This is a genomic window from Bacillus cereus, from assembly GCF_002564555.1.
Lineage (GTDB): Bacteria > Bacillota > Bacilli > Bacillales > Bacillaceae_G > Bacillus_A > Bacillus_A cereus_K.
Genome location: NZ_NUVD01000004.1, coordinates 1 through 57671 on the forward strand (window position 1 = coordinate 1; position 57671 = coordinate 57671).

Sequence of the window (57671 nt, forward strand, 5' to 3'; positions counted from 1 at the left end):
AGAAAAGCAAGATAAACAAGGCGAAAAAGACGAAAAAGCCAAGTCAACACCACTGGAACCTATAATAGAAACAAATTCACACAACTTAGATATATGGGATGAAATTTCTCTAAAAGAAATACAAGCTGGTGAACATACAAGTTTAGTTGAAGAAAAAAGCAATTATCAAAATATTAATTTGCTACAAGTAAGCGATATCCGTTTATATTTAGACAACCAACTACAATTTAGTTCCGTTGATGAACAAATTTATCATGAAGCGCTTGTTCATCCGATAATGTCCAAAGTCATTGATCCAAAACGTGTTCTCATATTAGGTGGCGGCGATGGCCTTGCCTTACGAGAAGTTTTGAAATATGAAACTGTACTGCATGTAGACCTTGTTGATTTAGACGAGGCGATAATTAATATGGCTCGTAACGTACCAGAAATGGTCTCTTTAAACAAAAAAGCATTTTTTGATAATCGCGTGAATGTGCATATATGCGATGCAAAAGAATTTCTGAATTCTCCTTCCTCTTTATACGATGTAATTATTATTGATTTTCCTGATCCATCAACAGAAGTTTTAAGTACTTTATATACAAGCGAACTTTTTGCTCGTATAGCTACGTTCTTAACAGAAGATGGTGCTTTCGTCTGCCAATCTAATTCACCAGCTGATGCACCTCTTGTATATTGGAGTATCGGTAATACAATTAAAAATGCTGGATTAACTGTAAAAAACTATCACATAATTGTTCCTTCTTTCGGAACTGACTGGGGATTTCATATTGCTGCTAGCTCCTCACATGTACTCAATCAAATTGAACAACTGTACGTAGTACCAACTCCTCGTACATTACCTTCTCTTCTTGCTCCCTTATTTCAATTTAAAGAAGAATATTTAGAGCACCGTAACGATGCTCTTTTAAATTCAGATTCGAACCTTATCCTACATCAATATTACAAAGAGGAAATGGAGTTTTGATGATTTTATAATAAGGAGTGCTACCCTATGGAATATTCTACTTTCGGTAAGCATATAATAGTAGATTTATGGGGAGTGGATTTTTCCCTATTAGATGATGTTCACTTTTTAGAATATCATTTAGTTAACGCTGCAGATTGCTCTGGTGCCCATGTTTTAAATGTAAGTACAAAAGAGTTCCATCCGCATGGCGTTACTGTTTTAGTTTTACTATCAGAAAGCCACCTTTCTATTCACACTTATCCAGAAAAAAACTTTGCAGCCATCGACTGTTATACTTGCGGTACGACCGTTGAACCGCAAATAGCGATTGATTATATCGTAAGTATATTAAAACCAAGTGAGATTCATATAAAAAAACTAATTCGTGGTATAGGAGAGATTGTTACTCTTACTCATCCGTAAAAAGGAGGATTGTAAATACCATCAGTGGAACAAAGACTCCACTGATGGTACGGACACATACATAATTTATTCACCGTAATTGATGATTTAATTTTTCTATTTTTCGTTTCCAATATAGTGTCATCACAAACCATATAATGAAGTAAATAACAGTAAAACTTCCTATACAAACAAAAATTGGACCAAAACGATTTGGAACCCATCCAATCCAAATAGCTGTAGGCAAAAATGTTCCTAGCAAAACGATAAAGTGAATCATCGTCTGTTTTAATATGCTCCATTCTTCTTTTTCAAAAATAAATGAAGCGAAAGAGAAGATAAGTCCTATTACATTTGCTGTAACTAAATACGTAATCAACGTTTTTGTTTCCACTGTCTCCATTCCATTTACATAACCAATCCATAAAAATAACAGACTATATATCATCGCCATCCCTAAACCAAAAGCGATTTTATTTATAACTCTATCAATCATCCTTTTAACCCCCTCCTATATTTAAGGCCTCTTTAATAAGCGGTACATATTTCCTCGAAATATATTCTTTCGTCCCATTAGAAAAGTGAGCACACATGCTACCACTAAAAGACATTTCGAAGCTTTTTACATGCTCTAAATTCGCAAGTATCGACTAAGAAAATCTGGCAAAACGCTTTCTGGCTAACTGTTCTTCTAATTCATATAAGCGAGCCTTCACTTCAAGACTCCCTTTCTTCGTTTGTGCCATAACTTTTCTTCCTTCTGCATAAAACCAATAAATATCATGTAAATTCAACAAATAATATTGCTGATCTAACACACCAACAATTTGATTCGCATTTCCTCCTTCTATTATTTTTAAAAGTTGCTGAATTTCGTCTGTTACTTCTTTTGTTTTTATAATTATTTCTACATCTTCTTGTGATGGGTCTAATTCGATGCGAACTTTCATCTATTTCTCCCCCCCTTTACACTTTTATTTTTACATAAAATTGAAAATAATAAATGTAATCTTGCGTAAGTGGTCTTCCTCTCGTCATAACAGTATCTTTTCAAAACATAAAAAAACCTTGCATAAGCAAGGTTCATTCAGCCGCTGACATCTTCCTATATAATTCTACAAATTCACTCGCTAATTCCTTCACCGTAATTGCGTTCATTAAATGATCTTGCGCATGTACCATCAGCAGACTAACTTCTGTCTTTTCTCCGCCAGCCTCTTTCTGTATGAGCTCTGTTTGTAAGCGGTGCGCTTCTTGTAATTCATTTAAAGCTTCTTGTAGTTTAGCTTCCGCTTCCTTAAATTCACCGCGCTTAGCACAATCAATCGCTTCCATTGAGCAACTTCTGGCATTACCTCCATGCAAGATTAAATGAAAAACTTTCGTCTCTATCGTATCCATTTTAGTCCTTTACTCCCCCTTTTCTTCCGCCACTTTTTGTTTATCCCATATTTTTAAGAACGGTAAGTAAATAAAAAATGCTAGTGCAAAGTTAACAAGTTGCAAAACAACTCCTGAGAATTTCCCACCTGATCCTAAATATCCACTAAAAAGAATAGGTGTAGTCCAAGGTACAGCAGCTCCGCTCGGACGTGCAACCCATCCCCATTCCATTGCAAAATAAGAAACAACTGTTAACACGACTGGCACCAGTATAAATGGAATAAGTAAAAGTGGGTTCATTACAACCGGCATTCCGAAAGTCACCATTTCATTAATATTAAAAATACCAGGTGCAATCGACAATCTTCCTAAACTTTTCAATTGCTGACTTCGCGCAAATAATAACATTCCTACAACTAAAGCAAGTGTTGCACCAGAACCGCCCATATAAATCCATAGATCAAAGAACTGTGCAGTAACCGTATTGGGTACATCTTGCCCAGCCTGAAAAGCCATTCTGTTTTGGTCCATTAGCGACAACCAAATCGGACTCATTACACCACCAACAATTGCAGCACCATGAATTCCACACGCCCAAAGTACATGGACAATAATAACGGCGATTACCGCGCCCCAAAGGCTAGCTCCAAGTACACTAAGAGGCTCCTGTAAAAGCTTCCCTACAACATTATGAATACTACCGAAAGTCGTATGTTCAAAAATCAATCGAATAATCCAAACAACTGTCACAACAATAAAGCCTGGAATAAGCGCAGCAAATGAACGCGTTACTGCTGGTGGCACCGTTTCTGGCATTTTTATAATCAGCTTTTTTTGTACAATAAATCTATAAAGTTCAGTAGATATAAGTGCAATAATCATCGCTACAAACAACCCTTGACTCCCCATTAACGCAGCTGGGATTGCTTCATCTATCAGTATACTTTCTTTCGTACTTGGTACGATATATGCAACTTGAAATGGTGTTGCAAGTAAAAATGTCACAAGTGATAATGCACCAGATGCTAACGAATCTACTTTATAGTATTCACCTAATCTGTAAGCGATTCCAAAAACAGCTATTAAAGACATTATATTAAAAGTTGCCCCTACTGGGTACCCTAATGCTACATTCCAATTCTTCCCGAAAATTCCTGCCATGAACTCATTATACCCTGGTATTGGTAAAGCACTAATAATAAGAAAAAAAGAACCGATAATTAAGAAAGGCATCGTTAAAACAATCCCGTCACGAATCGCTTGCAGATGCCTCTGTTCTGCAACCTTTCCCGCTACTGGCATCACATATTTCTCCAAAAACCGTATCATCTATCCCACTCTCCTCATGGTTTCATTGACAAGGCTGCTTGCAAGATAGCTTCCCCATTACAAAGCCCGTAATGGACGGATTGAATGACATCAACAGGTATTCCTTTCTCTTTACATAATTCTTTCATTTTCGGTAATAAATAACGTACTTGTGGCCCAAGTAAAAGTACATCCGCTTCATCAATATGATTTCGCACTTCAGAACCTGATACAGCCCAAATCTTTACCTCAATTCCCCTTGCCTGTGCTGCTTTCTCCATTTTTGTAACTATTAAACTGGAAGACATTCCCGCTGCGCAGCAAAGTAAAATATTCATCCCGCTTCCCTCCCCCTTTTTCTAACCGTAAACCATAGTGAACCCCTTGCCACCACTAGGTTACAAATATATATGTCTAGATTTATAACTGTATGCCGAGCTCAAAAACAAAAATTTCCCGGTTTTCGCGCTATTCCATCTATCGGTATTCTTCTAGTAAAGAGGACTATAACTCGCTATAATAGTTCAGTATGATTTTTTTTATAATCGATAGGAGGGTATATTTATGAAGGCATATCGCTTTCCACTTATTTTATTATCTTCTATCCTAATTGGTGGTTTCATTGGTTATTTCATGGGTGCCGATGCAGTTGTTTTAAAGCCGCTTGGTGACATTTTCTTAAACTTAATGTTTACGATTGTTGTACCTTTAGTGTTCTTTAGCATCGCGTCATCTATTGCTAATATGGATGGATTAAAACGTTTCGGTAAAATTATGTCTAGTATGGCTGGGACTTTCTTATTTACAAGTATTATAGCTGCTATTTTTATGATTATCATCGTGAAAGTATTCCCGCCAGCACAAGGTGTTGTATTAGAACTAACACAACCTGACAAGGCTGAAAAAGTTGTTAGCGTTGCGGATCAAATCGTTGGTATTCTAACAGTATCTGACTTCTCGAAGTTACTATCTCGTGAAAATATGTTAGCTCTTATTTTCTTCTCAATCTTAATGGGGATTGCAACTTCAGCAGTTGGTGAAAAAGGAAAGCCTTTCGCTACATTCTTACAAGCTGGTGCAGAAATTTCAATGAAAGTTGTATCTTTCATTATGTACTACGCTCCAATCGGACTAGCTGCTTACTTCGCAGCATTAGTTGGTGAATTCGGACCACAACTTCTTGGAACTTACTTCCGAGCAGCAATGGTATACTATCCAGCTTCACTAATTTATTTCTTTGTATTCTTCACGTTCTATGCGTACCTTGCAGGTCGCAAACAAGGTGTACAAATCTTCTGGAAGAACATGGTCTCTCCTACAGTTACATCACTTGCAACTTGTAGTAGTGCCGCAAGTATTCCAGCGAACTTAGAAGCAACGAAGAAAATGGGTATTTCTTCTGACGTTCGTGAAACAGTTGTCCTTCTTGGATCTACACTTCATAAAGACGGCTCTGTTTTAGGTGGTGTATTAAAGATTGCTTTCTTATTCGGTATTTTCAACATGGAATTTGAAGGACCGAAAACATTAGCAATTGCACTTGTCGTTTCTCTATTAGTAGGAACGGTAATGGGTGCTATTCCAGGCGGCGGTATGATTGGTGAAATGCTAATCGTTTCTCTATACGGCTTCCCGCCAGAAGCGTTGCCAATTATCGCCGCAATTAGTACAATCATCGATCCTCCTGCAACAGTGTTAAACGTAACAGGAGATAACGCTTGTGCCGTAATGACAGCGCGTCTTGTAGAAGGTAAGAACTGGATCAAGAACAAGTTTGCTTAATAGATAGGTAGATAGAGGATGCTCGTTTTGAGCATCCTCTTTTTGTCGTTATGTGATGGTAAATTGATATATTGCAAAAATCGTTGCTAGCATTCATTCCCTCCCGCCACAAATTTGTTAAAATCTTCACAAATATTCCACACCTCTCCCCCTTACTCCGTACTATAATCATGTATGAAAAAGGAGATGGAAACAATGACACAAAGCGCACCAGAATTCAAAGTTTTGCAAAGCATTGCATTTCTTGCTGTCGTTTTGCAAAGTTCCTTATTATATACAATGAATCAAGGGAACGTCTTACTTGAACAATCCCTCATTATGGGTATGTTGTTTAACCTTGCAAAATTTTCAGCACCTGCATTCATATTTATCGTTGGATTTCATTTAATTCGTCACTATACAAAGCAATTAGTATACAAAGAATATATTTCTGAAAAAGCCACACACTTACTCATTCCTTATTTCTTTTGGTCTATTCTTTACTTATTAACAACAAACGATATCGTTACACTACAAGGCGGAATAAAAAGTTTATTACTTGGAACAGCTGCACCTCATCTGTGGTACGTTATTATGATGTTTCAAATTCATTTATTATTCCCTTTACTATGCACACTATTTTATTGGTTTCAAAAACGAACAGAAAATAAAAAAGACATATATAAATATATGACCATTTTCGCCTGCCTATATTTCTTGTTAATGTGGTTCTCTTCTCACTATATTTTTAATGGAGAAAAATTAACGAATTCGACCATTTTACATTATACAGATCGATCCTTTTTATTCTACTCATTCTATTTCGTTATGGGAGGCATTGCCGCTGTAGCACTAAAAACTTGGCGTCTATTCGTTATGAAACATATTCCGCTTATCACAATATTATTTTTCATCTTATTTTTGTTCATCAATTATGAGTTATTTAGCTTTTACGGAGCAAACTCTATTCATTTAACTGTTTCTACCTATTTAAAACCATCTATGTTTTTATACATCGTCTGTGAAATTATGATACTGTACGTGTTATCTATCACAATCGTACAGCGTCGTGGTTTCTTATATAAAGCATTACGATTTATCGGAAACTACACGTATGGTGCTTATTTAGCACATTTTTTCTTCTTGCAACTATGTACAAAACTTCTTTCCTTATTCACACTGCAAGAAAACACGATTCTATATAGCTTATTACTATTTGTGTTAACAGCCACCATCTCTATTTCAACAATGGTCATTTGTAGCACAATGCCATTTCATACGTGGATTACAGGTCCTTCTCCTACGCCAAATATGAAATGGGCTATAATTTCAGTTCGAAAAAATCATGAAAAGCTATTCAAACCATATCTTTGATATAATGGTATTCCATATAAGAAAAGAAAGCAGGGGACATCTATGATTAATCAAGTCGGACAAATTATGTTATATGTAAATGACCAAGATGAATCAGTACAATTTTGGACAGAAACAGTAGGATTCCAAATCATTACTGAAGAAAATAACGGACAAGGATTTCGCTGGATTGAAATCGCGCCGGCAAAAGAAGCTGGAACAAGCATCGTCCTTCACGATAAAGCGTTAATTGCAAAGATGCAACCTGAATTAAACCTTAATACACCTTCCCTTATGTTCTTCTCAAATGACTTAGACCGTTTATATAAAGATCTTTCTGAGAAAAACGTTACAGTTGGACAAGTTGTAGATTTACCTACTGGTAGAGCATTCAACTTCGCTGATAATGAAAATAATTACTTTGCAGTAATGGAACGCAAATAAAAAAACGTTTATCCTTTTACACATATAATTTGGAAGGATAAACGTTTTTATCCCGCATTAACGGGAAGCCCGATTGGTGAAGACTAATAATCAGTGGGGATAGACACCCCACTGATTAAAGTTTCACTTTACTTTTCATTGATAGATTTACGCTTTTTTCGTCTATATAAAGCGACTAAAAATGCGCCGACAATAATCGCACCTGCTCCGATCATCCGTTTATCCACTCCAACAACTTCCTTAATCTCTTCTTTTTCCTTTTTGTCATACGGAACACGATGCCCACGAACTAGCAACCTGTGAGTGTTCACACCATATGGCGTGCACGTAATTAACGTAATATAATCTTGATTTTCAACTACTGCTAAATCATCCGTTTCGGCTGGCAACACTACTTTAATTTGGTCTACTTTATATGCCAGTACTTTATCTAAAGAATGAATATAAAAAACATCTGATTCCTCTAATTTATCCAAATCTGTAAATAGTACAGCAGAAGGTAACCCTCTATGCCCAGTCAAAATGGAATGAGTTCCTTTCCCGCCAACTGGTAAAGATGAATTTTCTATATGGCCTATCCCTCTACTTAAAACACTTTCCGAAGTTCCATGATATATAGGCAATTTCACATTAATCTTCGGTATTTCTATATATCCCATTACTTCTCCTACATTTAGCATGTCTACATAAGAACTTGAATTCCCACTTCCATCTGAACTAAATGGATCTGTAACTGCCCGTTTCTCATTTTGTAATTTCTCATTGTACTCTTTCGCTTCTTTTTCTTTACGTTCAATCTCTTCCCTTTGCAGCTCTTTTACCTTTTTGTCATATGTGCTTACTTCAGAATAATGTGCCCTCGTTGCTAGCCAATTACTTACTGTTGGGTATAAAAATATACTAAGCCCTACTAAAAAAATACATCCAAAAATAATATTACGTTTCATAATATACCCCTTTATTATGCATAAAGTGAAATTTTAATTAGTGCCATTTCATGTAAAACACAATATTTGATTTGTACGTTTATTATATTTATTCCATAAAAACTTTTCCATAATTTTCTAACAATTAGCATACTAAGATTTTGGAATATTCTAATTTTTATTGCGCAAATATATAGCAAAATACATAAAAATCACACCCTACATGACTCTTTACATATATAAGTTGGAATAGAAAATAAAACAATGCTAGTTAATATGATTTTATTTTTTTTACTCTTCTCTAATTCTATTTCAGTTAAAAGCGGTATTACTTGAACCAATCAGGGCTTTGCGAGATAAAAAGAAGCTATCCGAAAAAATCGGATAGCTTCTTTCATTTTAAGAAACTTGTTCTGTATTCGTTTCTCTATGCTGTATATGACTCGTGATCCAGGCAATTCCGCCGGCAACAACGAGATAGCATAACAATATTAAAATTTGCATTCGTAATTGCGACCAATCTCCTAAAGAGATAACATCTTGTAATCCTCTAAGAGAATGAGACATTGGAAGAAACTGTCCAATTTTGCTAAGAACAGCTATGTTTAACTCTCCTGGGAAAGTCCCCCCGCTCGTCGCTAATTGCAATACGAGAAGTGTTACCGCTACGAACTTCCCAACAAGACCAAATACCGTTACTAACATAAGGATAAATGTCATGAACGTAAAGGAAATAATAATACTTGATAAAACAAAGAGTGGCACACTTACAACTTCTAGTTTCATAACGCCTAGCACAACCACATCTACAAGTAGCGCTTGAATAAGTCCAATTAAATATACCAACCCTAGTTTATTAATAAAATGTACCGTTCCACTTACCTTCATATTTTGTCTGCGACCAAGCGGCAAAATATTCGATGCCATAATTCCACCAACATAAAATGCAAGCGATAAGAAATATGGCGCAATACCTGAACCATAGTTTGGCACGTCAGAAACTGTCGATTTCACTAACTGAACTGGCTCTGAGAACATCGTATTGCGTGCATCATCATTATGAACATCCGCTATCTTCTCTGCGCCCTCTCCTAATTTCGTAGAAAGCTCTTTCGCACCGTCGTCAAGTTTAACAAGTCCACTCGTTAACTTCCCAGCACCATTATTTAGCTCCGTTCCACCACTCGCAAGGTGATTTACACCTTCTTGTAAAGAGGTATACCCATTGCCCCACTTCGTAAATCCATCAGCTAAATTTGCTGCACCATCTGCTATCTTTTTCGTTCCAGCAGTAGCCTCATTTAGCTTAACTCCGAATGTGTTCATGCCTTCTTCAACTTTATGTTGACCATCAGCAAGCTTCTTCGCTCCTTGTGTCAATTGTTGTTGGCTATTATTTAAAGTATTTGTTGCTTTAGCTAATCCATTAGACGTAGCAACGATTTTTTGAAAGGCAGGATCTTGCTGCACTTCTGGATGACTTTTCACGTACTCCTCTAATTGCTTCTTCACACTACTTGCTGCATCATCTACTTTTACTTGTCCCTCAGCAAGTTTCTCACTTCCGCTCACCCATTCATTTGTACCAGCACTTAATTCACTAACTCCTGATTGTAATGTTTTTTCACCTTGCGCTAGTAACTCCATACCACTATGAAGTGATGTCGCTCCTTGATTTAGCTCATTTGCTCCCCCGGTTAAAGCAGATTGGCTAGACGCAAGCTTGTCACTTCCCTCTTTCAATTTCGACGCCCCGTCACTTAAACCGTTAATACCATCTGCAAGCTGATTCACACCATTTCTTGCATCTGTCGTTCCTTCATGTAACTCCTCAGCACCATTACTTGCATCACTTAACCCTTGTGCCAAATCTTGAAACTCTGAAAAGACACCTTCTGTATAAGATTTTGTAATACTATTTGAAATTTTTGTTTTCATATTTTCAACAGCTGTCGTTCCAATTTGAGCTGCTACAAAGTTTTTACCTGGATTTACTTTGTACTGCAGTTGCGCTGGCTCTGGTTTCTCATCCATAAGTGTACTTACCTTTTTAGAGAAATCCTCTGGAATCGTAACAACCATATAATATTTATCTTCTTTTAGCCCTTCATCAGCATTTTTTTCTGATACGAAATGAAAAGCTAGTTCCTTATTCTCTTTTAAATTTTTAACAAAATCGTCTCCTGCATGAATTGTTTTTTCACCCATCGCAGCACCTTTATCTAAATTCACAACTGCAACAGGTAATTTATCTAATTTCCCGTATGGATCCCAATATCCAGCTAAAAAGAATCCTGAATAAATTAAAGGAACGATTAACAAAAAAATTAAAGCGATACGTCCATGTTTATGGTGCCACATCGCCTTCCAATCTTTAAATATAAGTTGAATTCCCTTCATGAAACATACTCCTTCTTCTAATTTAACACCCTTCGAATGGTTTAACAGATTTACTATACACGTCACTTTCCATACTGTATAATACATCTTTAATTATCAATTCATTCCTTTTGGTCTATAGAAAGGGGATTCGAAATGGAACTGCTCCAATTAAAATACTTTCAGGCAGTCGCACGACTAGAACATATGACAAAAGCAGCTGAAGAATTGCATATCGCGCAGCCTTCACTCAGTAAAACAATTGCTAGACTAGAAAAAGACTTAGGCGTCCCATTATTTGATCGCCAAGGTCGACAGATTACATTAAACTCTTTCGGAAAAGTATTTTTGAAAAGAGTAGAACGCATTTTTCATGAATTAAGTGAAGGGGAACGAGAAATTAAAGATTTAGCTGAATTACAACAAAGCTCTATTACATTGGCCGTTTCGATTCCAAGAATATTACCGGAACTACTCGGTTCTTTTTTACTAGAACACCCTAAAGTTCGATTCCAGCAATTTCTCGCATCTACTCCTTCTATGAAACGACAACTAGATAATATAGAAATTGACTTTTGTATCTCCTCTGTACCAATTGAAGGCGAGGAGATCGTTTGGGAACCACTTATTACAGAAGAAATTTTCTTAGTCGTTCCTTCAGGCCATAGGTTATCAAACCGCGAAAGTATTCATCTGCATGAAGTAAGAGACGAACCATTTATTAGTATGAACACTGGCTACGGATTTCGGCACTTAACAGATGAATTTTGTAAAAAAGCTGGTTTCACTCCACATATCGCTTTTGAAGTAGATGAGCCAACCGTTATTAGTGATCTCATTAAACAAGGTCTCGGCATCGCTTTTGTCCCAAGTTTAACTTTATTAAAAAACTCTACTTTAGCATCAAATAAGTTACGTATTATTGAACCTAATTGCGAACGAACCATTGGGTTAAGTTGGTCGAAGAAACGCTACTTATCAAAAACCGCCCAGCAATTTCGTGAATTCGTGATTGACTACTTCTCCAATATTAAGGCGTAAAATTGTATCGACATTTCGATAAGGAATATCGATTCATAAACAAATAACGACATAAATAGAAGGTGCCCTTCCTATAGGATGGCACCTTCTATTTTTTACTCTTTTCCAATTCCATTTCAGCTAAAAGTGGTAATACATTATCGAAAATATGCGTATTATTATTTTCACCTGTTACATATCCACCGTAATATCTACTAAATACATTATCATTTCGGAACGTAATCATATGATTATATAATTCCTCCGCAAATTTTTTATCACCTGCTTGTAATACATATAAAATCGTTAATCCGTAAGCAGCGGGCGATTCATAATTCACAGCTTGTTTGCCCGTTTCTAAATGATAACGACCGTATAACTTTCCATCCTCTTCGAATTTCTTCTTTATGAATTCCAAATACGCATCTGATGCAAGACCGCCTAAACTGCGATGATATGCAACATACGATTGATCAATAAGATTCACTTCTTGATCATACGTAAATGTACCACCTTCTTTATACTCTTTCGGGAATGCCCAGCCCTGCCTTGGATAATCAGCTAAAAACTGAACTACTTCTTGATACTGCTGAGCAGAAACTTTTCCGTACTTTTTCATATAGAAAAATGCGTGCGGATTTATATAAGATGTTGTTACAAAATTATTTTGTTCCCCTGTGTCTGCATCGTAATAATCCACATAATAATTCCCTTTTTTATTATAACGAAGTACAGCATTGCTAAGTTGATCAGCAAGGTGTTTATAGCGCTCTTCCTTGTACATTTCATAAGCACGATATAATTGTTCAATAATACGAAGATCATCTATAAGTGCATTTGTGGCTGACTGCATTTCTCCCTTTTCAGAGATTTTCCATAAAACGATGTGATCCTTATGTACAAAATTATTTTGAATAACCTTTACTTGTTCATCGAATAGTGGCTGATCATCTTTATCCAGCGTATATTGTAACCATAGTCCTGCCGATTCTGATAAGGCTTCACGGCCCTTCGCTTCACCTGTGCCTGCCTTTGTATCTGCTAAACGGTACGTTGCAAGTGTTCCATTTTCATTTACCATATGCCTTAAAATAAAATGCTCCGTACGGTTTCCTTGTAAGGCTGACCAAAATACAACTCCACCTAATGCGATTAAGAGAATAACCCCAATCCCTATATATAAACGTGTCCGCAAGCTTTTCACCTCCCTAATAAGGCTAACCTTAATTTTATCAGAACATACGTAAATTAAAAAAGACAATCCATTAGATTGTCTCTCCCTCCTTATCCCGATTGGTGTGGGCTATTAATCAGAGCGGGATGGACACCTCTGATTAAAGTTTCACTCTATTCCCCACAAGCCCCTTTAGAAGGTCTATATAGCGATTCTACAAGCCGATCATATTCACGACGCGTAATTTCTTTATTATACAACTTTAATAATAAATCTCTATGCTCTTTTGAAAATGCCATTTTTTTAATGACTTCAGGATACATAAAACACCCTCTCCATTTCACATAAACTTCTTCCTCTTACAAAGCAGAACTTATGTTCGCATAAAAGATTATAAAAGATTCCTAACTAAAAAACAAACATAATGTTATCAAATGTTCATTTCTTTCTATTTAGAATATTCAAACACAATATTACCATATTCATTTTTTAAATACACATATATTTTTGGTAGTTTATTGAATAAATCTTCCAATTCAATCAGAAAATAATGGCAAAAAAGAAGAGGAGTATACATATGGATACCGTAACATTAGCAAGAGCGTTTTTTGGTTCTTCATTAGCATTCCACATTATCTTTGCAACACTTGGAGTCGGACTTTCATTGATGATTTTTATAAGTGAAGTACTGTATCACTGGAAGAAAGATTCCGACTATGCCATTATGGCGAAAAGATGGACAAAGGCGTTTGCCATCCTTCTCGGTGTAGCCATCCCAACTGGAACAATTGTTGGTGTGCAAATCTCTCTTCTTTGGCCTGGTTTCGCCAAAATTGTTGGGCAAGTTATTTCTGTGCCCTTTCAAATTGAGATTTTCGCCTTCTTTTTAGAAGCTTTATTCATGTCCATTTACGTATATGCAGCTGATAAACTACCTCCATTTATGAGATTAGTCTCACTATTTTTCGTTATGCTTGGTGCCACGGCATCTGCCGTGCTTATTACATCAGCAAATACATGGATGAATACACCAGCAGGCTTTTCAATGGGAGCAGATGGTTCAGTTTTTAACGTTGATCCGTGGAAAGCTTTCTTTAATCCAAGCTTTGGCACTAGCGCATTCCACGTTGTTATTACGGCCTATGCAGCAGGAGCAGCTGTCATTGCTTCTATCGCGGGATTCAAATTATTAAATAAAAATTTAAATGCACGTGAACTTGCTTACCACAAAAAAGGATTGCTGTTAGGCCTCGTCGTGACATTTATTACAGGTGCTACGATGTGGATTTCAGGACACGAATCAGCGATTGCCTTGCATAAGCATTCACCTGAAAAACTTGCATCTGCTGAAGCCTTATTTGAAACGACGTCACACGCACCGTTATCACTCGGCGGGGTTGTGGATCCTGACACACTTGAACTAAACTATGCACTTGAAATTCCAAACATGCTTAGCTTATTAGTAGGACTAGACCCTAGCACAGTTGTAAAAGGGCTAAAGGACTTCCCACAAGAAACATGGCCACCATTTTATACACATACACTGTTCAACTTAATGGTCGGCGCCGCTACTTTTACCTTTGCCGTTGCAGCGATCGCCCTCTTATATTGGTACTTTGTTTACCGAAAAAAAGGAGCGGCGTTACCGAAGTGGCTTCTTTGGAGCACTGCCGCATGTGGACCAGTTATGATGCTTGGTATTGAATTCGGATGGATTTTCAGTTGTAGTGGCCGTCAGCCGTGGACAATTTATGGTATGCAACGTACAGTCGATGCTTCTACACGTGCTGATTTCATCGGTCCTTTATTTATTCTATTCATCATTTTATATATCGGACTCGCTATTTTAACAGTTTTTGTACTACGGACATTCTTTAAGAAACATCCGTTAAAGAATGATTTACATCACCAAGGAGGCGATTCTCGTGCATGAGGAAAGTATTGCAATTATCATCTTATGGGCTCTTATTTTCGTATACAGTATATTAGGGTCCATTGATTTTGGAGCGGGTTTTTGGGGCATGGTTTACGCGAAAAATCCGACACTCGCTGCCAAGCTTGCCAACCGATACTTATCACCAACTTGGGAAGTAACAAATACGTTTCTTGTCTTTGTCGTGGTCGCTTTTCTCGGCTTCTTTCCGAAGGCAGCCTTTACCCTTGCAACAGTTATGTTCGTACCAGTTATGTTAATTTTAGTACTCGTTGCGATTCGCAGTACATTCATGGTATTTGCCTATTCACTGCCGAAATACCAACACCTTCTTCGTATCATTTCAGGTATTACTGGGCTCTTAATCCCAGCTCTATTAATTACCGTTCTACCAGTTACAGAAGGTGCTTATATTACAATGTCTGAAGGAAAAGAAGTTCTCCTTTATGGAAAACTTCTTTCTAGTCCTGTTATCTATTGTTATATGCTCTTTGGACTAACTTCGGAACTCTTTCTATCCTCTCTCTTTCTTGCTGATTTTGCTAGAGAACAAAGTTCAGAAGATACGTATAGAGTTTATAGAAGAAATGCCATCATCCTCGGTCCTGCAACGCTCGTTACTGCGATTATCGCCCTCGTTGTAATGGATCCAGAAACACACTGGTTGATGCAAGGATTAGTAAACCAATTCCCATGGTTTACAGTTTCTATCGTTTTATTCATTATCGGATACTCTTCCCTTTGGTGGACAAATAAAAAATACAACACACTGGGCTTCCCTCGCATCGCTGTTTTAGCTGTCGTTGCCCAATATGCATTTGCAAGCTACGCTTACGGCGTCGCACATTTACCATATATTATTTATCCTGACGTAACTGTATTTACAAGCTTCACGACGCCCGAAACATTCTATGCACTGCTGATTCTATACGCAATTGGAATCGCAATTTTACTACCTGGTTTTATTTTCTTCTGGAATTTATTCTTGAAGGATCGAACTTTTTTGAAGGAAAAATAATAAAGTGAAACTTTATTCAGTGGGGGTTTTGTCCATCCCCACTGATTATTAGCCCACACCAATTAGGCATTCGGACATAGAATGCCCCTCATTTATTAGACTCCTCTCTTAATAGTTATTTCACTAGGATGTATACTTGTCCTATAGCTTGAAAAACACATATTCGCTTTCTTCTATTATACGTCTAGTTCTTCTTATTTTTTGCCGAATATACTACCAATACAAACCTTGAGACAAGCTACATTGGTTCAAGGGAAAGTAGAAAGGTAGGCAAAATATGAGCATTGAAATATGGATTACTATTATTGTATTCTTCTTAACGATGATTGTTATCTTTTGGCGACCCCGTGGCTTAAATGAGGCTTGGCCAGCAGCAATCGGAGCTGGTATTATCCTCATTACTGGACTTGTATCAAAGCCAGACGTCATGGACATTATAAGTAAAATCGGCGGCGCCTCCATAACGATATTAGCGACCATCGTTATGGCAGTTATACTAGAAAGCTTCGGCTTCTTCCATTGGGCTGCAGCAAAACTCGCAAATTTAGCGAAAGGTTCCGGACGACGCCTATACTGGTACATTCAATTACTATGTTTCCTTATGACTCTTTTATTTAATAATGACGGTAGTATTTTAATTACAACTCCAATTTTAATTCTTCTTCTGAGAAATCTTCAATTAAAACCTCATCAACAAATTCCTTATTTATTAAGTGGCGCTTTAATCGCTACTGCCTCTAGTGCACCAATCGGTGTAAGTAATATCGTAAACTTAATTGCATTAAACATCGTCCATATGACTCTTTATATGCATACTGCTATGATGTTTGTCCCTGCAACTTTAGGATTATTGTTTATGTCATGGCTCATGTATACAGTTTTAAAGAAAAAACTTCCGAAAAAATTACCTGTTTCTTCATATGATATCGAAGAGATTTTCTTCACAAAAAACTTTCATCCACTTAAAGGAAAAAATTCTGTTGATACGAAACAAAAACGTACAAAATTTATGTTAAAAGTATTAGGTTTCGTCTTCCTTATGCGCTGTCTACTATTCGTAGCATCCTTCTTATCGATCCCAATTGAAATTGTTGCGGTGCTCGGTTCACTCGTTCTTCTCATCTGGAGATGGTACTACTTACGAACAAACCCTGTCGATATTTTGAAAAAGACACCGTGGCACATCTTAATTTTCGCTTTCTCTATGTACGTAATTATTTACGGGCTTCACAACGCAGGATTAACAGCTGCGCTTGTTAATTGGCTCGAGCCAGTTGTAAGTCAGCATCTACTCTATGCTAGCTTTACAATGGGCGGACTTGTATCGATCCTCTCTAACGTCTTCAATAACCACCCTGCCCTTATGATTGGTACAATTACATTAACAGAAATGGGACTAGACCCAGTCACATTAAAAACAATCTACCTCGCTAACATTATTGGTAGCGATATCGGTTCACTATTATTACCAATCGGTACACTCGCTTCCCTCATTTGGATGTATATTCTGAAACAATACAAAATTAAAGTAAAATGGAAAGATTATTTAAGCGTATCTCTCATCGTAATCCCACTCACAACAGTCGTCACATTATTCCTCTTATACTACTGGGTACAATTATTCTTCGCCTTATAAAGTGAAACTTTAATCAGTGGGGGTTTTGTTCATCCCCCACTGATTATTAGCCCGTACCAATCGGGCGTTTACGGGCAGTTGATCTCCCACCTAACTTCTTTGCTCCAGCCGAATTTTGAGGTGGGGGTTTTACTGCCCACAAATAGCGGGATAGAAAACAGAAGCCCCCTTTGCTACCGTCTTAGCAAAGGGAGCTTCTTCTATAATTAAGTTAGGTACTACAGTGTGATCAATCAAGTAAAGAGGTGTAACGTATTATTGGTATAAATGACTACCAGTGTCTTTAAATTCTTTCGCTTTCTCTTTCATTCCTTTTTCAATTGCTTCTGTCGTTTCTAAATCATTCTCTTTTGCATATTCACGAATATCATGTGAAATTCTCATACTACAAAACTTCGGTCCACACATCGAACAGAAATGAGCTGTTTTCGCTCCTTCTGCTGGCAATGTTTCATCGTGATACTCCATCGCGCGTTCAGGATCTAAAGATAAATTAAATTGATCGCGCCAACGAAATTCAAAGCGGGCTTTTGAAAGTGCATCATCACGCTGATGAGCCGTTTTATGCCCTTTCGCAAGATCAGCTGCATGCGCAGCGATTTTGTACGTAATAACACCCTCGCGTACATCATCTTTATTCGGTAAACCTAAATGTTCTTTCGGCGTTACATAACAAAGCATCGCCGTTCCAAACCATCCGATCATCGCAGCCCCAATTGCGGATGTAATATGGTCATAACCTGGTGCAATATCTGTCGTTAACGGTCCAAGTGTATAGAACGGCGCACCCTGACAAATATCAAGTTCTTTTTCCATATTCTCTTTAATTAAGTGCATCGGTACATGCCCAGGTCCTTCAATCATAACTTGCACATCATGCTTCCAAGCAATTTTCGTTAATTCACCAAGTGTCTCAAGCTCAGAAAACTGTGCTTCATCATTTGCATCTGCAATGGAACCTGGACGTAATCCATCTCCAAGAGAGAACGAAACATCGTACTGCTTCATAATTTCACAAATCTCTTCGAAATGAGTATATAGGAAGTTTTCTTTATGATGGAATAAACACCACTGCGCCATAATCGAACCACCGCGTGAAACGATACCTGTCGTGCGCTTTGCAGTAATTGGAATGTAGCGAAGCAATACACCAGCATGAATCGTAAAGTAATCCACGCCTTGCTCCGCTTGCTCAATTAACGTGTCACGATACACTTCCCACGTTAAATCTTCTGCAATTCCATTTACCTTTTCAAGCGCTTGATAAATCGGTACGGTTCCAACTGGTACCGGAGCATTACGAATAATCCATTCCCGCGTCGTATGAATGTTTTTACCTGTAGATAAATCCATAATCGTATCTGCACCCCAGCGCGTTGCCCACGTCATCTTCTCTACTTCTTCTGCAATAGAAGATGATACAGCGGAATTTCCGATATTTGCATTTACCTTCACGTGGAAATTACGCCCGATAATCATCGGCTCTGCTTCCGGATGATTAATATTCGCTGGTAAAATGGCACGACCTTCCGCAATCTCCTTACGAACAAACTCAGGCTCTACTCCTTCACGAATCGCAACGTATTCCATCTCAGACGTAATGATGCCATTACGCGCATAATGCATTTGCGTAACATTTGCACCTCGCTTCGCTCTAAGCGGCTTACGATCCATTTGCGGGAAAACAGGTGTATGTTTCGAAGCCACCTTCACACCGTCATCCTCTGGCTTTACTTCGCGTCCTTCGTATGCTTCTACATCACCACGACCTAGGGTCCAAGAATGGCGCGGCGTTGGAATCCCCTTTTCCAGCTCCACTTTGTATTCAGGATCCGTATAAGGACCGCTCGTATCATACACACGGATTGGCGGATTTGGGACGCCGTTCGTTTCGCTTTGTTCAATCTCGCGCATCGGCACTTTCATACCTTCAAGTGGTCCATCCACATATACTTTCTTACTTCCTGGTAAACTCGACTTCAATTCAATTTGCTCAGCTGAAACAGACTGTTTCATAACCTTTGTTGCCCCCCTGTTCGTGACAAGGACGAGATATGGCCAGCGTATGCCAAAATAAAAAGAGCCAGGTCCATAAAAAAATAAGGACCTGGCTCATAAAAGACATCATTATGTAAAGCCGTTAACTTCCCTACGCTGGTACGAGCCAGATCAGGTCCAAAGGGTTAAGAAGTTCACGCGCTTCTCTCTCAGCCTACGCATACGTTAGGCACCCCTAGTTTATCACTGATTTAATTTTCAATACTTTCCCATCATACACGATAATCTGAAAAATGCAAAGGTTATTTCTTTTATTATTTATGGAATCATCCACGTTAAATAATATGCTTGAACATACGTCATAATACCAACAATAATTACGAAGAACAAACTATGCTTCACCGTGAAACGGAACAGATCAGATTCTTTTCCAGCAAGACCAACTGCCGCACAAGCAATCGCAATCGATTGCGGAGAAATCATTTTACCTGTTACACCGCCCGTTGTATTGGCTGCAACGAGAAGCACTTCAGATACGCCAACTTGTTGCGCTGTAATTGCTTGTAAATTTGAGAATAATGCATTCGCTGACGTATCTGATCCTGTTAAGAATACGCCAATCCAGCCTAAGAATGGTGAGAAGAACGGGAATAACCCGCCAGTTCCAGCAAGTGCTAATGCTAATGTAGAAGATAAACCAGAATAGTTTGCGATAAATGCAAATCCTAACACGAATCCGATAGATAGAATTGGCATCTTAAGTTCATTTAACGTTTCTTTAAATGTCACTACTGCATCTTTTGCACTCATTTTCAAAATAAAGATAGAAATAATACAAGCTATTAAGATTGCTGTTCCCGTTGCTGATAATACGTCAAATTTCAAAATTGCCTCGTAAGGCGTCGGTTTATTTACAATTGGCTCTGCTTTCATTACTAAATTGTGCAAGCCCGGAACTTCAAACTTAAACACAAGGCTTTCCAATGCGCCGCCTGGAGCAAATAACGCTTTAAAGAAACTTTGGCTCCAAATGACTACCATCACAGTTAAAATAATGAATGGAGACCATGCTTTTACTACTTTTCCGACTGTTAGTTTTGGCATAGATGTCGCTGTCGTTGCCGCGGCTACTTCACTATTCGCTTGCCCGGATTGATAAATCTCTTTCGGCTGCCAAACTTTTAAGAATAGCGATAAACTTACTAAACTTACAAGCGCTGACGTAATATCAGGAAGTTCTGGTCCTAAAAATGTCGCAGTAATAAACTGCGTAATTGCAAATGAGCTACCCGCTACAAATAAAGCAGGCCATGTTTGTCTTACCCCTTTAAATCCATCCATTAAAAATACGATAAAGAACGGAACAAATAATGATAAGAACGGTAATTGATGTCCAGCCATTTGTCCAATTTTATGCGGATCAATACCTGTTACTTGTCCAGCAACTGTAATTGGAATTCCCATCGCTCCGAATGCTACTGGTGCTGTATTTGCGATTAAACAAAGACCAGCTGCATATAAAGGATTTAATCCAAGCCCTGCAAGAAGTGCTGCCGTAATCGCTACTGGTGCACCAAATCCTGCTGCTCCTTCTAAAAACGCTCCGAATGAAAATCCGATTAAAATAACGAGTAAACGATGGTCATTCGTAATGGATAATACAGATGCACGAATCACATCGAATTGACCTGTTTTTACAGAGATTTTATATAAAAATACCGACATAATGATAATCCAAGCAATTGGCCATAATCCGTATAAGAAACCGTATCCGGTTGCTGCCATTGCCATCGTAAATGGCATTTTATAAGCGAATAACGCCACTAAAATTGTAAGTACAACCGTAATAAATCCTGCCACATACCCCTTCATGCGGAAAACTGCTAAAGCTAAGAAAAAAAAGATGATTGGAATAAGTGCTACTGCTGCCGAAACCCAAATGTTTCCGAATGGATCATAAACTTGTGTCCATGTGTTCATTGTTCTCTCCCCCTAAAGAATCCCCTTTTAAATAGAATAACCTCATCAATAGACTATCAGGTCATCATACCTTTAAGTCTAAAATAAAAAACGCTCTGAAAAACGTTTTCAATAACTTCTTTTATACTTTATCATAACAATTTTTATTTAAAAAGATTTTTTTGAAAATTTCATCATTTAATATAGAAATCTTACAAAAACGTCACGTTCTTGTAATGTTCATCGATAGGAAGCTTGCCAAAATTATTGCATAATGAATGTATAACAACAGACATTATTCATGAGGTGATACATATGAACGGAAACAAAATATTAGCTGCTTTATCATACTTTAGTGTACTATTCGCACCTATCTTATTCCCTATTATCGTGTGGATTGTGGGCGATTCTGAAACAAAACCACATGCAAAACGCGCTCTATGGACACATATCATTCCAAGCATCGCTACATTCATTGGATTAGTTATTCTAGGAATTATGGGTATCGGATCTGATCAATCCGACGTAACACTTGGAATCGGCGCAATGATTGTCTTATGTGTTTGCGGAATCATTAGCTTATACTACTTCATTTGGAATATCGTAAAAGGTATTAAAGTACTGAAAGCTTAATTTTAAACAAACGTTTAATTAAAAAAGGACACTTGCAAATTGCAAGTGTCCTTTTCCCGCTATTTGCGGGCGATTGGTGAAGGCTAATAATTAGTGGGGGATGCCCCCACTGATTATTAGCCTTCACTTTATCTTCTGCGTTTCTTCTTTTTTCTCATCATTTTCTTTCGGCGCGTATTCACTTTATCCGCTATAATGTGGAGCGTACTTGCGACGACAATCCCCATTACAAACGTTAAAATTGCAACTTCATGTTCCTTCGCAATTTCTATTAAATTCCCATTTAATACGATTACATTTAATAGGAATAAAAACGGAGAAAACACGATTAACATATATGCAATACGAATCACATCACCAAGTATAATCGTATGTGTAAAAAAGGAACGATGCGGCATTACGCTCTTATATGGATACCAAAATATACGTAGGAATCCCCATTTATTATACGCATTGCTGTACGTATCTAAATCCGGTGTTAAAAATGAAGTACCTACTAAAAAGCCAATTGCAAAAGTTAATAAAAAATCAAAATTTGTTAATCCATACGAAAAAAGCAAAAACAAAACAACCGGAAGGGATATTAAGTTTATTTTCGTATGCGTTCTTCCTGATGGCATAATGCACTTCCTCGCTTACGTTCGCCCTGTCATCCTATGACAGTTCTCACCTATTGATCTAATTTCTGATCGATAAATGATGTGTCTATATCCGAACCAAACCATTCTGCCAACTTCACTCGTGCCTTATCTTTCACCTCTTCATTGACGTATAACGACGCCTGTATTAATGCGGCCGTTAACGCCCCTAAATCATCCGTATAACCAATTCCAGCAATGCAATCTGGGATGGCATCTATCGGTGTGATAAAATAAGCAAGTGCTCCAATTACAATAATTTTCACTCGTTTTGGAACATCAGGTCTTTGCAAAACGTAAAACAATAATAAACTGGCATAAATGACCGACTGCCCCGCTTGCTTTGCAACATGTTTTACTTTCTTCCAAAACGCTTCAACTGAAAATTTTTGTTCCATGTGAAAGCCTCCCTATTTTTAAAAGAAATAAGCTACAATCTGTTATCAGTAAAAGTTCATCAAAATTGCACATAATCTATCAATGAATTTTTATTGTAACAAACAAACCGAAAAAGAACAAGTGTTCGTTAATTTTCATACACTTTCCTTCATATAATAGGTTTCTAGATAACCACTTATCCATCTTCATTTCTTATTTCTCAACCATGAAAATTTTCACTTTCACTTAACACTTTGTTCCATCTTTGTTATATTTTCTAGTTGACGGGCATATAAACGAATGTTAAAGTTTTCTCTGGTAGTGACAAACACATACAAAAAATGTAAAATGTTATAGTGTTTCTCAGAAATGAATTTTGTTGTATAATACAGAAATGACGTTATGCTTATGAGCAGCACAAGAAACCAAAAAGGGTATGCATAGTTAAAGTCGTATATGGGTGAATATAGAAACTCTAATTATGGCCAAGAAAACTATGTATTTTTTATTTTAACATTTTTCGCTCCAAAATCGACCAAGCCTGATAGAGAAAGGGTGGAAATGAATGAAAGAAACCATGAAATCACAATTTCAACATGTGCGTTTCACTTTATTCGTAGCTTTGGCCGTATGGCTAAAAACCTACATCATTACACGCACAAGCTTCGATTTAAAACTTGAATCTTTCATGCAAGAATTCATTTTATTCATTAGTCCATTAGCAGCATCATTACTGTTCGTGGGTCTTGCATTATTTGCAAAAGGGAAAAAACGTAACTATATAGCACTTGGAATTAACTTCATCTTAACGTTCATCCTTGTTGGTAACGTAATGTTCTACGGGTTCTACAATGACTTCGTTACTTTACCAGTACTAGGACAAACATCTAATTTCGGAAGTTTAGGTTCTAGTGTGAAAGAATTATTTAGCCCCAAAATTATGCTTGCATTTGCAGATATTATCGTATTCTTCATTCTATTGAAGAAGAAGAAAAATTTTGCACCGACAGAGCGTGTAGCGCGTCCGATGCGTTCTTTATACTTCGTATCAACGGTTGCTATTTTCTTCGCAAACCTAGGACTTGCAGAAGCCGAGCGTCCAGAGCTATTAACACGTTCATTCGACCGCGTTATGCTAGTTAAAAACTTAGGACTATATGTACACCAAGTATACGATCTTGGCTTACAAGCAAAATCAAGTTCACAAAAAGCGTTTGCTGATAGTAGTAAATTGCAAGAAGCAGAAAACTATGTGAAAACAACACAAAGTAAACCAGATCCAAATATGTTTGGTACTGCAAAAGGGAAAAACGTAATTGTTGTCTCTCTTGAATCATTACAAACATTCTTAATTGGTGCACAAGTTAACGGACAAGAAGTTACACCATTCTTAAACCAATTTGCGAAAGAAAGTTATTACTTCGATAACTTCTTCCATCAAACTGGGCAAGGAAAAACATCTGATGCTGAATTCTTAGTAGATACTTCACTATATCCACTAGACCGCGGTGCTGTATTCTTCACACACGGTAACAACGAATACACAGCAACTCCAGAAATTTTACGTCAGCAAGGGTATCACACGTCGGTATTCCACGCAAACAACGCAACATTCTGGAACCGTAACATTATGTATCCAGCACTTGGTTATGATCGTTACTACAACGAGCTTGACTACAAGATTACACCAGAAACAAAATTAAACTGGGGATTAAAAGATATCGAATACTTCGATCAATCTGTTGATATGTTAAAAGAAGTGCAGCAACCATTCTATACTCGCTTCCTTACTTTAACAAATCATTACCCATTCACTTATGATGACAGTACGAAATTAATCGATGAATACAATTCTGGTGATGGCGTATTTGACCGTTACATGGTAACTGCTCGTTATTTAGACGAAGCAATGAAACACTTTATTGAACGTCTAAAAGCAGAAGGTATTTATGACAACTCAGTTATCGTATTCTACGGTGACCACTACGGTATTTCTGAAAACCATAACCGTGCAATGGCACAGTTCTTAGGAAAAGAAGAAATCACTGCATTTGACCATATGAACTTACAAAAAACACCGATGTTTATTCACGTTCCAGGTCAAAAAGAAGGTAAAACAATTTCAAAACCAACTGGTGAAATTGACATTAAACCAACTATTCTAAACTTACTTGGTGTAGATTCTACGGATCAAATTCAATTTGGTCACGACGTATTCTCACCAGACAATAAAGGATTCGTTGTTCTTCGTGACGGTAGCTTCGTTACAGATAAGTACATGTACACGAACAGTACATTCTACGACCGTAACACAGGTGAGGTTGTAGAATTACCGAAAGAAGAATCTCAACCACTAATTGATCGTGCCCAAAATGAATTGCACATGTCTGACAAGATCATTGAAGGTGACTTACTTCGCTTCTCTGAAAGTAACAAAATCAAAACCGGTGAAGTAAAAACAGCTATTAAAGAAGAAAAGAAGAGCGCTGAGTAATCTCAGCCTCTTTTTTTATTTTCCGCTCCCCGTCTTCTTCTATTCATTAACTTTAAAATTACATAACCTTTACCAAATATTCATACCACCTTAACGAGACATCTCTATAATAAAATATGTAAACGAGGTTCTACATATTTCTTATCTCTCATCTTTAATAAGATCCCTTAAAGAAATATGCGAATCGTTTGTTTTCTACTTTCTTATAATTGTCTTTCAAAACGTTTTGTTTCCATATACAAAATGTTCAATAAGACGATGTCCCTATGAAAGATAGCTACCCTCCTTGCGCAACATTCCATATGAATGTTGCTTTTTTTTATTTAAAAGCAGGATTCTTAATTCTTATTTTCGAATTTGTATATACAAAATGCTATAAATTGCTACCGCTTCTCTATCACTTACAAATACATATACGTCATATGTAGAGAATTCCTTACATAAAAATTACTATAGTGATTTTATTCCGCGTTAACAGGTAGTAAGACTCCCTCTTCATAATTCGGCTGGAACAAAGAAGGAAACGGGAGATCCACTGCACATAAAAGACTAATTGATTAAATTTCCACTTTATTTTAATTTTAGTGCTTACGAAAGGATGGGACGGAAATTGGCATACGAAAGATTTGTACTTTGGAATGATGCAATTATTGACACAATGAAACAAAAAACGTACATAGAACTTGAAGAAAGAGGCTTACAATTTGGTGATGGTGTCTACGAGGTAATGCGACTCTATAATGGAAACTTTCACTTATTAGATCCGCACATAACAAGATTATATCACTCCATGGAAGAAATAGAATTATCGCTTCCTTTCTCAAAAGCAGAACTCATCACCTTGCTTTACAAACTTATTGAAAGTAATGATTTCCATGAAGATGGAACGATTTATTTGCAAGTATCTCGCGGCGTACAAGCTCGCACTCATGCATTCTCATATGACATTCCTCCGACAATCTATGCCTATATTACAAAGAAAGAAAGACCGGCTTTATGGATTGAATATGGTGTACGTGCTATATCAGAACCGGATACTCGCTGGCTTCGCTGTGACATTAAATCATTAAATTTACTACCGAATGTATTAGCGGCTACAAAAGCTGAGCGCAAAGGTTGTAAAGAGGCTCTTTTCGTACGAAATGGTATCGTAACTGAAGGTAGCTGTTCTAACTTCTTTCTAATCAAAAATGGCACACTCTACACACATCCAGCCAATCATCTGATTTTAAACGGGATTATTCGTCAATATGTCCTTTCTTTAGCTAACACTCTTCACATTCCTGTACAAGAAGAACTTTTTAGCATTCGTGACGTTTACCAAGCCGATGAATGTTTCTTTACAGGAACGACAATTGAAATCTTACCGATGACCCACCTTGATGGAGCTGCGATTCAAGATGGTCAAGTTGGTCCTATCACAAAAAGACTACAAAAATCCTTTTCTCAGAGCCTTTTAAGATCCAACACACCATCTTCTTAAATACGAATAATCACTATTTTTTCTAAATTTAATATATGTATTTAAATCAAAATCAAGGTGTGAATTCATGCCTTGATTTTTTCTTGTAATCTTTTTGTCACATTCAGTTTCCCGCATATGTCTTGACAGTAATCGACATGCCTTTTAGAATTTTTAATAGTTGGTAAAAATTTCTTCACTTTATTACAGACAGAAAGGAATCGACAAATTATGAAAAAATACCTTGCCGGTCTTGCGGCAGTGTCTGTAGCAGGAGGAGCAGCCCCTACACTTGATAGTGTTCAAGCTGCCCCGGAACAAAACACACAAAAAGCTGCTACACAAACTGTACAAGCTTCTGCATCAAACAACTCATCTTATACAGTAAATGCTGACGTATTACACGTTCGTTCAGGATCAAGTACTTCTCACGACATCATCTCTCGTGTTTATAACGGTCAATCATTAGACGTGATTGGCGAAGAAAATGGTTGGTTCAAAATCAATCATAATGGAAAAACTGGCTTTGTCAGTGGCGACTTTGTATCAAAAAATGGAGCATCAAATAACGCTGTAAGTACAGGTGGAAACAATAAAGTTACTGCTGATGTATTACGTGTACGTACAGCTCCTAATACTTCTAGTTCTGTTTCAGGACGTGTATACGAAGGACAAACATTAAACGTAATTGGACAAGAAAATGGTTGGGTGAAAATCAACCACAATGGACAAACTGGTTATGTTAGTGGCCAATTCGTATCAGGCGTTTCTGCAAATACGGAATCTACAAACGATACGAATGAACAAACAGTACAACCAGCAAGCGGAAACTATACAGTAAATGTATCTTCTCTACGTGTTCGTACAGGCCCTAGCACTTCTCATCCAACTGTAGGTTCTGTGAAACAAGGACAAGTAGTACAAGTTGTTGGTGAAGTTCAAGACTGGTTCAAAATCAATTACGCAGGACAAACTGCTTACTTAAGTAAAGATTACGTAACAAAGGGCGGCTCTAATGAGAACGTCGTACAAGGGAACAAAGAAGATAACAAGCAAGAACAAAACAATAACGTAACTGTTCAAACTGGTGGTACTTACGTTGTTAATACAACATCTCTACGTGTTCGTACAGGCCCTGCTGCTTACCATAGTGTAATTGGTGGCGTGTTAAACGGTACAACATTAGACGTAATTGGATCTGAAAACGGCTGGTTCAAAGTAAACTATCAAGGAAAAACTGGCTTTGTTAGTGGTGAGTTTGTAAAATTCGTTAAAGGTGGCACGGCTACTCCTGAACAGCCGAAACAACCTGAAAAGCCTAATCAAGGTGCAATTGGTGAATACTACATTAATGCCTCTGCACTAAATGTACGTAGCGGTGAAGGTACAAATTATAGAATCATAGGCGCACTTCCACAAGGACAGAAGGTTCAAGTAATCTCTGAAAACTCTGGATGGAGTCAAATTAACTACAATGGCCAAAATGGTTATATCGGAACACGTTTCCTATCTAAAACACCAGTTGGAGGCGCAGTAGATAATAAGCCTAACAACAATACTAATCAAAATAACAACAATCAAAACAATACAAGCAATAACAGCGGTGATGTTTCTGCCATTCTTGCATACGCAAAATCAATGCAAGGCGTACCATACGTTTGGGGCGGTACTTCTGCTAAAGGTGTTGACTGCAGTGGTTACATCTACCACGTATACAATAAATTTGGTCATAACATTGGCCGTACAAATGTTGCAGGATATTGGAGCAGTTTACCGAAAACTACAAATCCGCAACCAGGTGACTTAATTTATTTCCAAAATACTTATACAGCAGGACCTTCTCACATGGGTATTTATCTTGGGGGCGGATCATTTATCCAAGCCGGAGATAAAGGGGTCGCTATCGCTTCATTAAATAACTCTTATTGGAAAAGTCATTTCTTAGGGTACACGAAAGCACCTTAATGAATAGTTTCAAAGCCTTCTAGTTTACTAGAAGGCTTTTTGTTATATGTTCAACACGTTACACCCTTTTACCCATCTTCTCGCTACGAAAAATAATGCGTCCATTCTTCTATTTCATACACTATATTCTATAAAAATAATCCATAACGGTATCATAATGTATATATTTGGACAAAAAACATAACCTATTTCATGTCTATTCAATTTATATGTGTTTTTTCAAATAATTTTCTTTTTATTTAAACTTTTCGTTAGACGTTTGACCTCCGATGTCCATTATGATAAGTTACTTAAGATGTTATATTCGCAAAAGTATAGACAACTGATTTATACACTTTTTTACTATGAGGAAGGAGCATACACTGCATGAATCTTTTATGGGGAATTGGCGGCGTGATTGGAGTATTAGCAATTGCATTCTTACTATCTTCCAACCGCAAAGCTATTAATTGGCGCACTATTTTAATCGCGCTAGCATTACAAATGACATTTTCATTTATCGTATTACGATGGGATGCTGGAAAAGCAGGCTTAAAAGTTGCTGCTGACGGCGTTCAAGGATTAATTGATTTTTCTTACGAGGGAATTAAGTTCGTTGCTGGGGACTTAGTCAACGCAAAAGGACCTTGGGGATTTATTTTCGTAATTCAAGCACTACTTCCAATCGTATTTATTAGTTCATTAGTAGCAATTTTATATTATTTAGGTATTATGCAGAAATTTGTTAGTATCATTGGTGGTGCATTAAGTAAACTTCTTGGAACTTCTAAAGCAGAAAGCTTAAATGCAGTAACAACTGTATTCTTAGGACAAACAGAAGCACCAATTTTGATTAAACCATACTTAGCACGTTTAACTAACAGTGAGTTCTTCACTATTATGGTAAGCGGTATGACAGCGGTTGCCGGATCAGTTCTTGTCGGCTATGCAGCGATGGGTATTCCATTAGAGCATTTATTAGCAGCAGCAATTATGGCAGCTCCATCAAGTTTATTAATTGCAAAAATAATTATGCCAGAAACAGAAAAAGTAGATAATAACGTTGAACTTTCTACAGAACGTGAAGATGCGAACGTTATTGATGCAGCTGCACGCGGTGCATCTGAAGGTATGCAACTTGTTATTAACGTAGCAGCAATGTTAATGGCTTTCATCGCATTAATCGCTTTATTAAATGGCTTATTAGGATGGGTTGGTTCTTGGTTCGATATTAAACTTAGCCTTGATTTAATCTTCGGTTACTTACTATCACCATTTGCAATCTTAATCGGGGTTTCTCCAAGTGAAGCAATAGAAGCAGCAAGCTTTATCGGTCAAAAACTTGCAATCAACGAATTCGTTGCTTATGCAAACTTAGGACCACACATGGCGGAGTTATCCGCAAAAACAAATATGATCTTAACATTCGCAATCTGTGGATTCGCAAACTTCTCTTCCATCGCAATTCAATTAGGTGTAACAGGAACGTTAGCTCCTACTCGCCGTAAACAAATTGCACAATTAGGGATTAAAGCAGTTATCGCTGGTACACTAGCGAACTTCTTAAACGCAGCAGTTGCAGGTATGATGTTCCTATAATTTTATGTAAAGTCTCCTCTTTTAAAGAGGAGACTTTTTATATACTACAAATACACTTCATTAGTCTAGATGTATAGACAGTATGTTACAATAATTAGTATGTCTGTTTATTTTTTCATGCAAAAGAGGGATACTATTTGATTTCAACTCGCGTGAAAAAGCATTCCAGCTACACGGTCCATTTATGAATAATTGTGCATACTACAAGTAACCCTGTCTGAATTCTCTTTAAGGAAGAAAGTTTCGTGAAAGATAAGTTCTATAAAATCCTATCTATGTGGATTTTACAAATTGTATTTTATTTTACTACTGTACATGTGACGAAATATGAGCATGCGCTCATTTTTACTGTTATATATGTAATCGCAAATGTACTATTCTTATTTTTAGCTGCCAAAAAAGCATTTGTTTTCTTCATACTAGGAACCATTATTTCCGTATTTTATTTATTTTATCAGGCATGGCTTCATTTATGGAGTACATCAGACCAAAGGAAATATATCATTACCCACTTCCTGATGGCAGCTAACTTCTTCATTATATATATATCAACTCACCTATTGAAAAAGGTTATTTATGAAAATAAAGCTTTAACTGAGCGTGTGAGAACATTAGAACAATATATTGGAGAATCAAAATTATTAACAAGACAAGAATTTGAGAGACGCCAAGCGTTATTAACAACTGCAATGAAGCGTCGTAATGAAACAGGCATTATTATTTATTTTGATTTCACTTCCTTTAGTAAATACACAAAAGAAAGTGTTATGGATCGTGTAGCTTCCGTATTAGTTGAAACAGTACGAACTGACTTTGACCTCGCTGCCGAGTATGACAGCAACACATTAGTCATTTTATTACAAAACACAAATGAGGCTGGTGCTGATATTGTAATAAACCGTCTACAACCAAAAATGGCAAAATGGCTTGCAACTGAGGCAATTCGGGATATAAAAATTTCCAGAGAGCAAATCGGAAACAAAGGACAGACCTTATTATGATGACACTCGTTATACTCCTTTTATTCCTTCTGTTTTGCGTACTCGTTTTTTGGATCAGTATCACCTTTTCAATTAAATATGTACTTATTTTTACAGCCTTTCTATTCTCAGGCTTACTCGTTTACTACTCTTTCTTAACAATTGCAGGCTTAATTCATCGAAATAGTAAACGAAAAGATCGTACGCTAGAACATTATCCAAGCGTCGATATTTTAATACCTGCCCATAATGAAGGCGTCGTTATGAAAGATACATTAGAAGCGATGGCGAAGATTGAATATCCAGGCAAACTAACTGTTTATTTATTAAATGATAATTCTCAAGATGAAACACCTGAAATCGGTGATGATTTTGACAAAGCTTATGCTCATATTCGTCACATTCGTGTTCCTCCTGGTGAACCAAAAGGAAAATCACGTGTATTAAACTATGGACTTAGCATTTCGGATGGTGAATATTTCTGTGTTTACGATGCAGATAATCAACCTGAACCACATGCTCTGCGAATGCTTGTAGAACACGCTGAAACAACCGAGGATGCTGTTGGAGCTGTTGGACACGTTCGTACAGTCAATGAAAAAAGAAACTGGCTAACGCGAATGATTTCACTAGAGTTTCAAATCTTCCAGCTCCTTATGCAATCAGGACGCTGATTATTATTCCAAACAGGCTCACTGACGGGAACGAACATGCTGCTTCGTCGCTCCGCATTAGAAGAGCTTGGCGGCTATGATCCTTATGCAATTGCCGAAGATGCTGAATTAACATTACGAATTACACAAAAAGGCTATCTCTTACCAATAGTTCCGGAATCGATTACATGGGAACAAAAACCTGAACATTTAAAAATTCTTATTAAACAACGGACACGTTGGCTCCAAGGAAACTTATACATTTTAGAAAAAATGTTTTCATCATTAAGTTTCTTTAAAGGAAAACTTCTCGTCCATTCCTTACAGCAAGTTTTAGTGTATGTCGTATTTTGGCTTTTCCTAATCATTTCAAACGTTTGGTTTATAATCGGATTACTTGGGATATTCCAGATCCAATATAGTATCCCGCTACTATTTATGTGGTACGTCGCATATATTACATATGTTTCGCAATTATTTAGTGCCCAAAGTGTCGAACGAACCTTTACACCGACTAATATTTTCATTAGTGTCATTATGTACTTTACGTACGCACAACTCTTCACGTATTTATTTATTCGTAGCTTAATCTTATACTTACGTGCAAAGAGCAAGAAACAAGTCATTGGCTGGGACAAAACAGTTCGATTTAAAAAAGACAAATAATAATAAGCACAGAGCGCCGTAAGCTCTGTGCTTATTTATTGCCGTATAAATTATATATCAGACAATACCCCTTAGCTGAAAGTAATTTCACGTCCATCCCCCAACGAACGATCGACCTTCATTTATATACGAAAAAGTGATTGCTATTTTTGTAGAACCAATTGCTTCTCTTGCTGTTCTTTGCGCGTTTCAGTCTTAGGTTCCGTGCTTTCTTGGACACTACGATGTGCCACACGTTTCAAACAAATATGCTTCCACTTTCTTTCGTAACGTTTCATTATTCTAGATGTCCCCCTTGAATGCGCTTTAAAACTATTTGAAATCGCTTACAGGAAATAATATAGCACATATAAATAAACGTGACAACACATTTCCGACATATTTTTGTCAAAAATATGAATTGAATTCGTAAAATATCGATTGTTGTCGAAATATAGTGTTTTTCCTTTGTATAAAAGGCATACTACTTATATAGTAATGTGTTTTATTTCCCTTACTTGTATCTACAATCCCTTCTATAAAAAAGAGCTGATATAAAATCAGCCCCTTTTCTTCTATTATTTATCCCGCATTAACGGGCAGTAAAACTCCCACCTCAAGATTCGGCACATGCGCGGAAGTTAGGTGGGAGATTAACTGCCCGTAAACGCCCGATTGGTTCAACTAATAATCAGTGGGGGATGACCCCCCCACTGATTATAGTTTCACTTTATGTTGTTTCGTACGCCCTTCTTTTTGCAACTCTTTAAATAGTGCTGCAATCATAAAGAAAATAACAAATACAAATGGGAATGCCGCAATAATCGACGCCGTTTGCAGTGCCTCTAATCCACCGACATACAATAAGGTCGATGCAATCGCTGCTAGAACAATACCCCAAACCATCTTGATACGATTTGGTGGGTTTAAACTACCATGTGTCGTTAACATCCCTAGAACAAACGTAGCAGAATCTGCTGATGTAATAAAGAATGTGGAAATAAGTAGAATAGCTAGGATAGATAAAGCCGGTCCTATGCCACCCATTTGGTCTAACATAGCAAACAATCCTACTTCTGTGCCCATTTCTTTAATTTGTTCATATACATTCGCTCCGTCGAACAATTCCATGTGAATACCTGTTCCTCCAAAAACAGAGAACCAAAGTGCACCGATTATCGTTGGTACGAGTAGCACACCGATAACAAACTCACGAATTGTACGTCCGCGTGATACACGAGCAATAAACGTACCTACGAATGGTGACCAAGCAATCCACCATGCCCAGTAGAAAATTGTCCATGACTGAATCCATTGATTTCCGTCTTCATTTAATGGACTTAATCGGAAACTCATGCTTGGCAATTCTTGAATGTATGAACCAATTGTTGAAGTAAAGTAATTCATAATAAAGTTTGTTGGACCTGCAAATAATACAATTATCATAAGTGCAAACGCTAAAATAATATTCGTATTACTTAAATATTTAATTCCTTTATCGAGCCCTGTTTGTGCAGATAACATATACAGAACTGTTACGATTCCGATAATGACTAACTGTGTCGTTAATGAGTTGGGAATGGCTGTTAAATAACTAACACCACCTGCAATTTGCTTCGCCCCAAGTCCTAATGATGTCGCCACACCAAATACTGTCGCGAATACAGCTAAAACATCAAATGTATGAGCAATACGGCCATGTTCACCGCCCTTAAATAGCGGACCCACTGCCGCACTAATTGTACTTGCTCTTCCTTTTCTAAATGTAAAATACGCGATACATAACGCTACAAGTGCATATAATCCCCACGGATGTAATCCCCAATGGAAAAATGAGAAACGAAGTGCAAGACGCGCACTCTCTTCAGTTGCACCCTCTCCAAACGGAGGTGTGTATAAATGATTCAACGGTTCTGCAACGCCCCAGAAAACCAAACCGATCCCCATGCCGGCACTAAATAACATAGCAAACCATGTCATATAACTATAATCAGGTTCATCATCATCCTTACCTAAACGAATCGAACCGTACTTAGAAACAATTAAGAAAATAGCAATTCCTAAGAAAATAGAAACAGAAATAATATAGAACCAACCAAACTTACTAACTAACGCAGCTTGAATTGCAGTCGTTACATTTCCTAAGCTACCTTTTCCAATAATAGATTCGGGAATAATCCCCCAAATTGTAAATGCAATACATAATGTTAATGAGACAATAAATGTTTTCGTCAGTTTCCTCATCAAATCCCCCTTCGTAGGTTTCATTTTTTAAATTCTATAATTTCCGATATGTTAAATCGGATAGAAAACTATAATTTTTTCGGTGATTTTCTTTCATCTCTCTTAGTTTCACCTTCACCAATTAGAATTCTTATGGACAGCCTTACCTTCCGTATCACCTTTTCTCTCTGCAAGAGCCATAAGGTAGAAATACTGCTGTCAAATTGTGCGAGAAAAATGCGGATGGGAATGGATTTTCCCAAAAAAGGATGTGTTACAGATGTAAAAAAGGGCAGTTTTCTACTTTACAACCCCTTCTTCTTGTAACAATTATGCGGTTTTTTTGCTAGTCTATAGCACGTGTTTATAACTTCACAAACAAATTGTTTATGTTTATATAACTATTTTACCCATAAAACGGTAAAATACTCAAGGAATGTAACCGTTTAGTAAACATTACGTAACACTCCTGTAATATTTTTATTTACGTCGAAAAAAATATGTTGTATTAAATATTTTGAATATAACTAGAAACCTAATAATCACATGGAATGAAAAACGCTTTCCTAGATTTCTTGCTATATTACAAAGTGTTAACGACTGATTACGAATGGTTTGTAATTGTGTGTTTTCCCCAAATCCGAAAAAATCTGTTGCTATAATGAGGACACGAAAACAAACGCAATGGAGGCTATCATGAAAAAACTAATTGGTATAGCAACAGCAGCAGTTTTTGGTCTTGGGATTTTCACATCATCTGCTAATGCAGAAACTGTTGTAAAAACAGATGTACTAAACGTACGCGAAAACCCTACTACTGAATCAAAAGTTGTCGGTAAATTACAAAACGGTAATAAAATAGATGTTCTAAATACAGAAAACGGATGGTCAAAAATCAATTTAGATGGTAAAGAAGCATTCGTAAGTTCAGAGTTCACAAAAAGCATCTACTACGTAACAGCTAACGTATTAAACGTACGTGCTGAGGCGAATACAAACTCAGAAATTCTTGGTACGCTGAAGAAAGACGATATGATCGAAACAACGAACCAAGTACAAAATGAGTGGTTACAATTTGAATATAACGGGAAAACAGCTTATGTTCACGTTCCTTTCTTAACAGGTACAGCACCTGTTATTGAAAAACAAGAAACAACTGCTCCTGCTAAAGCTGCAGCACCAGCTCAAGCACCTGCACCAGTAAAAACAGCTGCTAAGCCTGCAGTAAAAGCTGCTGAGACTAGCGAACCTTCTGGTGGTCGTGAGTTAACAGTTGAAGCTACAGCATATACAGCTCACCCGAGCGAAAATGGCGGCACATATGGCGGCCGTGTATTAACTGCAATGGGTCATGACTTAACAGCGAACCCAAACATGAAAATGATCGCTGTTGATCCAAAAGTAATCCCATTAGGATCTAAAGTATGGGTAGAAGGTTACGGAGAAGCTATCGCTGGTGATACTGGCGGTGCAATTAAAGGTAACCGTATCGACGTTCTACTTGGATCAGATAGCGCTGCTCAAAAATGGGGACGCAAAACTGTTAAAGTGAAAATTTTAAAATAACCAATGACTGCTAAAGCCGGTTCTCTTTGTTGAGAGCTGGCTTTTATTTTTTGTATAATACATATAAGGAGGTTCCGCCCATGAATGTACAAGCAAAAGTAGATTGGATTGGTACACCCAAACCGTACATATACAAAGATGAAGTGACATATGACGCTAATTCCATTGATTTTTCACTTACAAACGATGACAATCGCTATAAATTAATTGTGCTCAGCCATGAAGAAAATACACATTACAAAATTGTGCAATATGGGATAAAACCAGGATCCCAAAAGCCCTTTCCTATCGACATTCCATTTGAACAAGACATGTTATTAATTGTAGAACAAATACTACATGATCCATATGTACAAGCGATATTAAAGGAAATGCGCTTCTAATTACAAAAAAGGATGTCACCTAGCAAAAAGTTCAACTAGGTGACATCCTTTTCTAGTTTTCCATATTGGACATTAGTAAAGGAAATTATATCAACGATTTTTCCAATTATATCTATCATAACTTACAATATATCAACGGTTCGACATGAAATATCGAAAATGGCGGTGCTACATAAAAAAAGAGACTGTTCAAATTGAACAGCCTCTCCCCTATGTTAACGAGTCGGACCAGATACATCTTCCGATTTCAACGTATTATTTGCACCAAGAGAATGATACAACATCGTTCCATCTTCATTCACAGTTACAAAATGTTCGTTACTAAAGCTTTTGAACTTCACAGATCCATCACCATAACGAATGTGGTACTCTTCGTATGTCGTCACTTTATATTTCGTTTCACTTTGACGCTCTACATTACGAATTTCCATCGTTAATAAATCTTCTGTAATTCCTTTTTTGTGTAAATATTGTAAGTAATCACGGTCTTCTTTATACGATTTTCCGCTCTTATCATAATTATTTTCAATTAAACTAAAATCATTTAATGCAATCGCACGTACATTATCATAAATGTGATTTCGTACAAAGTCACCAACTGCTGAGTTTGATGTTTCTTTCGGGAATTTTAAGTAATACGTGCTTTGGTCTCCAATTGTAATACTTTCGGATTTCACTACACCAAAATTAGTAGTTTTCTCTAAATGTACTTCCACTGTTTCATCTGTCGCTACAGGACCAAGCTCGTAACTTCCATAAGTTAATTTCCCGCGTTTTTTACCGTTCACAAACACAGTTGCATCACTTTCATCAGAAGAGATCGTTACATAATTACCTTCAAGTGATAAATCCACTTCTACTTTTCCGCTCTTTTCATCTGCTAAATCTACTTCTTCTTCTGTTTCTAATTCAGTAAGTTCTGTCTTAGCCGCTGCCTTTACAACATACGTACCTGGGAAGTATGGTCCCAGCTCTTTCGAAGTTTTATCACTAGAAAGCTCTGCTTCCTTCTTATCATTCACATATATTTCCGCATTCTTTGCAGTTGTGCTAACGTTCATGTAATAAGATTTCATACTGAACTTATACTTCGGATATAAGAACCATTCTTTTCCGTCTTCGACAATTTGTCCATCTTTAAAGGACGCTTTATCTTTTGTTAGCTTTTGATCTACAGTCTCTTTCTGTAAATAAGACAGTAATTCTTTGTTATAAGACGGATTCTCTTTCAAATAACGGATGTACGCCTTAATATCTTCTGTCTTAACCTTTAAACTCGGGTCTTCTGCTTTCACAAACTCAGCAATCTCATTGATATCTTTCTTTTGGAATGCTTCAATCATTACATTCACTTGCTTTTCTTTTGAAAACTTATTTGCTCCAAATTTATATGCTCCGAATAATAAAGCTGCAATAATGACGAAACCAATAATCAAAAATAAATTTTTCTTACTTTTTACTGGTTTAGTCTCACTTTGTACTTCTGTATATGAAGTGGCAGTGTTATCAACGATTATTTCGACTTTACTTCCGCACTCGGGGCAAAAGTTCAAATGATCTGCAACCTGCTCTTTACATGTTCCACAAAACTTCAACATGCTCTCCCCCTATTTTTTAGCTAATTTCATTCCAGCGAATGCCGCTACATATGTCAAAATAAAACTAAACAAAGTTAAATACATAAATGAATTTTGCATAGATAGTACAGTACCGCCTGCTCCAAATAAATTCATGACCTTTCCTGAAACATCAATTTGGAATTTAGAAATGATGTTCATTACAATCATCATAATTGTGTAAGAACCGCTACATACTGCTAGTGTGATATACATGTTCGCAGTTGGTAATTCCGCTAATTTCCTCCCGGCCATGAACATAAAGAATGCTGGAATGATAAGTAGTAATAAACCGTAATGGAATGCACCATTTACTTCTTCTACTTCAGCGAGATCTTCTTGGTTTCCGCCTTGTGCAATTATGATATCTTTCATTCCGATATCATTTACAGAAATACCTGACACGAATGAAAATGCTACTTTGTTATCAGATGCTTTCTTACTAATGTCTTTAAACTCATGATCAAATACTGGACTTGATACTTCTAGCGGAGAAAGATGAGCCATACTCCAGAATTGAGGTGTTAATTCTAGCGCTAATAATACACCTTGTGTTTTAGATGCTTTCATTTCTTTTAACGGTGTAGCACTGTCTACGTTACTTACTAACGTTACAGCTAAAATGCACATTACTACCGCTGTCGCTAACAGCCCTTTTATCATAGATGAAATTCCATAATAAATAGATGCTCCATATGGCATTAATTCTTGGAATGCTGCTGCCATATTGTTTTTGCTTGTATGAGCAATAAATCCTAATAAAGTAAATAATGTCCCGCATACAAAACCACTCAATAAGCTCTTAAACGCTGAATAACCAACCGTAATCTTACCTGCATCTGAGAATGGAATGGCAAAAGATTGTGATGCGATAAAACTTACGATGAATAAAAAGACGCCATAAATAATACCAACTGTTGCTGCCATAAAAATTTGATCTTTAATCGTTTTTGCAGCACGCTGCTTTCCTAACCAAATTCCTGTTCCAACGAAAACAATAAATGGAATGATCAATAATAATGTAAATGGAGTATGCCAAGATAAAGATAATGCCAATCCACTATCGTCACCAGCTGTAAAACCAAGTAAATGATAACTTAACAGCGTAGAAGTCGCGCTCGCATAAAAGCTTGGCAACATTTCTAACTCTTTCGCAAATGTACTAAACATCTCACTTAACATAGATGCAAATAATACACTACCAATCCATCCAGCAATTAACATAAGAATACTTGCAATAGCTCCACCAATAACACCTGTTTTTAAAACAGCCTTATCTGCTGTAAATTCAACTTTAGGAGCGCCTTCCATCGCAGGTAATTTTACAGTTTGTTCTTTTTTCTTCACAACAAATAAAGAATGCCCACACTTTTGGCAATATAAATTTTGCTGAGCATTTTCGTTGCCACAACCTTTGCAGTATTTAGCAGCATCTTGTTCTAACGTTACTGCATCCATAGCTCCCGCAATTTCCATACTCCCTTCATTCGGGCAGTAATTTACCTCTTCACCATGTTGCTTTCCACATGTGCGACAGTACATTCCACTCACTCCCCACTTTGCTTAATTCCACAAACCGGACAGTAAGTAGAGTTCTCATCGATATGCTCATTACATGAAATACAATTTGCCGTTTCACCAACATTGTCTACTGCTAGCATCGGATTAGGCGTGCCACATGAACCACAAAACTTGTCATTCATTGATAAAGATCCACCACATTCACATGTAGCTTTCTCACCTTGCTGTTTTTGCAGTTCAACGATGCGTTTTCTCGCTTGATAAATCGCCACATCAAACTCTTGGACTGGAGCAATCATTTCTTTTAAGCTCTCTTCATTTACGCCATTTCCTCTTAATTGAACGTACACCTGCTGTCCAAGCTCTAATAAAACCTCTGCTTTTTTCTGCATTTGCACTTGCATTCCTTTTTTCAATTGAGCAATTTCTTGTGCAACTTGCAACTTCATCTTTCCTTGCTCTATTCCCTCTTGTAACTTATTCATTCCACTACCTAATTTCGTCTGTAAATCTGACAAATTGATTCTCCTCCTATAAAGATATGGTAATATCTAAAATTAACATTTTATATATTACCATGATTTTCAATCAATGTAATCTAAATTTCATTTTTTCTGTTTTGAGCATTTTTTGTTTATAATGGTAAAGGAAAGAAATATGTGTACGGAGGAATATTATGCTGCAACACTCAATTACGAAAGATGAAATTATGATGATTGCGAATGAGTTCGTTCAAGGACTAGATCCACAGCAAGAAGCTGATCAGGAACATGTCGCTACAGCTCGGCACCTATATCGTAGTGGTGTTGTTTATAACGTTGATTTTGATGGCTATACACTATCTGGAACTGTAGATGCGGAAGGCAGCGTATATAGCGTTCATATCCCGATTCGTAATGTTGCTGAAAGCTATTGCGATTGCTTCGCCCCAACACAATGTGAGCATATGCTCGCTGTGTTATTATCTGCAGCATCTAGTTTCGGGCAAGTAGGGGATGTATTAACTTTATTTAAAAATAATACGAAACCTTCCCTTCCTCCTATTCGAACTGCAAGACAAGTATTGCAATCATCAGCTTTTGAAGAAACCGATTACAAAAGTTGGCAATCGTATTTTGAAAAAGAATATGAATCATTTAAAAAAGAACAAGCTCGGCTTACTTATAAACAAATGTATTTTCTTATGAGTATTTTTACAGACTTCTATACGAAACTCGAGCGGAAAGCTCCGCGCGTCATTGCGATACATGAATTATTCAGGCTACACGCGGCACTTTACTGCTTTCAAAAGTTATTAGAAGAAATCCAAGCATTCGAAGTAAACAAAACGTATTCGTATCATCAGCCTGTTAACGTCGTTCGCCTATTTGTAGATAAAGTGGAATCCATCGTTCGGGACTTACAATCAGAAGCGATTCCTTCAGAGTCCGAGCAGATTTTACAAGAAACAGCTCGTCTCGTTCACGAAGTATTCTTCTCTACCGACTCCTATACACAAGAACGATTTTTCATTTATCGTCACATATGGAGTGAACTATTAAAAGAAAAAGGACAACTGCAAGAAGAAGAAAAGCGAGTCGATACGAAAATCAATCCACTTTCCAAAGCATTAGCATCTTCTCACCTACTCTTTTTAAATGACGAAGATCTATTAGCAATGGACTTACTAAAAAAACAGCCTGCTTCTGTTGTAAGTCTTTACTTCTATTGGTTAGAAGAGCTATTAAGCACCATGCAGTGGGACCGTGCAAAGAACTGGCTTTCCTTTACGTATAAACAAGTAAAGCGAACGATACATGAGCATGAAAATACAATCTTCATAAAAGATATCGTTCGGCTATTTGTAATCATGTACGAAACATATGCAACGCATACAAATGAACAAGCTGGATTCGAAATGATTTTGCAGGAACTATTACCTTATAGTTTCGCAAACTATGAACAATACGTACTTGCGAAAAAACAGTATCGCACATGGACAGAACTACATCTCTTATATGGATTTGAAGCAATTGAACTGTTGAAAGAGCCCCTAAAAGATATTGAAAAAGAAGCGCCAGAAGCGGCACTTCCTCTTTATCATCTCGCTGCTGTTGAGGCCATTGAAGAACGCAATCGCAAATCATATAGACGTGCAGTTCGTTACTTAAAGAAATTACGTACATTATATAAACGATTAAAGCGCACCGATGAATGGGATGCTTTCATTATTCACATCGCCAATCTCCATTCACGTCTACGTGCACTACAAGAGGAATTACGGAAAGGAAAATTAATCGATGATCAATCAAACTGAAGTAACAATTAGGCTCCAGCATGTTAGTCAAGGTTGGTTCCTTTGGGGAGAAGATGACAGCGGTACTCCCTTATCCGTAACAAGTTGGAAACGAAATGCGTTTATTTGGCACTCCACTTCTTTCTACGGTACGTTTCTAAAAGACGCAACCTTTGAAGGAAAACAAGGTGTTATGCTAACGAACGCACAAGCATTTGAATACATCGCAAACAAACCGATGAACTCCTTTGCACATATTCAAATGAATGGTCCTATTACAGCACTTACGAAAGATGCAAATGAATTATGGGATGCCTTTGTAACCGGTAGCTTCGTACCTGATATGGAACGTTGGCCCAAACAGCCATCTTGGAAAGTTCAAAATACACCAATTGAAGATGACACATTAGCATCTCTTTTCTCAGCCGCGGTAAATGAAAGTATATTGCAGGATAACCGTTCAAATGACGGATGGGAAGATGCTAAAAGGCTATATGAACATTACGACTTTACGAAAAGACAGCTAGAAGCAGCGCTACATGAAGAAGATTGGCTTCGGAAAATTGGTTATATTGAAGATGACCTTCCGTTTACAATCGGACTAAGACTGCAAGAGCCACAAGAAGAATTTGAAATGTGGAAACTTGAGACGATTGTGACACCAAAGCGCGGAGCACATCGCATATATGTATATGAAAGCATCGATTCCTTGCCGAAAAGATGGCACGATTATGAAGAACGTATTCTTGAGACGCAAGAAGGCTTTAGTAAGCTCATACCGTGGTTAAAGGAAGAAGATACGTTCCGAAATGAACTCTTCGAAACGGAAGCGTGGAACTTCTTAACAGAAGCAAGTAACGAATTACTTGCAGCAGGTATTACGATTTTACTACCATCATGGTGGCAAAATTTAAAAGCAACAAAACCGAAACTACGCGTACAGCTGAAGCAAAATGCCACGCAAACGCAATCTTTCTTCGGCATGAATACGCTCGTTAATTTTGATTGGCGCATTTCAACGAACGGAATTGATTTATCCGAAAGCGAATTTTTCGAACTCGTGGAACAAAACAAACGTCTATTCAACATAAATGGTCAATGGATGCGACTGGATCCAGCCTTTATTGAAGAAGTAAGAAAGCTAATGAACCGTGCCGATAAATACGGACTAGAGATGAAAGATGTCCTTCAGCAACATTTATCAAATACAGCTGAAACAGAAATTGTAGAAGAGGATAGTCCGTTTACTGATATTGAAATCGAACTAGACGGATATTATGAAGAGCTATTCCAAAAGCTACTGCACATTGGAGATATTCCAAAGGTAGATGTTCCTTCTTCACTAGACGCAACACTCCGCCCGTATCAACAACACGGCATAGAGTGGTTATTATATTTACGACAACTTGGATTTGGGGCATTATTAGCCGATGATATGGGGCTTGGGAAAAGTATTCAAACGATTACTTACTTACTTTATGCGAAAGAAAACAACCTCAAAACAGGCCCTGCATTAATTGTGGCGCCGACATCCGTCCTTGGAAATTGGCAAAAAGAATTTGAGCGTTTCGCACCAAATTTACGTGTCCAATTACATTACGGAAGCAACCGTAGTAAGGAAGAGACATTTAAAGACTTCCTTCAATCGGCAGATGTTGTATTAACATCTTATGCATTAGCTCAACTTGATGAGGAAGAACTTACTTCGTTATGCTGGGACGCTGTTATTTTGGATGAAGCACAAAATATTAAGAACCCGCATACGAAACAGTCGAAAGCAGTACGAAACTTACAAGCAAATCACAAAATCGCTTTAACGGGTACACCGATGGAAAATCGACTCGCCGAGCTTTGGTCCATTTTCGACTTTATTAATCATGGCTATCTCGGAAGCTTAGGACAATTCCAGCGCCGCTTCGTCACACCGATCGAAAAAGATCGCGATGAAGGGAAAATCCAGCAAGTTCAACGGTTTATCTCACCATTTTTACTGCGCCGAACGAAGAAAGATCAAACAGTCGCATTAAATTTACCGGATAAACAAGAACAGAAAGCTTACTGTCCACTGACTGGTGAGCAAGCTTCCTTATACGAACAACTTGTTCAAGATACATTACAAAATGTAGAAGGATTAAGCGGGATTGAGCGCCGCGGATTTATATTGCTCATGCTGAACAAGCTAAAACAAATTTGTAACCATCCAGCTCTTTATTTAAAAGAAGACGAACCACAAAATGTCGTTGAACGCTCTATGAAAACAAAAACGTTAATGGAGCTCATCGAAAATATAAAAGACCAAAATGAAAGTTGTCTCATCTTCACTCAATACATTGGCATGGGAAACATGCTAAAACGTGTGTTAGAAGAAACATTCGGTCAGCGCGTCCTCTTCTTAAACGGTAGTGTACCGAAGAAAGAGCGTGATAAAATGATCGAGCAGTTCCAAAACGGAACATATGACATTTTCATCTTATCCTTAAAAGCCGGCGGAACAGGCTTAAACTTAACTGCTGCTAACCATGTCATTCACTATGACCGTTGGTGGAATCCAGCTGTAGAAAATCAAGCAACAGACCGCGCATATCGCATCGGTCAAAAACGATTCGTTCATGTCCACAAGCTCATTACAACAGGAACATTAGAAGAGAAAATTGATGAAATGTTAGAGCGAAAACAATCGTTAAACAACGCTGTCATTACAAGTGATAGTTGGATGACTGAACTATCAACAGACGAACTAAAAGAATTACTTGGTGTATAAAGTGAATGCTTTCCCTGACCGCACATAGCGAGATAAACATAAAGAAAAGGAGCAAATCTCTAAATGAGATTAGCTCCTTTTTTTATTCCAAAACCAATTACTTATTATAATCCCCGTTAATCCACCGCACGTATCCAGCAATGAATCTTGCCACATCGGTGTACGGTCTCCCGTAAACGATTGATGGATTTCATCAAACGTTGCATATCCCGCAACGAAAAGGAGGGCATATATAAAGCACCTTTTTCTCGAATAACCCAATCGATGAAAAGCATAATAGGTCAATGAACCGAGCATAAAGAACACCATAAAATGAGCGCCTTTACGAAGAAAAAACTCAATAAACCCGCCTACACCTTTATTTGCAATACTAACAGGTGTACCTCCACCATAATCGATCGATACCCATGAGAAATGCTCTTTCACAAACTCAACATTTACATATTGTTCAATATCCGAGCGCATATCCTGCTTTTTATATGGTTGTGCTGAAGAATAAAAAATAAGCCCCATCCATAGTAATACAGGAATCCAAAATAACCATTTACGATTCATTCTTCCGAAAGCTCCTCTCTTATTCTTCTAAGAGTACCAAAAAAAATAAAAAAATTCACGCCAAAACATGACATTCACGCCCTATTTATAAAGTGAAAGGGGGTGATAAACATGGCAGTTGAAACAATCGTAATGGATTTAACTTTACGTCTTGTATTAAACAATGGATTAGATAAGAATGGAAAAACATCTTTCAAGAACAAACAATTCAAACGTGTTAAAACGAATGCAAACTTAGAGCAAGTACACAACGTAGCTCGTGCCCTTGCTTCCTTACAAGAATCATCACTTCATGCTGTACAACTTGTAAGCACGTCAGATCTTGCTAACCTATAAAGTGAAACTTTAGTCAGTAGAGGGATTACAGGCAGCCTGATTCCCACCGAACTTTAAGGTGGAAATCAGGCTGCAAATAACAGGATAAATAAGAAGGAGGAAATACAGCATGCAAGTACTAGAATTAATTTTCGCGAAAGAAGATGGAAAAACTGTTGTCTTTTCTATCGATAAGCCCATCACACCTATCAATGCACAAGTCGTAAATCAAGTAATGGATACAATTCTTTCCTCATCTGTATTTTCATCAATTGATGAAAATACCCGAAAAAAAGGAGCCCGTCTCGTAGAAAAAAATGTATCCGAAGTTCCAATTACGCTATAAATAAAAAGACGAATCTGCATCATTTTGCAGATTCGTCTTTTTTCTTCGGCATTTCAATCGGAATAAATATGTTTGAAAAACCAACGCAAACATATTTATAATTTTCACCGCCTAAATCAAACTCTGTCGTATATGTTGAGAAGAAAATATAATCATTTTGCTTTGTATAATGGTCAATTAATAATCCAACTTGTGGCCCAACATACTTATTTGCTAATTTTTTCCCAGCCGATGCTAAGTCGCCAAGTATACCCTCTTTGTTTTCTTTCTCAACCTCTTCTATCTTCTTACTCACATCATTACGCTTCATAAATTGTTTTGCTGCCCAATCCGTATATTCACCTTTGCTTGGATTACTATTTGCTAAATATACTAGAAGAACAACAACTAGAGCCATAATAATATACTTTTTCTTCATGCTATATCACCGCCTACTCTTTTCTATTTTCATATATATGTACAAGCGATGCAAATTAGAAAGACTATCACATATTGATTGTAAACGAACAACCAAAATTTACAATACGAAACAAAAAATTAACAGTTATTTTACTTAATTCGTATATAATTATATTCGGAATAACATTTAATTATAAGGGAGGATTCGAAATTATGAATCATGAAAATGATATTTTTATTTCTAGTTCTACAATGATGTTAGAGCCTTACCAGCACCTTTATTATTGCACAACACTTATCGACAGTAGCGGGAATCATATACACTCCCGTCAAACCGCTCTCCAACTCATAAAGAAATCTTGTCTAACCAATGTTCACTCTACTTATCAAGGCAGACGTAATGCAGTCCAAACAAACTTTAAATTCAAACAAAACGTCCCAATTCCAATTAATCATAGAGAATATATTTGCGCTTTTCCAACAGAATCTCCTGCTTCTCCAAACTGTATATGGCTATTTTATAACCATATACATGACATAGAATTTTTCACAAAGAGTAAAAAAGCTAAAATTCATTTTTCAAATGGGACCACCACAACAATACATATCAGTCCCCATAAGTTAAAACAACAAGTATTAAAAGCTGGATACGTATTATCCCGTATGAACATGCAAGATTCACTACAATTTAAAAACCTCTTATTAAATTTACTGCCTTAAAATAATAAGTAGAATGGAAAGCAATATCTCTTGCCTTCCATTCTTATGATAATATTTATTCTTTTACGCTATCTCGCATTTTCTCAAGCGCTTGCCGATATACCCACCTTACTTGATAATATGTCATTTCTGTCTCTAAAGCGATCTCCCCCATCGTCTTTCCTACAAAAAAGCGTTCAAAAATAATATACTTCTCCTTCTCATCTAACACACTCATAAACTCTTTCGCTCTCATTTCAATATCTTCAAACTGAAAGATATCCTCATACTCACCTACACATACATACCTTTCTTGCATCGTGGATTCTTTGTTCAATCTTTCTAACATATAACCACGCACGGTTACAAGTGCATATGCGGGAAAATACCCCTTCTCCGCATCAAATCTTTCATACGCATGCCAAAGACCAATTAAACCACATTGATAATACTCTTCATAATCTTGACGAATACCTAGCTTCTTTATTTGATTTACAATCATTCCTTCATACAAAGCAACCGTCTCAGTAAAAGTCGTTGGCTTCACATCGTACCTATTTCTAAAAGGCATACCTCTTTGTTATTCCGCGGTATCTTTACAATATAAAAAGGAAAGGAAACTTTCATTGTAGGTAATTTCAAATACTATTATCCAAATTTGAAATTACACTATATAGAATTTGAAATTTAGCTGGTGGTATTTGAAATAGGGGTGAAAATAAAAAAATTCCTCCTATATATCATTAGGAAGAATTTTTGTTTATATATTTGCAAACTATACTATTCTCTAGTTATCCTTTTGAAATATCTATCAATCACATATAAACCAGTAGCTAAAATACTGCTTATAACACCAACAAAAATATAAGGATTCTTATTCGGCATATATTCTACAGCTAACAATAGTACGACTAACATGAACAAAAAATTCACTAAAAGTTTCTTGAGCATATGTACCTCCTCCTTATAACAGAAAAGCTGCAATTATGTTTATAATTGCAGCTTTTCCTTCTAGCAGCTTGAAGTACCTCTATTATTGGAACATACCTTGTAAGGCACCCAGCCCAAGAGCTAAGATAAAGAAGACAATAGTAATAATTGTTGCCTGCTTTTTACTTAAACCTGCTGTAATTTGAAGACCTAACCATGTAACTATATATCCCCAAATTGTAAACACTTCAAATTTACTTGCAATACCTTTTATAACACCACTACTTGAGGAAAAAATTGGTCCTAAGCCAGTATACATTTCTTGACCCGATCCACCTAAAACAAATGCTAAAATTACATTTATTAGTAGACCAAGTAATGAAATAACACTTGAATATACAGTAATCGCCAATAATTTTTTATAAGAAGTATCATTGCTCATAAACATCATTAAAACTTTATACACCACAGCACTAAGTAGGAAACCAAATGCCATACCAATAGCACCTACACCGAATCCCATACCATATGTCATTGCAGCTGAAACGGTAACACCCAATTCTTTATTAAGCTTAATTGCTTCAGGTGTTAGAGAGTATACATAAGCAGCAAACCCACCAACAAGTCCACCTAGTAAAACAAGTAACCAAAACGCACCCCAAACCGCATTACTCGTCTTCATTCTCTCAAACTGCAAACCAGGAGATGTAATCATTCCAAATAATGATGGCTTCTCTCCGCCAACCTTTTGCGTATTCATATTCGCTTCCATTATAACGCCTCCTTCTATTTATATAACCCGTTCTAACGGGCGGTTCATTTCCTCATGCAAGAGGCTACGAACCGCCCACTAGAACGGTAATCTGTAGCTAAGAATACCCTCTCTACTACACTAGTAAATTACTCATATCGTAATGCTTCGATTGGATCTAATTTCGCAGCTTTGTTTGCTGGAATTAATCCGAAGATAATACCAAGTGTCATAGAGAATACTACCCCTCCAACGACAACTTCCCATGAAACGAGCGGTGGCCATTTTGCGAATGTGGATACAATATATGCCCCGCCATATCCAAGACCAATTCCAATCAAACCACCTAGAAGCGTTAACATAACAGCTTCAATTAAAAACTGTAATAAAATTTTACTACGTGTTGCCCCAAGTGCTTTACGTATCCCAATTTCGCGCGTACGCTCCGTTACAGATACGAGCATAATATTCATCACGCCAATACCACCAACGACTAATGAAATACCAGCGATACCACCAATAATCATAGTCATAATGTTAGTGACTTTAGAAACTCCTTCTTGGAACTCTTTTAAATTTACCAATTCATATTTACCCGGAATTTCGCTTGGCTTACGACTATTCAATACATCAACAGCTTTTTTCCCCGCTACTTCTAAATCGTCTACATTTTTAGATTGAATTGCGATACTTTGAATTTCATCTGTTCCGTATAACACAGGCCATAAGGTTATTGGGATTAACCCTTCTTCCATTTCAAATCCCATAAACTCATTATCAGATCTGTACACACCAATAATTTGCATTGGCTGTCCCTTCATCTCAATAATTTGTCCAACTGGATTTGTATCCTTAAATAACGTCTCTTCTGTTTTTGTACTAATCATTACAACGTTATTCGCATGAGAAATATCTGATTCGTTTAAAGTACGTCCCTTTACGACTTTTACTTTATTTACTGCAAAATATTCATTATCAAGCCCAATAACATTCAAATTTGCTTTTTTATCATTTACATCAAGCATCTCTGACGTCTGATTTGTCGTAATAACGTGCGAGACATCTTTCACTTGTTTTACTTCTAGAATATCTTCTTCCGTTAACTTCGGTATTTCAAATCCGCCCATACTAAATTCATCATTAATATCTGGTTTAAATTGAATAGGCATAAGATTATTACCAGAACCAGTGATTTTCGACTTCAGCATCGCTTCCCCGCCTTGCCCAATCGCAACGACAGTAATAATAGAACCAACGCCGATGATAATCCCGAGCATCGTAAGAGCTGAGCGCAGTTTGTGAGCTAAAATAGAAGATAAGGCAATTTTGATACTATCTAGTAAACTCATACCGCACACCTTCTATCTTCTGTAACTTTCCCGTCTCGCAGTACAATGCGGCGAGATGAATACGCTGCTACTTCCTCTTCATGTGTAACCATAACAATCGTTGTACCTTCCGCATTTAGCTTCGTGAAAATATTCATAACTTGCTCACCAGACTTCGTATCAAGCGCACCAGTCGGTTCATCGGCCATAATGAACGTTGGATTATTCGCAATCGCTCTTGCAATTGCGACACGCTGCTTCTGTCCACCCGACAATTCATTCGGTAAATGATGCACACGGTCTGATAATCCAACTTTACCTAACGCCTCTAAAGCACGTTTGCGTCGCTCTGCTTTCTTCACGCCACCATATACGAGCGGAAGCTCAACATTTTCCACCGCAGAAAGACGTGGAAGCAAATTAAAATGCTGAAACACAAAGCCGATATACTCATTACGGATTAAAGCAAGCTTTGACTCGTCTGCTGTTAAGATATTCACATCATTGAGCATATATTCGCCTTCTGTTGGACGATCTAAACAACCGATAATATTCATAAGCGTTGACTTACCAGAACCAGACGGCCCCATAATGGAAACAAACTCACCGCTCTGAATCGTTAAACTAATACCATGCAAAATCGGTACCGCAAGCTTCCCTTGATAATACGTCTTAGCAATATTATTTAACGTAATCATTTCTCTTTCACTTCCATTCCGTCATACACGTTGTCGGAAGGATTTTTAACCACCTTTTGCCCCACTGTTACGCCTTCTACAATCTCTGTCCAATCTCCATCATTCGCACCTTTTTTCACATTTTGTTTACGAAGCTTTCCTTTATCCTCAACATAAACAAATGCATCATCGCCCTCTTCTACAATGCTCTTACTTGGAACAGCAATCATCGTCTTATTCTCTAAATTTACTTGCAGAGAAACGTGATAACCTGGAGATAAACCATCTTGACTATCAAGACTTGCTTTATATGTATATTGAGACATATTTTGAGTCGCTTCACCCATACCGCCAGCTTGAGCCATCTCTGCACTCGTTGGGAACTCACTTACCTCTGTAATCTTACCTGTCCACTTCTGCTTATTATTTGCTTTCGCAGTTACAGTAAATGTTTGATCCGGTTGAATTTGTGACTTCTGAAGCTCTGTTAATGTGCCATGAACTTGGAACGGATCTTTAGATGCAACTTGTAAAAAGGCCTTCCCTTGACCACCTACTGCTTGTGATGAACTTTGCGCCGCATCTTTATCTAACTTTTGAACAACACCAGCAAAATTACTATAAATCGTAAGCTCGTTTTGCTTTTTATTTAACTCTTCTTTTTGTAACTTCCCTTTCTCTTTCTCAAGGTCCGTTGTCTTTTGCACTATCTCTAACTCACTTACTTGCTCTTCCATCGGATCTGTTACTTCTTTCCCAGCTCCGCTATCTTTCGCCTTCTTAATTTCTTTCTTCAACGAATCAATCTTCTTTTTCCCTTGATCATAACGCATATCAGCCATCTTCTCATCAAGCTCAGCTTGCTTCATTTGAAGATTAATTTCTTCATTATCATAAGAGAATAACTTCGTTCCCTTTTCTACCTCTTGTCCTTCTTTTACCGCAATATCCTTCACTTTTCCTTTAGTCGGATCCGCATAAAAACTTTCAATATTCCCCGGCTTCACCTGACCAGAAATTAACTTCGTATTATTCAGCTTACGCTCTGTTACTTTCTCAAAACTTACAGCATCAGCAGTTGTTGCTGCGCCCTTCTTCTTGCCTTGCATAATAAAAATATTAACTGCTGCTACAATAACAATTAGTGCAATAACCCCGACAATAATCCATTTCTTCTTCTTGTTTGGAGTACGAACCGTATTTGGTAACATATTCTCGCTCCCTTTATAACTTAATAGTTTAATAAACACTTGAATTGTACAAAACTTTCTGAAAACGAATTACATATTATTACATTCTTTTTACAAAGTTTTACACATTCATTTATATTGTAACAAAAATTCCAATGATTAGAAATATGACATCTTGTCTTTTAAGATAGTTTTAAGGAAAGATACGTACAACAAAAAGAGCGGATATCGCCATAAGACGATACCCGCTCTTCATGTAAAGCTTATTTCTCATACCCATTAGGTTTCTTCTGGTGCCAATTCCAAGCATGCTCAATGATTGTCTTCACATTTACATACTTAGGATCCCATCCTAATTTCTCTTTCGCCTTCTGAGAAGAAGCAACTAAACGTGCTGGATCTCCTGCACGGCGCGGTGCTACCTCAGCAGGAATTTCATGATTTGTAACTTCACGAACTGCATCAACGATTTCTTTTACACTGAAACCATTACCATTCCCTAAGTTATAGAAATCACTCTCTCCGCCATTTTGTAGGTCCTTAAGTCCTAAGTAATGAGCCGCTACTAAATCCTCAACATGAATATAATCACGGATACAAGTACCGTCTGGTGTATTATAATCATCACCAAACATCATAATCTTCTCACGTTGACCTAATGCTACTTGCAGCACAAGAGGAATTAAATGCGTCTCTGGACGGTGATCTTCTCCAATAATACCATTTGGAGTTGCACCAGCCACGTTAAAGTATCTGAAGATCTTATATTTTAAGTTAGACGCTTGGCTATACCAATGAAGCATCTTCTCGATTGCTAACTTCGTTTCTCCATACGTATTCGTTGGGTTCGTCATAGTTTCCTCAGTAATAAGATCAACATCTACCTCACCATACGTTGCCGCAGTAGAAGAGAAAATAAACTTATCTACCTTAAACTCATCCATTACCTCTAATAAGCAAAGTGCACCATACACATTGTTATTATAATACTGAAGAGGCTTCTCCATACTAACTCCAACTAAAGAATCAGCCGCGAAATGCATAACCGCCTCAATATTTTCTTGTTTAAAAACATCTCTTAAAAATGCTTTATCACGAAGGTCGCCATTATAAAACTTCGCACCTTCTGTAATCGCATCTTCATGGCCAGTTTGTAAGTTATCTACCACTACCACAGATAAACCTTCGTCTACTAATTTTTTCACAGCGTGAGAACCGATGTAGCCAGCTCCACCGCAGATTAGAATTGAATTCATTGTCTTCCTCCTACATATATTAGGATTTCTTACTTTCTTATTATAAAAGGTATACGATTGCTCGTATACCTTTTGTGTACCTTCTATTACTTAGCCACAAAATAATCCGTTACATATTGTGCCCAAACCTCATGTCCTTTAGCACTTGGGAAACCGAATTCTTCTTGTAAGTACGGTAAAATAGCCTTTGTTGTTGCATCAGGCCATGCTCCCCAGTGATCAACGTATGTATAACCGTTTTGCGTCGCAAATTGCTTTAATCCCTCAATTGCTTTCGGATAATTCTTCGCATATGCTTCATTAAAAGATGACTTCGCTTCTTGTTTTTTCTCTTCTTTCTTTGCTCCGCTATCTTTCGCTTCAGCCGCTGTTTTCGTTACTTCACTCGTCTGTCCTGTCGCATTCGCAACTTTCTTATTCCAGTACAATTTACCGCTCACAATCGAAGCGACAAACAATACAAAAATAAACCCAACTCCTTCCAAAGGAGTTGGGTTATTACATATTACTTAGTCACTTCAAGATGTGCTCTTAACTTATTCGTTAAATCTTGCTTTGCTGCATCTGGAACATAGTAGTACCAAATACCATCAGCGGCTTTATGACCGTCACCTGGGATTTGAATATCTTCACTATTCTGCAGACAATTTTTATAATTCATTTGCATATCAAACATTTGATCTTGCGTTAAGTTTGTCTTCACATTCTTTTGAATTGCTGTAAGTACATCTCCATAACTTGCTAAAGAAGAGAAGCTTGCACCTTTCTTAATAACAGCCTGCATTACTTGGCGTTGACGCATTTGACGACCGAAGTCACCGCGTGGATCTTGCTTACGCATACGTGTATATGCTAAAGCTTCGTCACCATTTAAATGAATATTCCCTTTCGCAAAATGATGCCCATCTTGCGTAAACTCTAAATCATTATTTACATCTACTCCACCAACCGCATCAACAATATCTTTGAAACCTTCCATATTGACTTCAATATAGTAGTTAATTGGAACATTCAAGAACTTCTCTACTGTTTCCACAGACATATCTACGCCACCGAATGCATAAGCATGGTTGATTTTATCGCTCTTTCCTTTACCTACAATCTCTGTATAAGTATCTCGAGGAATACTTACTGTTTTCATAGAATTATTTTTAGGATTTAATGTAATTACCATTAAAGAATCTGAACGCCCTTTATCCTCACCACGTTCATCTGCTCCTAATAATAAAATTGACACAGGTTCAGAGTTTTTAATTTTCTCTCCAACCTTATCATTATTTTGATCACGCTTTAGAGGTTTATGAACTTCCTCTAATGTTTTGGATACAGAAGAATATATATTATATGCATAAATTCCTCCGCCTATAATTAGTGCTCCAATAATACCGAGTACCCAAAATAAAATTTTCTTTTTCATATCTTTACCCTCTTTATCAAAATTTATAAATAGTATATCTATTTTTACACTCCTTACTATATTACATTAATCTGAATTAAAAATAAAAGAAAATTTGAGAAATGAACACCAACGTTCCTCATCCCGATAAATGAATCCATTGACACTAATTAATTGAATAATCCTTTCCTCCCCTGAATATTCAAAAAAACCTAACTTTCCTTTAACATCATTCCCTACAGCACAAAATAGAGCCCATCTAGTGGAATGGACTCTACTTTATACCATAAGGAGTTTTATTATACAAAATAATAAACTTTACTCTTTTTATTACTAATTACTCCTCAAATCTTCCACCCTTTCGCATTAAGATGGATTTTTTATATTTATAAAATATCTTATTCTTCGTTCTATGCATACCCAATAATTATTAATTATTAATAATTAACATAGAACATTCAGAGGATATATTGAAGCAAATCTCTATACAAATATTCGTATCTAACTAATATCTATAATTCATTAAAAAAATCTACTGTCTTTCCCTGATATACCAAATATCTTTTGAAAAGTCTTTACAATCAACAGCTACATAGTTATCAGTCCAAACAAAATTATCCGATTTAAATATCGCAGTCATCTTTGGATTATTTTGATATAAAAGCATATCGCCATTTTTAAATTTCCCATTCTCATAATCATGTAAAACCTCAAATAGTTTCACATTCACCATCTCTTTTCTCTATTTTTATAAGCTCATTTTATATTTCTTTTACTGGAAAGTTGTGTTTTTCTCATGAACTCATCGTGAAGTTTTATGGTTTCTTTCTATTTCTATTCCCTACCTTACTTTTATCCTATTTTTAGTTACAACCTACAAAATATCCTTCTGTCTTCTTTTTAATTTATTAATAGTGTAAAAAATATCCCCTAACTATTCCTCTTCTTTTCTAAACAAATAACATAGTAATGAGGTGTAAATAAAATAGGTGAATGCAAAGCTACAAATTCAGCCCTACATCCACCTATCTCTATAAAAACACTTTATCTTCTACGTCTATTATTCCTTTTTATCCCCAAGTGCAAACGTAATTTCCGTCTCACAAGCAATTTCACCATCTACAGTTGCAATTGCTTTCCCTTTGCCAATTGCTCCACGTACACGCGTCATTTCAACTTCTAAACGAAGTTGGTCACCTGGACGGACTTGTCGTTTAAAACGACAATTATCAATGCCAGCAAAGAATGCTAAACGACCACGATTCTCCTCTTTCTTCAGCATAGCAACAGCTCCAACTTGTGCTAAAGCTTCTACAATTAAAACACCCGGCATTACAGGATAGTCTGGAAAATGCCCATTAAAAAACTCTTCATTAGCTGTAACATTCTTTATTCCAATAGCGCGCTTTCCTTCTTCTACTTCTAAAACTTTATCCACAAGTAGAAATGGATAGCGGTGAGGAATTATTTCTTTAATTTGTTGAATATCTAGCATACACTTCTCTCCTTACGAAATATTGGTCATACCACCAGAAGTTATACTATTATTATCCCATTTTAACTCTTCTTTGTCATTATAAAAAAGATTTCAAAATTCCTCTTCCAAATAAAAAAATGTATACACTCTTTTCAATGTTTATTATAACTGACACGGAGGTTGAAAAGAGTGTATACCAAAATTAGGGAAAGGCAAATTATATCAAATATGATTAGCCTTTAATGTCGTATTCAAGATTTATTATATATGACAAAAATAAGAAATTAAAACCTAATTTTCAACCTTTTTCGCATTAATTCCCTACTTTTCCTTATGATTTCTCTGTTTTCCTTTCATTCTCTTAAATGTGATATTTAGAAATATGGATCTTAATAAAAAATTTTTAAAAGAAAAATGAAAATATCTAATAACATAAATATTGGATATTATGATAAAATGAATATAAAAATTCCGACCTAACTCTTCAACTTCAAATATATTGGATTTTTAGAAAGGAACGAACAAATGGCAAAAGGTGTACATACTATAGAATTAGCGGCCTCCCCAGATCAAATTTGGAGCTTTATTAGTAATATAAATAATTGGGCTCCACTAGTTACGGGCTATGTGAAACATAAGATTATCGATGATAAACATTCAACTTGGCGCTTGCACGGTGATTTAGGATTTATTAAACGCGATGTTAATCTAAATGTTGAAATTATTGAATGGAACATGCCAGATAAAATTAGCTTTACAATGACTTCTCCAACCAAGAAATTGTTTGGCAGCGGCTTTTTTCATGCTGAATCAACCTCTCCCTCTACTACAAAAGTAACAAGTCGGTTAGAAATAAAAACAACTGGTACAGGGGCCTTCATTTTTAATGGAGCAATAAAACCATTTGTTCCCAAAATGACAAGGCAGTTTTCTAA

General features: G+C 36.9%; 53 protein-coding genes, 2 pseudogenes and 1 riboswitch (1 of these 56 running past the window's edge). Of the genes and pseudogenes, 24 read left to right on the forward strand and 31 right to left on the reverse strand.

Annotated features, from left to right (window positions below; translation table 11 throughout):
- Window positions 1–970: polyamine aminopropyltransferase (locus tag COI75_RS00770; RefSeq protein WP_141535068.1), on the forward strand; the 970-nt coding region annotated here is incomplete at its 5' end.
- A gap of 27 nt (window positions 971–997) precedes the next feature.
- On the forward strand, window positions 998–1375 hold the full coding sequence (gene speD / locus COI75_RS00775; RefSeq protein WP_000456839.1) for an adenosylmethionine decarboxylase: 378 nt from the start codon (window positions 998–1000) through the stop codon (window positions 1373–1375).
- A gap of 70 nt (window positions 1376–1445) precedes the next feature.
- On the opposite strand, the gene COI75_RS00780 is transcribed toward speD, so the two are convergent.
- The 5 genes and pseudogenes from COI75_RS00780 to COI75_RS00800 all read right to left on the reverse strand — a co-directional run bounded on the left by COI75_RS00780 (window position 1446) and on the right by COI75_RS00800 (window position 4383).
- Window positions 1446–1850: a DUF3021 domain-containing protein gene (locus COI75_RS00780; protein WP_000567231.1), complete on the reverse strand. Its 405-nt coding sequence runs from the start codon at window positions 1848–1850 to the stop codon at window positions 1446–1448.
- A gap of 4 nt (window positions 1851–1854) precedes the next feature.
- Window positions 1855–2304, reverse strand: a pseudogene (locus COI75_RS00785) (LytTR family DNA-binding domain-containing protein).
- Between the two features lie 133 nt (window positions 2305–2437).
- Window positions 2438–2755: a PTS lactose/cellobiose transporter subunit IIA gene (locus COI75_RS00790; protein WP_000379650.1), complete on the reverse strand. Its 318-nt coding sequence runs from the start codon at window positions 2753–2755 to the stop codon at window positions 2438–2440.
- Window positions 2756–2764: 9 nt separating this feature from the next.
- The gene (celB, locus tag COI75_RS00795; protein ID WP_098448142.1) at window positions 2765–4066 is read right to left on the reverse strand and encodes a PTS cellobiose transporter subunit IIC; all 1302 of its coding nucleotides are present in this window, start codon (window positions 4064–4066) and stop codon (window positions 2765–2767) included.
- Window positions 4067–4080: 14 nt separating this feature from the next.
- Window positions 4081–4383: a PTS sugar transporter subunit IIB gene (locus COI75_RS00800; protein WP_001023560.1), complete on the reverse strand. Its 303-nt coding sequence runs from the start codon at window positions 4381–4383 to the stop codon at window positions 4081–4083.
- Between the two features lie 226 nt (window positions 4384–4609).
- Between COI75_RS00800 and COI75_RS00805 the strand changes: the two genes are divergently transcribed.
- The 3 genes from COI75_RS00805 to COI75_RS00820 all read left to right on the forward strand — a co-directional run bounded on the left by COI75_RS00805 (window position 4610) and on the right by COI75_RS00820 (window position 7603).
- Window positions 4610–5827 (forward strand): dicarboxylate/amino acid:cation symporter, encoded by a 1218-nt coding sequence (locus tag COI75_RS00805; RefSeq protein WP_000649379.1) that lies wholly within the window; start codon window positions 4610–4612, stop codon window positions 5825–5827.
- A 195-nt stretch (window positions 5828–6022) separates the two neighbouring features.
- Window positions 6023–7180 (forward strand): acyltransferase, encoded by a 1158-nt coding sequence (locus COI75_RS00815; RefSeq protein ID WP_000194328.1) that lies wholly within the window; start codon window positions 6023–6025, stop codon window positions 7178–7180.
- 42 nt (window positions 7181–7222) lie between these two features.
- Window positions 7223–7603, forward strand: coding sequence for a VOC family protein (locus COI75_RS00820; RefSeq protein ID WP_000610152.1), 381 nt, complete (start codon window positions 7223–7225; stop codon window positions 7601–7603).
- A gap of 128 nt (window positions 7604–7731) precedes the next feature.
- On the opposite strand, the gene COI75_RS00825 is transcribed toward COI75_RS00820, so the two are convergent.
- Window positions 7732–8550 (reverse strand): class C sortase, encoded by an 819-nt coding sequence (locus COI75_RS00825; protein ID WP_098448143.1) that lies wholly within the window; start codon window positions 8548–8550, stop codon window positions 7732–7734.
- Between the two features lie 378 nt (window positions 8551–8928).
- Entirely contained in the window at window positions 8929–10929 is a 2001-nt protein-coding gene (locus tag COI75_RS00830; protein WP_000676317.1) for a YhgE/Pip domain-containing protein, read from the reverse strand.
- Between the two features lie 135 nt (window positions 10930–11064).
- On the opposite strand from COI75_RS00830, the gene COI75_RS00835 reads away from it, so the two are divergent.
- Entirely contained in the window at window positions 11065–11949 is an 885-nt protein-coding gene (locus COI75_RS00835) for a LysR family transcriptional regulator (protein WP_000421892.1), read from the forward strand.
- Window positions 11950–12037: 88 nt separating this feature from the next.
- On the opposite strand, the gene COI75_RS00840 is transcribed toward COI75_RS00835, so the two are convergent.
- Window positions 12038–13123 carry a transcriptional regulator gene (locus COI75_RS00840; RefSeq protein ID WP_141535069.1) on the reverse strand — a complete coding sequence of 362 codons (1086 nt, stop codon included), beginning with the start codon at window positions 13121–13123 and terminating at the stop codon, window positions 12038–12040.
- 152 nt (window positions 13124–13275) lie between these two features.
- The gene (locus COI75_RS26740) at window positions 13276–13425 is read right to left on the reverse strand and encodes a hypothetical protein (RefSeq protein WP_000283177.1); all 150 of its coding nucleotides are present in this window, start codon (window positions 13423–13425) and stop codon (window positions 13276–13278) included.
- A gap of 254 nt (window positions 13426–13679) precedes the next feature.
- On the opposite strand from COI75_RS26740, the gene cydA reads away from it, so the two are divergent.
- The 3 genes from cydA (at window position 13680) to COI75_RS00860 (ending at window position 17689) form a co-directional block, all read left to right on the forward strand.
- Window positions 13680–15035, forward strand: a complete 1356-nt coding sequence (cydA, locus tag COI75_RS00850) for a cytochrome ubiquinol oxidase subunit I (RefSeq protein WP_098448144.1) — start codon at window positions 13680–13682, stop codon at window positions 15033–15035.
- Window positions 15028–16053 (forward strand): cytochrome d ubiquinol oxidase subunit II, encoded by a 1026-nt coding sequence (locus COI75_RS00855; RefSeq protein ID WP_098448145.1) that lies wholly within the window; start codon window positions 15028–15030, stop codon window positions 16051–16053. Before cydA ends, COI75_RS00855 begins: the two co-directional genes overlap by 8 nt.
- Before the next feature lie 277 nt (window positions 16054–16330).
- Complete coding sequence (locus COI75_RS00860; protein WP_098380267.1) at window positions 16331–17689, forward strand: arsenic transporter; 1359 nt, start codon at window positions 16331–16333, stop codon at window positions 17687–17689.
- Window positions 17690–17944: 255 nt separating this feature from the next.
- Here COI75_RS00860 and thiC read toward each other — a convergent pair whose 3' ends face one another.
- Together thiC and lldP are read right to left on the reverse strand one after the other, a co-directional pair.
- Entirely contained in the window at window positions 17945–19705 is a 1761-nt protein-coding gene (gene thiC / locus COI75_RS00865; protein ID WP_000814446.1) for a phosphomethylpyrimidine synthase ThiC, read from the reverse strand.
- Window positions 19706–19818: 113 nt separating this feature from the next.
- A riboswitch (TPP riboswitch) is annotated at window positions 19819–19934 on the reverse strand.
- A gap of 71 nt (window positions 19935–20005) precedes the next feature.
- The gene (gene lldP / locus COI75_RS00870) at window positions 20006–21667 is read right to left on the reverse strand and encodes an L-lactate permease (protein ID WP_001099352.1); all 1662 of its coding nucleotides are present in this window, start codon (window positions 21665–21667) and stop codon (window positions 20006–20008) included.
- A gap of 294 nt (window positions 21668–21961) precedes the next feature.
- Here lldP and COI75_RS00875 point away from each other — a divergent pair, with 294 nt between their 5' ends.
- The gene (locus tag COI75_RS00875) at window positions 21962–22279 is read left to right on the forward strand and encodes a DUF4870 domain-containing protein (protein WP_001014111.1); all 318 of its coding nucleotides are present in this window, start codon (window positions 21962–21964) and stop codon (window positions 22277–22279) included.
- Between the two features lie 128 nt (window positions 22280–22407).
- On the opposite strand, the gene COI75_RS00880 is transcribed toward COI75_RS00875, so the two are convergent.
- Together COI75_RS00880 and COI75_RS00885 are read right to left on the reverse strand one after the other, a co-directional pair.
- Window positions 22408–22899, reverse strand: coding sequence for a metal-binding protein (locus COI75_RS00880; protein ID WP_001139065.1), 492 nt, complete (start codon window positions 22897–22899; stop codon window positions 22408–22410).
- A gap of 50 nt (window positions 22900–22949) precedes the next feature.
- Entirely contained in the window at window positions 22950–23315 is a 366-nt protein-coding gene (locus tag COI75_RS00885; protein WP_098448146.1) for a YkvA family protein, read from the reverse strand.
- 545 nt (window positions 23316–23860) lie between these two features.
- Between COI75_RS00885 and COI75_RS00890 the strand changes: the two genes are divergently transcribed.
- From COI75_RS00890 to COI75_RS00920, 6 genes and pseudogenes are all read left to right on the forward strand, one after another.
- Window positions 23861–25789 carry an LTA synthase family protein gene (locus tag COI75_RS00890; protein WP_000665370.1) on the forward strand — a complete coding sequence of 643 codons (1929 nt, stop codon included), beginning with the start codon at window positions 23861–23863 and terminating at the stop codon, window positions 25787–25789.
- A 598-nt stretch (window positions 25790–26387) separates the two neighbouring features.
- Entirely contained in the window at window positions 26388–27272 is an 885-nt protein-coding gene (locus COI75_RS00900) for a D-amino-acid transaminase (protein WP_080013311.1), read from the forward strand.
- Window positions 27273–27482: 210 nt separating this feature from the next.
- Entirely contained in the window at window positions 27483–29216 is a 1734-nt protein-coding gene (locus COI75_RS00905; protein ID WP_000760254.1) for a C40 family peptidase, read from the forward strand.
- A gap of 366 nt (window positions 29217–29582) precedes the next feature.
- Window positions 29583–30794 carry a NupC/NupG family nucleoside CNT transporter gene (locus tag COI75_RS00910; RefSeq protein ID WP_001051037.1) on the forward strand — a complete coding sequence of 404 codons (1212 nt, stop codon included), beginning with the start codon at window positions 29583–29585 and terminating at the stop codon, window positions 30792–30794.
- Window positions 30795–31039: 245 nt separating this feature from the next.
- Entirely contained in the window at window positions 31040–31795 is a 756-nt protein-coding gene (locus tag COI75_RS00915) for a diguanylate cyclase (RefSeq protein ID WP_000653225.1), read from the forward strand.
- Window positions 31792–33093, forward strand: a pseudogene (locus COI75_RS00920) (glycosyltransferase family 2 protein). Before COI75_RS00915 ends, COI75_RS00920 begins: the two are co-directional and overlap by 4 nt.
- A gap of 143 nt (window positions 33094–33236) precedes the next feature.
- Here the strand turns inward: COI75_RS00920 and COI75_RS27165 are convergent.
- On the reverse strand, window positions 33237–33371 hold the full coding sequence (locus COI75_RS27165) for a hypothetical protein (protein ID WP_000833067.1): 135 nt from the start codon (window positions 33369–33371) through the stop codon (window positions 33237–33239).
- A 418-nt stretch (window positions 33372–33789) separates the two neighbouring features.
- The gene (opuD, locus tag COI75_RS00935; RefSeq protein ID WP_098448147.1) at window positions 33790–35316 is read right to left on the reverse strand and encodes a glycine betaine transporter OpuD; all 1527 of its coding nucleotides are present in this window, start codon (window positions 35314–35316) and stop codon (window positions 33790–33792) included.
- 675 nt (window positions 35317–35991) lie between these two features.
- Here opuD and COI75_RS00945 point away from each other — a divergent pair.
- Together COI75_RS00945 and COI75_RS00950 are read left to right on the forward strand one after the other, a co-directional pair.
- Window positions 35992–36861: a cell wall-binding protein EntA gene (locus COI75_RS00945; RefSeq protein WP_000733304.1), complete on the forward strand. Its 870-nt coding sequence runs from the start codon at window positions 35992–35994 to the stop codon at window positions 36859–36861.
- Between the two features lie 80 nt (window positions 36862–36941).
- The gene (locus tag COI75_RS00950; RefSeq protein ID WP_001102516.1) at window positions 36942–37244 is read left to right on the forward strand and encodes a DUF3910 family protein; all 303 of its coding nucleotides are present in this window, start codon (window positions 36942–36944) and stop codon (window positions 37242–37244) included.
- Window positions 37245–37459: 215 nt separating this feature from the next.
- Here COI75_RS00950 and COI75_RS00955 read toward each other — a convergent pair whose 3' ends face one another.
- Genes COI75_RS00955 through COI75_RS00965 form a run of 3 tightly spaced genes read right to left on the reverse strand, consistent with a single transcriptional unit; the run spans window position 37460 to window position 40899 of the window.
- Entirely contained in the window at window positions 37460–38839 is a 1380-nt protein-coding gene (locus tag COI75_RS00955; protein WP_033657984.1) for a zinc ribbon domain-containing protein, read from the reverse strand.
- A gap of 12 nt (window positions 38840–38851) precedes the next feature.
- A complete protein-coding gene (locus COI75_RS00960) occupies window positions 38852–40402 on the reverse strand; it encodes a zinc ribbon domain-containing protein (protein ID WP_098448148.1) in 1551 nt (516 codons plus the stop codon).
- A 5-nt stretch (window positions 40403–40407) separates the two neighbouring features.
- Window positions 40408–40899, reverse strand: a complete 492-nt coding sequence (locus COI75_RS00965; protein ID WP_001281747.1) for a zinc ribbon domain-containing protein — start codon at window positions 40897–40899, stop codon at window positions 40408–40410.
- A 158-nt stretch (window positions 40900–41057) separates the two neighbouring features.
- Here COI75_RS00965 and COI75_RS00970 point away from each other — a divergent pair, with 158 nt between their 5' ends.
- Entirely contained in the window at window positions 41058–42677 is a 1620-nt protein-coding gene (locus tag COI75_RS00970; RefSeq protein ID WP_000939119.1) for an SWIM zinc finger family protein, read from the forward strand.
- Window positions 42661–45417: a DEAD/DEAH box helicase gene (locus COI75_RS00975; RefSeq protein ID WP_098448149.1), complete on the forward strand. Its 2757-nt coding sequence runs from the start codon at window positions 42661–42663 to the stop codon at window positions 45415–45417. Before COI75_RS00970 ends, COI75_RS00975 begins: the two co-directional genes overlap by 17 nt.
- Window positions 45418–45486: 69 nt before the next feature.
- On the opposite strand, the gene COI75_RS00980 is transcribed toward COI75_RS00975, so the two are convergent.
- Complete coding sequence (locus COI75_RS00980; protein ID WP_098448150.1) at window positions 45487–45972, reverse strand: VanZ family protein; 486 nt, start codon at window positions 45970–45972, stop codon at window positions 45487–45489.
- A gap of 111 nt (window positions 45973–46083) precedes the next feature.
- Here COI75_RS00980 and COI75_RS00985 point away from each other — a divergent pair, with 111 nt between their 5' ends.
- On the forward strand, window positions 46084–46308 hold the full coding sequence (locus COI75_RS00985) for a DUF1659 domain-containing protein (protein WP_000257696.1): 225 nt from the start codon (window positions 46084–46086) through the stop codon (window positions 46306–46308).
- 109 nt (window positions 46309–46417) lie between these two features.
- Window positions 46418–46633: a DUF2922 domain-containing protein gene (locus tag COI75_RS00990; protein ID WP_098386396.1), complete on the forward strand. Its 216-nt coding sequence runs from the start codon at window positions 46418–46420 to the stop codon at window positions 46631–46633.
- A 19-nt stretch (window positions 46634–46652) separates the two neighbouring features.
- Here the strand turns inward: COI75_RS00990 and COI75_RS00995 are convergent, their stop codons facing one another.
- Window positions 46653–47051 carry a DUF4359 domain-containing protein gene (locus tag COI75_RS00995; RefSeq protein WP_000731402.1) on the reverse strand — a complete coding sequence of 133 codons (399 nt, stop codon included), beginning with the start codon at window positions 47049–47051 and terminating at the stop codon, window positions 46653–46655.
- A 194-nt stretch (window positions 47052–47245) separates the two neighbouring features.
- On the opposite strand from COI75_RS00995, the gene COI75_RS01000 reads away from it, so the two are divergent.
- Window positions 47246–47752, forward strand: coding sequence for a competence protein ComK (locus COI75_RS01000; protein ID WP_098386394.1), 507 nt, complete (start codon window positions 47246–47248; stop codon window positions 47750–47752).
- Window positions 47753–47807: 55 nt separating this feature from the next.
- Here the strand turns inward: COI75_RS01000 and COI75_RS01005 are convergent, their stop codons facing one another.
- From COI75_RS01005 to fabZ, 11 genes are all read right to left on the reverse strand, one after another.
- The gene (locus COI75_RS01005; protein ID WP_141535071.1) at window positions 47808–48278 is read right to left on the reverse strand and encodes a sigma-70 family RNA polymerase sigma factor; all 471 of its coding nucleotides are present in this window, start codon (window positions 48276–48278) and stop codon (window positions 47808–47810) included.
- A gap of 233 nt (window positions 48279–48511) precedes the next feature.
- Window positions 48512–48682, reverse strand: a complete 171-nt coding sequence (locus tag COI75_RS26745; protein ID WP_000914399.1) for a hypothetical protein — start codon at window positions 48680–48682, stop codon at window positions 48512–48514.
- A gap of 82 nt (window positions 48683–48764) precedes the next feature.
- On the reverse strand, window positions 48765–49433 hold the full coding sequence (locus COI75_RS01010; RefSeq protein ID WP_098448152.1) for a Yip1 family protein: 669 nt from the start codon (window positions 49431–49433) through the stop codon (window positions 48765–48767).
- Between the two features lie 128 nt (window positions 49434–49561).
- Window positions 49562–50761 carry an ABC transporter permease gene (locus COI75_RS01015; protein ID WP_000054383.1) on the reverse strand — a complete coding sequence of 400 codons (1200 nt, stop codon included), beginning with the start codon at window positions 50759–50761 and terminating at the stop codon, window positions 49562–49564.
- Window positions 50758–51438, reverse strand: a complete 681-nt coding sequence (locus COI75_RS01020) for an ABC transporter ATP-binding protein (protein ID WP_098386390.1) — start codon at window positions 51436–51438, stop codon at window positions 50758–50760. The genes COI75_RS01015 and COI75_RS01020 overlap by 4 nt, the downstream gene beginning before the upstream one ends.
- Entirely contained in the window at window positions 51435–52628 is a 1194-nt protein-coding gene (locus COI75_RS01025) for an efflux RND transporter periplasmic adaptor subunit (RefSeq protein ID WP_098448153.1), read from the reverse strand. Before COI75_RS01025 ends, COI75_RS01020 begins: the two co-directional genes overlap by 4 nt.
- A gap of 242 nt (window positions 52629–52870) precedes the next feature.
- Window positions 52871–53863 (reverse strand): UDP-glucose 4-epimerase GalE, encoded by a 993-nt coding sequence (galE, locus tag COI75_RS01030; protein ID WP_001084635.1) that lies wholly within the window; start codon window positions 53861–53863, stop codon window positions 52871–52873.
- Between the two features lie 86 nt (window positions 53864–53949).
- Complete coding sequence (locus COI75_RS01035; protein WP_098448154.1) at window positions 53950–54348, reverse strand: hypothetical protein; 399 nt, start codon at window positions 54346–54348, stop codon at window positions 53950–53952.
- 20 nt (window positions 54349–54368) lie between these two features.
- Window positions 54369–55280 carry a polyisoprenyl-teichoic acid--peptidoglycan teichoic acid transferase TagU gene (gene tagU / locus COI75_RS01040; protein WP_000727078.1) on the reverse strand — a complete coding sequence of 304 codons (912 nt, stop codon included), beginning with the start codon at window positions 55278–55280 and terminating at the stop codon, window positions 54369–54371.
- A 511-nt stretch (window positions 55281–55791) separates the two neighbouring features.
- On the reverse strand, window positions 55792–55992 hold the full coding sequence (locus COI75_RS01045) for a hypothetical protein (protein ID WP_098448155.1): 201 nt from the start codon (window positions 55990–55992) through the stop codon (window positions 55792–55794).
- 327 nt (window positions 55993–56319) lie between these two features.
- Window positions 56320–56754, reverse strand: coding sequence for a 3-hydroxyacyl-ACP dehydratase FabZ (gene fabZ / locus COI75_RS01050; protein WP_000884318.1), 435 nt, complete (start codon window positions 56752–56754; stop codon window positions 56320–56322).
- 507 nt (window positions 56755–57261) lie between these two features.
- Here fabZ and COI75_RS01055 point away from each other — a divergent pair.
- A protein-coding gene (locus COI75_RS01055; protein ID WP_098448156.1) for a CoxG family protein crosses the window boundary here: on the forward strand, window positions 57262–57671 show its 5' portion. 34 nt of this gene lie beyond the right edge of the window; 410 of the gene's 444 nt are visible here — the first part of the coding sequence; its start codon is at window positions 57262–57264; the stop codon falls past the right edge of the window.

Bases quoted from the DNA above. Each gene is read 5' to 3' on its own strand.
- speD (WP_000456839.1), top strand. From the start codon at position 998: ATGGAATATTCTACTTTCGGTAAGCATATAATAGTAGATTTATGGGGA.
- COI75_RS00780 (WP_000567231.1), bottom strand. From the start codon at position 1,850: ATGATTGATAGAGTTATAAATAAAATCGCTTTTGGTTTAGGGATGGCG.
- COI75_RS00790 (WP_000379650.1), bottom strand. From the start codon at position 2,755: ATGGATACGATAGAGACGAAAGTTTTTCATTTAATCTTGCATGGAGGT.
- celB (WP_098448142.1), bottom strand. From the start codon at position 4,066: ATGATACGGTTTTTGGAGAAATATGTGATGCCAGTAGCGGGAAAGGTT.
- COI75_RS00800 (WP_001023560.1), bottom strand. From the start codon at position 4,383: ATGAATATTTTACTTTGCTGCGCAGCGGGAATGTCTTCCAGTTTAATA.
- COI75_RS00805 (WP_000649379.1), top strand. From the start codon at position 4,610: ATGAAGGCATATCGCTTTCCACTTATTTTATTATCTTCTATCCTAATT.
- COI75_RS00815 (WP_000194328.1), top strand. From the start codon at position 6,023: ATGACACAAAGCGCACCAGAATTCAAAGTTTTGCAAAGCATTGCATTT.
- COI75_RS00820 (WP_000610152.1), top strand. From the start codon at position 7,223: ATGATTAATCAAGTCGGACAAATTATGTTATATGTAAATGACCAAGAT.
- COI75_RS00825 (WP_098448143.1), bottom strand. From the start codon at position 8,550: ATGAAACGTAATATTATTTTTGGATGTATTTTTTTAGTAGGGCTTAGT.
- COI75_RS00830 (WP_000676317.1), bottom strand. From the start codon at position 10,929: ATGAAGGGAATTCAACTTATATTTAAAGATTGGAAGGCGATGTGGCAC.
- COI75_RS00835 (WP_000421892.1), top strand. From the start codon at position 11,065: ATGGAACTGCTCCAATTAAAATACTTTCAGGCAGTCGCACGACTAGAA.
- COI75_RS26740 (WP_000283177.1), bottom strand. From the start codon at position 13,425: ATGTATCCTGAAGTCATTAAAAAAATGGCATTTTCAAAAGAGCATAGA.
- cydA (WP_098448144.1), top strand. From the start codon at position 13,680: ATGGATACCGTAACATTAGCAAGAGCGTTTTTTGGTTCTTCATTAGCA.
- COI75_RS00860 (WP_098380267.1), top strand. From the start codon at position 16,331: ATGAGCATTGAAATATGGATTACTATTATTGTATTCTTCTTAACGATG.
- thiC (WP_000814446.1), bottom strand. From the start codon at position 19,705: ATGAAACAGTCTGTTTCAGCTGAGCAAATTGAATTGAAGTCGAGTTTA.
- lldP (WP_001099352.1), bottom strand. From the start codon at position 21,667: ATGAACACATGGACACAAGTTTATGATCCATTCGGAAACATTTGGGTT.
- COI75_RS00875 (WP_001014111.1), top strand. From the start codon at position 21,962: ATGAACGGAAACAAAATATTAGCTGCTTTATCATACTTTAGTGTACTA.
- COI75_RS00880 (WP_001139065.1), bottom strand. From the start codon at position 22,899: ATGCCATCAGGAAGAACGCATACGAAAATAAACTTAATATCCCTTCCG.
- COI75_RS00885 (WP_098448146.1), bottom strand. From the start codon at position 23,315: ATGGAACAAAAATTTTCAGTTGAAGCGTTTTGGAAGAAAGTAAAACAT.
- COI75_RS00890 (WP_000665370.1), top strand. From the start codon at position 23,861: ATGAAAGAAACCATGAAATCACAATTTCAACATGTGCGTTTCACTTTA.
- COI75_RS00900 (WP_080013311.1), top strand. From the start codon at position 26,388: ATGGGACGGAAATTGGCATACGAAAGATTTGTACTTTGGAATGATGCA.
- COI75_RS00905 (WP_000760254.1), top strand. From the start codon at position 27,483: ATGAAAAAATACCTTGCCGGTCTTGCGGCAGTGTCTGTAGCAGGAGGA.
- COI75_RS00910 (WP_001051037.1), top strand. From the start codon at position 29,583: ATGAATCTTTTATGGGGAATTGGCGGCGTGATTGGAGTATTAGCAATT.
- COI75_RS27165 (WP_000833067.1), bottom strand. From the start codon at position 33,371: ATGAAACGTTACGAAAGAAAGTGGAAGCATATTTGTTTGAAACGTGTG.
- opuD (WP_098448147.1), bottom strand. From the start codon at position 35,316: ATGAGGAAACTGACGAAAACATTTATTGTCTCATTAACATTATGTATT.
- COI75_RS00945 (WP_000733304.1), top strand. From the start codon at position 35,992: ATGAAAAAACTAATTGGTATAGCAACAGCAGCAGTTTTTGGTCTTGGG.
- COI75_RS00950 (WP_001102516.1), top strand. From the start codon at position 36,942: ATGAATGTACAAGCAAAAGTAGATTGGATTGGTACACCCAAACCGTAC.
- COI75_RS00960 (WP_098448148.1), bottom strand. From the start codon at position 40,402: ATGTACTGTCGCACATGTGGAAAGCAACATGGTGAAGAGGTAAATTAC.
- COI75_RS00970 (WP_000939119.1), top strand. From the start codon at position 41,058: ATGCTGCAACACTCAATTACGAAAGATGAAATTATGATGATTGCGAAT.
- COI75_RS00975 (WP_098448149.1), top strand. From the start codon at position 42,661: ATGATCAATCAAACTGAAGTAACAATTAGGCTCCAGCATGTTAGTCAA.
- COI75_RS00980 (WP_098448150.1), bottom strand. From the start codon at position 45,972: ATGAATCGTAAATGGTTATTTTGGATTCCTGTATTACTATGGATGGGG.
- COI75_RS00985 (WP_000257696.1), top strand. From the start codon at position 46,084: ATGGCAGTTGAAACAATCGTAATGGATTTAACTTTACGTCTTGTATTA.
- COI75_RS00990 (WP_098386396.1), top strand. From the start codon at position 46,418: ATGCAAGTACTAGAATTAATTTTCGCGAAAGAAGATGGAAAAACTGTT.
- COI75_RS00995 (WP_000731402.1), bottom strand. From the start codon at position 47,051: ATGAAGAAAAAGTATATTATTATGGCTCTAGTTGTTGTTCTTCTAGTA.
- COI75_RS01000 (WP_098386394.1), top strand. From the start codon at position 47,246: ATGAATCATGAAAATGATATTTTTATTTCTAGTTCTACAATGATGTTA.
- COI75_RS26745 (WP_000914399.1), bottom strand. From the start codon at position 48,682: ATGCTCAAGAAACTTTTAGTGAATTTTTTGTTCATGTTAGTCGTACTA.
- COI75_RS01010 (WP_098448152.1), bottom strand. From the start codon at position 49,433: ATGGAAGCGAATATGAATACGCAAAAGGTTGGCGGAGAGAAGCCATCA.
- COI75_RS01015 (WP_000054383.1), bottom strand. From the start codon at position 50,761: ATGAGTTTACTAGATAGTATCAAAATTGCCTTATCTTCTATTTTAGCT.
- COI75_RS01020 (WP_098386390.1), bottom strand. From the start codon at position 51,438: ATGATTACGTTAAATAATATTGCTAAGACGTATTATCAAGGGAAGCTT.
- COI75_RS01025 (WP_098448153.1), bottom strand. From the start codon at position 52,628: ATGTTACCAAATACGGTTCGTACTCCAAACAAGAAGAAGAAATGGATT.
- galE (WP_001084635.1), bottom strand. From the start codon at position 53,863: ATGAATTCAATTCTAATCTGCGGTGGAGCTGGCTACATCGGTTCTCAC.
- tagU (WP_000727078.1), bottom strand. From the start codon at position 55,280: ATGAAAAAGAAAATTTTATTTTGGGTACTCGGTATTATTGGAGCACTA.
- COI75_RS01045 (WP_098448155.1), bottom strand. From the start codon at position 55,992: ATGGTGAATGTGAAACTATTTGAGGTTTTACATGATTATGAGAATGGG.
- fabZ (WP_000884318.1), bottom strand. From the start codon at position 56,754: ATGCTAGATATTCAACAAATTAAAGAAATAATTCCTCACCGCTATCCA.